Origin of the sequence: Salipiger bermudensis (genome assembly GCF_020171625.1) — a bacterium.
In the GTDB taxonomy this organism is placed as follows: Bacteria; Pseudomonadota; Alphaproteobacteria; order Rhodobacterales; family Rhodobacteraceae; genus Salipiger; species Salipiger bermudensis_B.
The window spans coordinates 1-54,583 of record NZ_JAIUZY010000014.1 but is presented as its reverse complement, the minus strand read 5'-3'; the positions used below and the strand labels follow the sequence as shown (position 1 = coordinate 54,583).

Here is a 54,583-nt window from a genome sequence, read left to right as displayed (position 1 = left end):
GCCGTCCCTCGACAGGGAGCGAGTTCCGTGGGTCTGACGGGCGGGCAGGGCGCATGCCCTAGTGTCCAAAGGAGGCGAGCGGTCTCGATACGCGCGCAGGGGATGCCGCTGCGCGTCCGGCACCGTGTTCAGGGGGCGCCGCGCAGAAGCCCCATGGCGGGGGGATCGGCCTTGACCGGCTTGGTCACGATGTAGCTGTAGTAGCGCCGCACCCCGGCGCGGCTTTCCAGCAGTCCGTCCATCATCTCCTGAAAGGTGGCGACATCGGTGGTCACCACCTGCATCAAGTAGTCATAGCCGCCGCCGATGGCCCAGCAGCCGGTGACCTGATCCATCCGCGCGACGGTGCGCTCGAAGAGCTGGAAGCTCTCGGCCTTGTGGCTTTCGAGTTCGACGGTGACGAAGACCTGAACATGCGGGCCAAGCGCGGCCAGGTCGATCTCGGCCCGGTAGCCGGTGATGTAGCCGGCCTTCTCGAGCCGCTTCATGCGCTCCCAACAGGGGGTGGGCGACAGGTTCACCCGCGCCGCCAGCTCGGTCTTGGCGATGCGGCCCTCGCGGCTGAGCGTTGCGAGGATGGCGATATCTCTGTGATCGAGGCGGGTGGACTGCATCCTTCGCTTGTTCCGGGATGGGCGCGGTTTGTCAATCTGGACGCGCGGGGGCCAACCGCCGACAGGCGGGGCCGGTCCCGGGAGCCCCAATATTGCGCGGTATCGCTGATCTCCCCACAGAGGAGAGGGCAGACCCTCATTACAAGACCTGCGCCGGCGATGAACCGAACCGCCATGCGTGCCGCGCATGGGGGCAGTTGCATTCGTCGTTTGGGGCAGGGGCCGGTGCAATGGTAGCGTTCCGGAACCGTGCGTTGCGACGCACCCCTTTTCGCCACGCCAAGGAGACTCTCCCCGATGCTCACCGAACCGCTTCCCGCCCTCACCGCACGCACCCTTGAGGCCTGCGGCGTCACCACGACGCTCGACGCGTCCGGCGGCCTCGAGGTGATCTCGCCGGTCACCGGCGAGGCCGTGGCCACGCTCGCCACGCACAGCTCTGCCGATGCCGAGGCGGCGGTGAGCCGTGCCGCGCGCGCCTTCCGCCAGTGGCGCATGGTGCCCGGCCCGCGTCGGGGCGAGCTGGTGCGCCTCTTCGCCGAAGAGCTGCGCGCCTCGAAGGAGGATCTCGGGCGCATGGTGTCGATCGAGGCGGGCAAGTCGCCCTCGGAAGGCGCGGGCGAAGTGCAGGAGATGATCGACATCTGCGATTTCGCCGTCGGCCTGTCGCGCCAGCTCTACGGTCTGACCATCGCCACCGAGCGGCCCGGGCACCGGATGATGGAGACGTGGCACCCGCTGGGCGTGGTGGGCATCATCACCGCCTTCAACTTCCCCTGCGCGCCGTGGTGCTGGAACGCGGCGCTGGCGCTGGTCTGCGGCGATCCGGTGGTCTGGAAACCCTCCGAGAAGACCCCGCTGACCGCGCTGGCCTGTCAGGCGGTGTTCGACCGCGCGGTGGCACGCTTCGGCGACGACGCGCCCGAGGGGCTTTCGCAGGTGCTGGTGGGCGGCCCGCCGCTGGGCGAGGTGCTGACAGACAGCCCCTCGGTGGCGCTGGTCTCGGCCACCGGCTCGACCCGCATGGGCCGCATCGTCGGCCCGCGCGTGGCGGAGCGCTTCGGGCGCTGCATCCTCGAGCTGGGCGGCAACAACGCCGGCATCGTCTGCCCCTCGGCGGATCTCGACATGGCGCTGCGGGCCATCGCGTTCGGCGCCATGGGCACCGCCGGGCAGCGCTGCACCACCATGCGCCGGCTCTTCGTGCATGAGAGCATCTATGACCAGATCGTGCCGGCGCTGAAAAAGGCCTATGCCTCGGTCTCCGTCGGCAACCCGCTCGAGACGCAGGCCCTCGTTGGCCCGCTGATCGACGGCACCGCCTTCGAGGCGATGCAGGAAGCGCTGGACGAGGCCCGGGCGCTGGGCGGCAGCGTCCATGGCGGCGAACGCGAAAGCGTCGGGGCGGAGAGCGCCTATTACGTCAAGCCGGCGCTGGTCGAGATGCCGGAACAGGCCGGTCCGGTCCTGCGCGAGACCTTCGCGCCGATTCTCTACGTGATGAAGTATTCCGAGTTCGACGACGCGCTCGACGCGCACAATGCGGTGGGCGGCGGGCTGTCGTCGTCGGTCTTTACCACCGACCTGCGCGAGATGGAGCTGTTCCTCTCGGCGCGCGGCTCGGATTGTGGCATCGCCAACGTCAACATCGGCACTTCGGGCGCCGAGATCGGCGGCGCCTTCGGGGGCGAGAAGGAGACCGGCGGCGGCCGCGAGAGCGGCTCGGACGCGTGGCGCGCCTATATGCGGCGGGCCACCAACACCATCAACTATTCGCGCGAGCTGCCGCTGGCGCAGGGCGTGGTGTTCGACATCGACTGACCTGATCGGGGCACCGGCAAACACAAGAAAACCCCCGCGGGCGAGGCTCGCGGGGGTTCGTATTTCATTTATACATCAATGTGTTGTGACGGGCCGTTCAGGCGTCGTCACATGCGCTCACATCGAGAAGCTGGTGCCGCAACCGCAGGAGCTGGTGGCGTTCGGGTTCTCGATCACGAAGCGCGCGCCGATCAGCTCTTCGGAGAAATCGATCACCGCATTGGTGAGGAACGGCAGCGAGACCTCGTCGATCACCACCTGTTCGCCGGAGCCCTCGAGCACCAGATCGTCGTCGGCCGGATCATCGAGCTTGATCTCGTACTGGAAGCCCGAGCAGCCACCACCCTCGATGGCCACGCGCAGGGCCTTTCCCTGGGCATGGGCGCCGATCTCGTGAAGGCGGGCAAAGGCACGGTCGGTGACTTTGGGGGGCAGATTCATGGCAAGACTCCCAACGGTTTATCTTGGCGGACTTGTCGAATATAGGGATCCCAAGGACAGGCGGCAACCGGGCGAAACGATCCGGCCCGCGACAGACATGAAGGCAAACGCGCATGGCGATCTACGCTTGCGATCCGCAGCACGCACGCGGGCGACGCGTGCCCGAGGAAGAGAGCGCGTTCCGCTCCTGCTTCCAGCGCGACCGGGATCGTATCATTCACTCCTCGGCCTTCCGACGGCTCAAGCACAAGACCCAGGTCTTCGTCGAGCACGAGGGCGACTTCTTCCGCACGCGGCTGACGCACTCGATCGAGGTGGCGCAGGTGGCGCGCACCATGTCGAACGCGCTGGGGCTCAACACCGATCTCACCGAGGCGGTGGCGCTGGCGCATGACCTGGGCCACACGCCCTTCGGCCACACCGGCGAGGACGCGCTGCACGAGCTGATGGCGCCCTATGGCGGCTTCGATCACAACGCGCAGGCGCTGCACATCGTGGCCTCGCTCGAGCGTCACTATGCCGAGTTCGACGGACTCAACCTGACGTGGGACACGCTCGAGGGCATCGCCAAGCACAACGGCCCGCTGCTGCCGCTGAAGGAGGGCGAGGCGCTTCCGGTGACGCTGGCCGAGTACAACGCACGCCACGATCTCGAGCTGCACACTCATGCCAGCGGCGAGGCGCAGGTGGCGGCGCTGTCGGATGACATCGCCTACAACAACCACGATTTGCAGGACGGCCTGCGCGCCGGGCTGTTCACCGAGGCCGAGATCGCCGAGCTGGCGCTGATCGGCCCCGCCTATGCCGAGGTCGACCGGCTCTATCCCGGCCTCGACGCCTATCGCCGCCGCCACGAGGCGCTGCGGAGGGTGTTCGGCTACATGGTCTCGGACGTGATCGACACCAGCCGGGCCCGGCTCGAAGCCGCGGCCCCCGACGGGCCGCAGGCGATCCGCGACCTTGGCCGCCCGGTGATCGCGTTCTCCGATGACATGTGGGCGCAGCTCAAGGAGATCCGCAGCTTCCTGTTCCGCCGCATGTACCGCGCGCCCTCGGTGATGGAGATCCGCACCAAGGTCACGCAGGTGGTCTACGATCTGTTTCCGCTCTTCATGGCGAACCCGTCGCTGCTGCCCGAGCGCTGGCATGTCGAGATCGCCGCCGCCGAGGACGAGACCGCGCTGGCGCGGCTGGTCTGCGACTACATCGCCGGCATGACAGACCGCTACGCCTTGCAGGCCCATTCGCGGCTGATGGGTGTGGACATCCTGCACGACGTGCGCTGAGCCGACGCCGCGGCGCCGGTTTCACTGGACAGCAACGCCTTTCGACACATCTGATGGTGTCCGGCGCGCAGGCCTCTGCCTGCGCGCCCTTGCGTGTACCCGGTCGGGTGCGTCCGAGTGAAAGGAAGACGATGGCAGTGGCTGAAACCGCGGGTCTCGACCCGGTGATTGGATTTGCGCTGGTTGGCGCGCTCGGCGTCGGGTCGCAATGGCTCGCCTGGCGCCTCAGGCTGCCGGCCATCGTGCTGATGCTGGTTGCGGGGCTTGCGATCGGGCCGGGGCTCGGCGTGCTTAACCCGTCCGAGGATTTCGGCAGGCTGATGCAGCCGATGCTGGCCATCGCGGTGGCGATCATCCTCTTCGAGGGCGGGATGACGCTGAACTTCCACTCGCTCCGCGATGCAGCCACCGGCGTGCGGCGGCTGGTTCTGGTCGGCGGGCCGCTGGGCTGGGCGGCGTCGACGGCGGCGCTGCACTGGGCCGCCGGGCTGTCGTGGGAGGTCTCCGCGGTGTTCGGCGGCATCATGATCGTCACCGGCCCCACGGTGATCGCGCCGCTGCTGCGGCAGGCCCGGCTCAAGCGCCGCCCGGCGGCGCTGCTGCAATGGGAGGCCATCGTCAACGACCCCGTGGGCGCGCTTGCGGCGGTGCTGGCCTTCGAGGTGGTGGTCGTTCTCAACAACGCCGAGACCGCCGGCGACGCGGTACTGCAGATGGTGCTGGGTGTGGCGGTGGCCATCGCGCTGGGGGCGGCTGGGGGCTGGGGGCTGGCGCGCGCCTTCCGCAATGCCCTGGTGCCGGAATACATGAAGGTCCCGGTGCTGTTCGTGCTGCTTCTGGGGGTCTTCGCGCTCTCCGACAGCCTCCTGCACGAGAGCGGCCTGCTTGCGGTCACGGTGATGGGCCTGTGGATCGCCAACGCCAACCTGCCGAGCTACGAGGAGTTGCGCCGCTTCAAGGAGCACGCCACGATCCTGCTGGTCTCGGGGGTGTTCATCCTGCTCGCCGCCAACATGACCCGCGAGACGCTGATGTCGCTGGACTGGAGCGCGGCGCTGTTCGTGGCGGCGGTGATCCTGATCGCGCGCCCGCTGCCGGTGCTGACGGCGCTGAGTTTTTCGAACATCCCGTGGCGCGAGCGCCTGCTGGTGGCCTTCACCGGGCCGCGCGGCGTGGTGCTGGTCGCGGTGGCGGGCCTCTTCGGCGAGCGCCTCGCCTCGCTGGGCGTGGACGATGCCGAGCGCATCGCGCCGCTGGCCTTCGCGCTGGTGGCGGCCACGGTGGTGCTGCACGGCTTCACGCTGACGCCGATGGCGCGGCTCTTGGGCCTGACCGCCACCGAGACGCCGGGCGTGATGATCGTCGGCGGCTCGCGCTGGTCGGTGGCGCTGGGGCAGGCGTTCAAGAAGCTCGACCTGCCGGTGCTGGTGGCCGATCCGAACCGTGCCCATCTGCGCAGTGCCCGCGAGGCGGGGCTCGAGACCTTCTGGGGCGACATCCTGTCCGAGGCGGCCGAGCACAAGCTCGATTTCGTCAGCTATGACAAGATCATCGCCGCCACCGACAACGATGCCTACAACACGCTGGTCGCCACCGACCTCGCGCCCGAGTTCGGCCGCGAGCACGTGTTCCAGCTCAAGCGGATGCGCGAGACCTCGGCCCGCCATGCCTTGCCGGCGACGCTTGGGGGGCAGAAATTCGCCGCCGACGAGACCTTCTTCGAGGCCAGCGCGCGTCTCGCCGAGGGCTGGGAGTTCCGCGTCACCAAGCTCTCGGCGGAGTTCCCGCTGGCGCAATGGCGCGACACCAACCCCGACGCGGTGCCGGTCGCCGATCTCGGCCCCAACGGCACGCTGCGCTTGCTCGGCCCCGAGACCAAGGTCAAGGAGACCGAGGGCACGCGGCTGCTCTTCCTCGCGCCCGAGCGTCAGGAGCGCAAGGACGACCGCCGCGACGAGAACGGGCAGGACACCATGAAGGCCGGCTGAGCGCGCGCGCCGCTCCCACGACACGCTCCCGGCCGCGATGGTCGGCCTGCCTCCGGCGGGAGTATTTTTGACGAAGAGAAGACAGGGGGAGAAGACAGGGGGAGAAGACAGGGGCGCAGCGCTCCTGTCTTCTTCTGGCCGAAAATATCCCGGGGGAGTCCGCGCACAGCGCGGGCGGGGGCAGCGCCCCCTCTTGCGGGGTGTGCAGCGGGTGCGGCGCAGGCCATTTGACCCTGCCTGCCGAAGTGGTAGAGGGAACGCCGACCGTATGGAGACGCTGACATGAACCTCTTCACCGATATTCGCGCGCTTGTCCTGCAGGCGATCGAGGCGCTGCAGGCCGAGGGCGCGCTGCCCGAGGGCCTCGCCACAGCCGCCGTGACGGTGGAGCCGCCGCGAGACCCGCTGCATGGCGACATGGCGACCAATGCCGCGATGGTGCTGGCCAAGCCCGCCAAGGCCAAGCCGCGCGACATCGCCGAGGCGCTGGCCGCGAAGATCGCCGCCGACGACCGCGTCGACAGCGCCGAGGTGGCGGGTCCGGGCTTCCTCAACCTGCGGCTCGCGCCGTCGATCTGGCAGACCGTGCCGCAGACCGTGCTGGCCTCCGGCACCGATTTCGGCCGCTCCGAGATGGGGCAGGGCGCAAAGGTCAATGTCGAGTATGTCTCGGCCAACCCGACCGGCCCGCTGCACGTGGGCCATACCCGCGGCGCGGTGTTCGGCGACGCGCTGGCCAGCCTGCTGGATTTTGCCGGCTACGACGTCACCCGCGAATACTACATCAACGACGGCGGCGCGCAGGTCGACGTGCTCGCCCGCTCGGTCTACCTGCGTTACCTCGAGGCGCACGGACACGAGGTCGAGTTTCCCGACGGCACCTATCCCGGCGAATATCTTCAGCCGGTGGGCGAGGCGCTCAAGAAGATGGTCGGCGACAAGTATGTCGGCGCGCCGGAAGAAGAGTGGCTGGAGCCGATCCGCGAGCACGCGACCGAAGCGATGCTGGAGCTGATCCGCGTGGACCTCGGTCTGCTGGGCGTGAAGATGGATCACTTCTTCTCGGAGAAATCCCTCTATGGCACCGGCAAGATCGAGGCCGCCATCGAGAGCCTGAAGGACAAGGGCCTGATCTATCGCGGCGTGCTGGAGCCGCCCAAGGGCAAGACCCCCGAGGACTGGGAGCCGCGCGAGCAGACCCTGTTCAAGTCGACCGAGCATGGCGACGATGTCGACCGTCCGATCATGAAATCCGACGGAGCGTGGACCTATTTCGCCCCCGACATCGCCTATCACTATGACAAGATCACCCGCGGCTACGACCAGCTCATCGACGTGTTCGGCGCCGATCACGGCGGCTACGTGAAGCGCATGAAGGCGGCGGTCTCGGCGCTCTCGGACGGCAAGACCCCGCTCGACGTCAAGCTGATCCAGCTGGTCAAGCTGTTCAAGAACGGCGAGCCGTTCAAGATGTCGAAGCGCGCCGGCACCTTCGTCACCCTGCGCGACGTGGTCGAGGAGGTGGGGCCCGATGTGACCCGCTTCGTCATGCTGACGCGCAAGAACGACGCCTCGCTCGATTTCGACTTCGCCAAGGCGGTGGAGCAGTCGAAAGAGAACCCGGTGTTCTACGTGCAATACGCCCATGCCCGGATCTGCTCGGTGATGCGCAAGGCGACCGAGGCCGGCGTCGACGTGTCCGATGCCGCGCTGGCCGATGCCGATGTCTCGGTGCTGAGCCACGAGGCCGAGCTTGGCCTGATGAAGAAGCTCGCCGAATGGCCGCGCCTCGTGGAGATCGCCGCCAAGGGGCACGAGCCGCACAAGGTCGCCATCTGGCTCAACGAACTGGCCTCGGATCTGCACGCGCTGTGGAACAAGGGCCACGATGAGCCCGAGCTGCGCTTCCTTCAGGACGACGCCGCGCTGAGCCAGAGCAAAATCGCGCTGGCGCGGGCGGTCGCGGTTGTCATTTCCGCGGGCCTTGGTATCTTGGGCGTGACCCCGGTGGAAGAAATGCGCTGAGCCAGAACGCCGCGCCGCCCCGGGAGCACGGGCAGAGCAGAACACCCGCGACGCGGCAGGGCCGCAGCGGCGGGGCAGCGAGGCAGAATGGCGGATTTCACCTATGACGCGCCTGCGGACGAGCAGGCGCCGAGCGGGAACAGGATCGCGACGCTGACCAACTGGGCCGGCGCGCTGGTGTCGCTTGCGCTGATCGCCGGCGTCGGCGTCTGGGGCTACAAGCTTGTGATGCGGGATGTCACCGGGATCCCCGTGGTGCAGGCCATGGACGGCCCGATGCGCATCGCGCCGGAGGACCCGGGCGGCACGCTTGCCGATCATCAGGGCCTCGCGGTGAACGACGTCGCCGGCACCGGCCTCGCGGCGCCGGTTCCCGACCAGCTTTTGCTTGCGCCTCAGCCGGCCGACCTCAGCGACGAGGATCTGCCGGTGGCAGCGCTTCCGACGCCCGAGCCGCAGGCGCAGGAGCGCATCGCCGAGGCCGGGCTGGGCGAGGCCGAAGAGGGCGCGTCCGCCGAGACCGCGGCGCCCATGAGCGAAGACGACATGATCCGCGCGCTGGCCGATCAGATCGCCGCCGACGCGCGCCCGCTGAGCGCGCTCGAGGACGGCGAGAATGCCGAGGTGCAGACCGCGCTCGGCGACGCCGATGCCGAGGACGAGGGGCTCGCCACCGAAGAGCTCGCCGCCGTGTCCGGTCCGCCGGGCGCGCTGGTGCGCTCGCTGCGCCCGTCCAGCCGGCCTGCCGCGCTCAACACCTCCGGCCCGTCGCCCGAGGCGACGCTGGCGGCGGCGCTCGAGGCCCAGCAGGGGCCCAGCGAAATCGACCCCTCTTCGCTTCCCGCCGGCACCCGACTGGCGCAGCTCGGCGCCTATGACAGCCCCGAGACCGCGCGCAGCGAATGGAAGCGCTTCTCGGCGCGCTTCGGCGAGTTCATGGACGGCAAGTCGCGTGTCATCGAACGTGCGACCTCGGGCGGGCGGATCTTCTACCGCCTGCGCGCCCACGGCTTCGCCGATCTCTCCGAGGCCCGCCGCTTCTGCGCCGCCTTCGTGGCCGAGAACGCCGACTGCATCCCGGTGACCACGCGGTGAGCGGCCAGCGTTTCGGATCGGCGATCCTCGGCCCTGAGGGCCTGCGTCTTTCAGCCGAAGAGCGCAAGTTCTTCGCCCGGACCGACCCGTTCGGCTTCATTCTTTTCGCGCGCAACCTCGAGAGCCGCGCGCAGATCCGCGCTCTCACCGCCGAGCTGCGCGACGCCGTGGGCCGCGATGCACCGATCTTCATCGACCAGGAAGGTGGCCGGGTGCAGCGCCTGCGTCCGCCGCTGGCCACTGAGTGGCTGCCGCCGCTCGACGACGTGGCCCGTTTCGGCGCCAATGCCGCCGAGGCGATGCGGCTGCGCTTCCTGATCACCGCACTAGAGCTGCGCGACCTCGGCATCGATGGCAACTGCGCCCCGATGCTTGATGTCGCCCGCACTGCCACGCATCCCTTCCTGCGCAACCGCTGCTATGGCGAGACGCCGGACCGTGTGGCCGAGATCGGCCGCGCCGTGGCGCAGGGCCTTCTGCAGGGCGGCGTGCTGCCGGTGATCAAGCACCTGCCGGGCCATGGTCTCGCGCAGCTCGACAGCCATCTCGACCTGCCGCGCATCTCCGCCCCACGCGCCGAGCTCGACGCGGTCGACTTCGCCGCCTTCCGCCCGTTCCACGACCTGCCGCTCGGGATGACCGCGCATCTGGTCTTCGAGGGCCTCAATACCGCGCCGGCAACGGTCGATCCCGCGATGATCCGCCTGATCCGCGAGGAGATCGGCTTTGCCGGTTTCCTGATGACCGACGATGTCTCGATGCAGGCGCTCTCGGGCACCGTGCCCGAGCGTGGCGCCGCCGCGCTGGAAGCGGGCTGCGATTGCGTGCTGCATTGCAACGGCGACATGGCCGAAATGGCGCCGCTGATGGAGGTTGCCGGGCGGATGAGCCCGGAGGCACAGGCCCGCGCCGAGGCGGCGCTTCTTGCACGCACGGCGCCTGCGTCGCTTGACATCGATGCGCTCGCTGCCGAGCGTGAGGCGCTTCTGCCCGAGACCGCCTGATGTCAGACGAGGATTTTGACACCAACGTCGAGACGCTGAGCGTCGCCGAGCGGCTTGCCGCCGAGGCGCTGATCGTCGATGTCGACGGCTTCGAGGGGCCGCTGGACTTGCTGCTGACGCTGTCGCGCACCCAGAAGGTCGACCTGCGCAAGATCTCGGTGCTCGAACTGGCGCGGCAGTATCTGGCCTTCGTCGACCGCGCCAAGGCGCTGCGCATCGAGCTGGCCGCCGACTATCTCGTCATGGCGGCCTGGCTCGCCTTCCTGAAATCGCGCCTGTTGCTGCCGCCCGATCCCACCGACGAGGGCCCCTCGGGCGAGGAACTGGCGGCGCATCTGGCGTTCCAGCTCGAACGGCTGCAGGCGATGCGCGACGCCGCCGCGCGGCTGATGGCGCGCGACAGGCTGGGGCGGGATTTCTTCGCCCGTGGGCTGCCCGAGGACATGGAGCGCGTGCGCCGCGTGCACTACACGGCGACGCTGATGGACCTGATGCAGGGCTATGCAAGGATCCGCACCCTGGACGAGTTCCGCCCCTTCGTGATGGACCGCGAGAGCGTCTACACCATGGAGCAGGCGCTCGACCGGATGCGCGGGCTGCTGGGCTTCGCCGGGCAATGGACCGATATCTCCTCCTGGCTTCCCGACGGCTGGGAGGTCGATCCGGTCAAGTGGCGCTCGGCCACCGCCGCCACCTTCGCCGCCTCGCTCGAGCTGGTGAAGGAAGGCCATGCCGAGATCCGCCAATCCGAGACCTTCGCGCCGATCCAGCTGCGCAAACGGGAGAGCCGCCATGACCGAGACTGACGCCAAGGAAAGCGGCGCTCCGGACGCCGACGAAGAGCCGAACGGCGCGGCGCCCGAGGCCTCGGACGGCGTGCGCGATGACACTGCCGCCAAGCCGCGCGAGACCCTGTTCGAAGCCCCGGCGATGGCCGAGCAGGAGCGCATGGTCGAGGCGATCCTCTTCGCCTCCGCCGAGCCGGTGACGGTACGGGAGCTCGAGGCGCGGATGCCGCATGGCTCCGATCCGGCCGAGGCGCTGGTGCAGCTGCGCCGGCATTACGAGGGCCGCGGCGTGCGGGTCGTGCGCGTGGGCGATGCCTGGGCGATCCGCACGGCGCCGGACCTTGGCTTCCTGATGCAGAAGGAGACGGTCGAGACCCGCAAGCTCAGCCGTGCCGCGATCGAGACGCTGGCGATCGTCGCCTATCACCAGCCGGTCACCCGCGCCGAGATCGAGGAGATCCGCGGGGTCAGCGTGTCGCGCGGCACCGTCGACCAGCTGCTCGAGATGGAGTGGATCCGGTTTGGCCGTCGCAAGATGACGCCGGGCCGCCCGATCACCTTCGTGGTGACGCAGGAGTTCCTCGACCAGTTCGGCCTCGAAAGCGCCCGCGACCTGCCGGGGCTGAAAGAGCTGCGCGCCGCCGGCCTGCTCGACAACCGCCCGCCGCTGGGGACCATCCCGCTGCCGGGAAACAGCGACGCGGACGAGGACGAAGACGAGGCGCCCGGTCAGAGCGAGCTGTTCGAGGACTGACGCGGGGGGGCTGCGCGGCGTGCCGGCCACTGTCTTTTGGTGAAGGGGCAGGTGCGGCCTTGGGCGCGTTTTGCGACGCGGGGCGGCGGCGCAGGCGGCTCATCCCTCCGTGATCGGATCGGCGCAATACGAGCGGTTTCTTTCACGATTGCTCAATGCCGTTGGCGGTATGGTTGCCATTCGCGGTTCCACGCGGGGAATGCCAAACGCCTTACGGGAGCATGAAACCATGTCAGTTGTCCGGTCCTCCGTCTTCACCTTCCAGCGTGGAAGCACCCGGGCCAGCGCCATCCCGGCGACCCACACGACCCTGCGCGGAGTGGTCTGGCTGCGATGGGCTTCGCTCAGCGTCGTGGCGTTCCTCTGCCTCATGGCGATCGAGGGGCATGTTTACGCCATTCCCGGCCTCTACGCCCCGGTCGGCGTCTCCGTCTTCTCGATCCCGACCGTGTTCGCCACGATGCTGGCGCTCGCGGCGACCTCGATGCAGACGCCGCTGCGCACGGTGACACGGCTTGAGGCGGCGCTCTGGGGCATGGTCATTGCCGTCGCCGTCGGGGCGCAGGTGCTTCACGTACAGAGCATCAGGATCGGTGCCGGCGAAATGGGGGTGAACACGGCGCTGTCGTTCATCCTGCTTGCGCTCGGCCAGCTTTGCTTCGGGCGTCTGCGCGAGGCGCCGTTCGGGCTCACGATGATGGCGATGGCGCTGCCGTTCCTTGGCCTGTGCGGCTATCTGTTCGCCGAGCCGCTGATGTTCGGTGCCATGTCCTTGCCCACAAGCGTCATGCTGCTGGCGCTTGGCACCGCCGGGATGCTGCGCTTTATGCGACGACCGCTGCTGCGGTCGACCATAGGCAACACGCCGGTAGGTCGGGCGGCCCGCCGCCTGCTGCTGCTCTGGGTCGGCTGGCTGGCGGTTTGCGGCGTCATTCTGAGGTTCGTCGAACCGGCGTTCCATTCTCTGACCATGTTCTTCGTCATGGTGCTCTCGTCAGTGGGCGTGTTCATGCTGGTGCTTTACCTCGCCATGCTGGCGGAATCGCGCCGCAAGCTCTTTGCGCATCGCCGCGGCGCGGTGGCGCAAGCGCTGCTGCGCGATCCGGAGAGCGGCCTATACGGCCCGGAAATGGCGCGGCTCTTCATGGCGACCTTCGGCGCGACCGCCCCGGTCGGGGTCGTTCTGGTCGGATTCGAAAGCGCCGAGGGTGAGCGGGACGGGACGGGCCCTGAGCCGCGGGTCTCGACGCTGACGAAGCTGGCCGCCCGCCTGCGGGATGTGCTGCGCCCGGAGGAGGTGCTGACGCTGGGCACGGATGAGAGTCTGACGATCCTGATCCGCAACATGTCCGGCGACGAAATCGAGCCTCGCGCCGCACACCTGCTGAGCGCGGCGCGCGGGCTCGAACACAGCCTTCCCGGGGTGACGATCTCGGTGGGCGCCGCCTGTTCGCGCCGTGGCGACACGGCCTTCGGTCCGGCGCTCACCCGTGCACAGGGTGCCCTGCGCGAAGCCGAACGCGCGGGCTGCAACCGCGTGGTTCTGGCGCGCGTGGCCTAAGCGCTCGCTCTAACCGCGTGGTTCTGGTGCGCGGGGCATTCGGGTCTGCTTAAACCGCGTGGTTCTGGCGCGCGTAGCGCGAAGGTTTGCTCTCGGGCGAGGCGTGTTTGGAAAAAGCCTGCCGCGCGCGCCGTTGAGCCGCCTTCCGAGGGCAACGGTGAGGCCCGGCCTGCCTACCGGTCATCCCTGTGCGGGGGCCGCCGACGGCGCGGTCAGGCGCGGAAGTGCTTCGAGAGCTTCAGACCCTGGCCCTGGTAATTCGAGGCGATGCCGGCGCCGTAGAGTTGCTCGGGCAGCTCATCCATGCGCTCATAAACCAGACGGCCCACCACCTGCCCATGCTCGAGCACGAAGGGCGCCTCGTGGCAGCGCACCTCGAGCACCCCGCGTGAACCGGTGCCACCGGCGCCCGCATGGCCGAAGCCGGGATCGAAGAAGCCGGCATAGTGCACCCGGAACTCGCCCACCATCGCAAGATAGGGTGCCATCTCGGCGGCATAGGCGGGCGGGATATGCACGGCCTCTCGGCTGACGAGGATGTAGAAGGCATCGGGATCGAGGATCAGCTGACCCCGATCGGAATGAAGCGGGTCCCAGAAATCGGCGGGATCGTAATGGCCCAGCAGATCCAGATCGATCAGTCCGGTATGCGGCTTGGCGCGCCATCCGACCAGCGTGCCATCCTGCGGCTTCAAGTCGACGGAAAAGCCGAGCCCCTCGCGGATCACGGCCGGGCCGCCGGTCACCAGCGTGTCGCTGGCGTGAAGGGCGGTGAGTTCGGCATCGTCGAGCACCGACTGGCCGTTGCGGAAGCGGATCTGGTTCAGCCGCATCCCCGTGCGCGCCAGGACCGAGAAGCTGCGCGGGCAGATCTCGGCATAGAGCGGACCGGTGTAGCCGGCGCTCACGCGGTCGAACTCGGTGCCGCCGTCGGTGATGGTGCGGGTCAGCAGGTCGAGCCGCCCGGTGGAGCTTTTGGCGTTGGCCACCGCGTTGACGCCCTCGGGCAGCGACAGGTCTTCGAGCAGCGGAACGACGTAGACGCAGCCTTTCTCCAGCACCGCGCCGGCGGTGAGGTCGACCCGGTGCATCTCGAACTCCGCCAGCCGGTCGGCCACGCTGCGGCCTCCACCGGCAAGGAACGAGGCCCGCACCCGGATCGCCTCCGTGCCGAGCCGCAGATCGAGGCTGGCGGGCTGGATCTGCCCCTCGGCCATCGGCTGCGACAGGCGGATCGCACCCTCGGCGATCATGGTTTCGATCTGCTGGCTGGCGAGCACCCCGGTCATGCCTGTCCCCTCGTTGCGTTTGCTGTCCTTAGCAAGCCGGGGCGGGCGAGGGAACGACAAAAACCCGCCGCCCGAGGCCGCAAGGCCTTGGAACACACGGGGTTCTGTGCGGGGTATTTTGGTCGGGCTAGCAGGACTCGAACCTGCGACCTTCCGTCCCCCAGACGGACGCGCTACCAGGCTGCGCCATAGCCCGACTTGGTGTGCGGTTCATACCGGTTTTGACGGCAGGGGCAAGTCGATTCTGCAGGAAAATCGGCGCGCCCTGCGATCACTGTCGCGCGGGGTTGTCCGAGCGCGCGAGCCAATCGCGCAGCGCCGCAACCGGAGCTGCAAGCGCTTGTGCCTCGGCGACCCCGAGCCGGTCGAGCCGGGCGATATGGCGCAGCGCCCCGGCCGGTGGGACGGGCAGGGCCGCGAGATCGGGGAGATCCGGCAGCGCACGGCTGACGGGCTCAGGCGCCTCGGCTGGGGCGGTTGCGTCGGTTTCCACGGGATCGGCGGGCGAGTCCTGCGGCGCATCGAAGGCCGCGGGCGCATCTTGCGCCATCACGGGCGCCTCCGGCGCCTCGGCGGGCTCGGCGTTCGGCTCTGGATGTGCGCCGTAAGGCTGCTCGGGCAGGGTGTCGAACGTTGGGGTGGCCTCATCGGGCGCGCGGGTCTCGTCGTCGGACGGCTCGGTCGGGGTGGAGGCGGCATCCGCCTGCCGATCCTCAAGCGAATGCGCGAGGAAATCCGGCACCGGGCCATCCTGTTCGGCGATCGTCGGGCCGTCTTCGGCCATTTCGGCGAAGGGGGCGCTCGGCGTTTCGGAAAGAGAACTCTCGGGCGACCTCTCTGCCGTCGCCTCGACGTGCTCGGTACCGTGGACGTCGGTGTAAGGTTCTTCGTGGGGCTCGGCCTCGGTTTCGACGATGATATCCGCCACCATCTCAGCCTCAGCCTCAGCCTCAGCCTCAGCCGCCGGCGCCTCGGCGTCGGGCATCGGCGCTTCAGCCTCTGCCACCGGCACCGCAGGCTCGTCGGCCTCAGAAGTGGCCGTCTGCGGCGATTGCGCAAGTTCGCCCTGTGGAGTGACCGCAGCAACCGGCGCCTCGGCGCCCCGCGGGGCGGTCATCGGCGCGAAGGGCAGAACCGTGCCGCTCTCGGCCTGCGCCTCGATGAAGGGGGCGTCCTCGATGGCGTCGGCGTCGGTCTCTTCGGGTTCGTCAAGCTGCAGCGGGGCGAGGGCGGCGACGTGTTTGACCCCCTGTTCGCGCAGCACCTTCTGCACGCCCTTGATGGTCAGGCCGTCGTCGTAGAGCAAAGTCCGGATGCCGGAGAGCAGCGAGATGTCGGCAGGGCGGTAATAGCGCCGCCCGCCGGCGCGCTTGACCGGCTTCACCTGCGTGAACTTGCTTTCCCAGAACCGCAGGACATGCGCGGGCGTGTCGAGAAGGTCCGCGACCTCACTGATGGTGCGGAACGCGTCGCGGGACTTGCTCATGCGGTCTTACCTCTTGTTGCCTTCGGCGACCTGCTCTTTCATCAGGTGCGAGGGCCGGAAGGTCAGCACGCGGCGCGGCTGGATCGGCACCTCTTCGCCGGTCTTCGGGTTGCGGCCCACGCGCGCCGCCTTGTCCCGCACCGAGAAGGTGCCAAAGGACGAAATCTTCACCTGTTCGCCGCGCACCAGCGCGTCGGACATGTGCTGGAGCACCGATTCCACGAGCTCGGCGCTCTCGTTCCGCGACAGGCCGACCTCGCGGAACACCGCTTCGCTCAGGTCCATGCGCGTTAGGGTCTTTTCGCTCATCCCATCCCTCCCGGTTTCGCCCAAGCATGGGGGCGGGAAATTTCCGAGTCAATATCAAGCACTTGAAAGCGCGGTGTCAGACGTGAAAAGAGCGTGAAATCATGCCTACCAGCGCAGCGCCACGGCACCCCAGGCGAGGCCGCCGCCGATCGCCTCGGTGATCAGCAGATCGCCCGGCTTGAACTTACCCTCGGAATTCGCGACCGACAGCGCCAGCGGGATCGAGGCGGCAGAGGTGTTGCCGTGATCCTGAACCGTCACCACGACCTTCTCCATCGGCAGGCCAAGCTTCTTGGCGGTGCCGGCGATGATGCGGATGTTGGCCTGGTGCGGGACCACCCAGTCGATATCGGAGGCGTCGAGCCCGGCCTTGCCGAGGGCGGCTTCGGCGGTGGCGGCGAGCTTGCTCACCGCGTGGCGGAAGACTTCTTTGCCCTCCATGCGCAGATGGCCGATCGAATTGGTGCTGACGCCGCCATCGACATAGAGAAGGTCGCGGTAGCGGCCGTCGGAATGCAGGTCGACGGCGAGGATGCCGCGATCGTCCGAGGTGCCGGCGGTCTCCTGCGCCTCGAGGATCAGCGCACCGGCGCCGTCGCCGAAGAGCACGCAGGTGGAGCGGTCTTGCCAGTCGAGGATGCGCGAGAAGGTCTCGGCACCGATCACCATCACCCGGCGGGCCGTGCCCGACGTGATCAGCGCATTGGCGTTGGTGAGCGCGTAGACGAAGCCGGCGCAGACCGCCTGCACGTCGAAGGCAAAGCCGGTCTGCATCGCCAGCTTGGCCTGCACCATGGTGGCGACGGAGGGGAAGGTCAGGTCCGGCGTCGACGTGGCGACGATCAGCGCGTCGATATCAGAGGCCTCCAGCCCGGCATCGGCCAGCGCGGCCTGAGCGGCGCGGCTGGCGAGGTCCGAGGTGGTCTGGCCGTCGGCGGCGAAGTGACGGCGCTCGATCCCCGACCGTGTCCGAATCCATTCATCCGACGTGTCGAGGGTCTTTTCGAACTCGGCATTGGGGACAATGCGCTCGGGCAGATAATGCCCGATCCCCGCCACCTGCGCGCGTATGGTCATGGATTCGTTCCGTCTTTTTCCTGCTCGGCGCCAGCTTTGGCGGCGCTCTCTTCGGCGCTGCTCGCCGCCGATGCGATGCGGGCGGCGAGTCGGTCGCCAAAGCCCGATTGCGCCAGATCGTAGGCCAGTTCGACGGCGGCTGCCACACCGGTCGCGTCGGCGGCGCCGTGACTCTTCACGACGGTGCCGTTGAGACCGAGGAACACGCCGCCGTTCTTGCGGCGCGGGTCGATGCGGGCCTGAAGCCGTTTGAGCGAGGTCAGGGCAAGCAGGGCGGCCACGCGCGACAGCGGCGAGTAGGCGAACGCCTCGCGCAGGAACTGTCCGATCAGCGAGGCGGTGCCTTCGCCGGTCTTGAGCGCGATATTGCCGGTGAAGCCGTCGGTGACAACCACGTCGCAGCGGTCGCCGGGAATGTCGCCGCCTTCGGCGAAGCCGACGAATTCGAAATTGTTGCTCTCGGCGGCCTGCGAAATCAGCTCATGCGCCTGCTTGAGCTCGGGGCGGCCCTTGTGCTCCTCGGTGCCCACGTTGAGCAGGCCCACGCGCGGACGCTCGAGCGACAGCCCGTTGCGCGCGTAGGAGGCACCCATGAGGGCGTATTTCAGAAGGTCGTCGGCATCGGCGCGGATGTCGGCGCCGACGTCGAGCATGACGTTGAACCCCTGCGGGTTCTTTGACGGCCAGAGCACGGCAATGGCGGGACGGTTGACGCCGGGCAGCTTGCGCAGGCGCACCATCGACAGCAGCATCAGCGCGCCGGTATTGCCACAGGACACCGCGACCGTCGCCTCGCCGTTGCGCACCGAATCGAGCGCGGACCACATCGAAGTGTCCTGCCCGTTGCGCATCACGTGGCTCGGCTTGTCCTCCATCGAGACGACACCCTGCGCGTCGCGGATCTCGACCCGCTTGCCCAGCTTGCGCTTTTCGACCAGCGGGGTGAGCTGATCGGCGGGACCGTGCAGAATGAAGTTCGCCTGCTTGTTTCGCTGCGCAAAGGCGGCGAGGCCGGCAACGATGGTTGCCGGCCCGCGATCTCCGCCCATGGCGTCGATGGATAGGACGATCGGTCCGCGTGCCTGCGAGTTATCCAGTTCGGAGGTCATGCGGCACTGGCCTTCAGACGGTTTCAGGCTGCGTCTTCGTCCAGCTCGATTTCGTCGGCCATGGCCACGACCTCGCGCTCACCGTAGTGGCCGCAGGACGGGCAGACATGGTGCGGGCGCTTGAGCTCACCGCAGTTGTCGCACTCGTTGGGGTTCGCCGCAGTGAGGGCGTCGTGCGCCCGGCGGTTGTTGCGGCGCGATTTGGATACTTTGTTCTGTTGGACAGCCATGTCTCAACCTCGATCTTTCGCGTGTGGGGGCAATTCGTTGCCCGTTCCGTTCGGGCGTGCCCGGCCTCATAGTCGCATAGACCCGGAGATGGCAACCCAGAATTCCGATGAAGGCGCGAAAATAGGAGTTTCCTGCGAAACCGCAAGCGTTATTTCGCGCGCCTGTCGGCGTGCTTAGCGGTTTTCGCCGCCCTCGTCATCCTCCGTATCGCGCTTCAGCTGGTCGCGCAGGCCCGCAAGCGCGGCGAAGGGATTCGGGCGTTCGTCCTCCGGAGACGGGGCGGCCTGCTCGTCGAGCGCCTCGGCGGCGGCCTCTGCGCCCTCGGCATGGGGGTAGAGCGGCAGCGCCAGCGACAGCGCCTCGGCCATCACCGCGCCAAGGTCGATGACACCGGGCAGGGGGTCGGTCTCGTCGTCGGTCATCTCGACCTCGGCGCCCTCGGGAACCGAGGGGAACTCTTCCTCGGGGCGCCAGTGCCGCGAGACCGGCTCGTCGATGCGCGTGGTGACCGGGGCGAGGGTGACGACGCAGGGCTGGGTGACGGTGGCGCCGATGGTGGCCTCAAGACGCCACGCATCGCGCCCCTCGGGCCGGATCTCGCCGGCGAGGCGCAGTTTCTTCAGACCGAGCAGGCCGAGCTCTGCGGCGAGCGCGTCGCGGCGCGCCTCGTCTGGTCGCAGGTCGAACGTGGTTGGCTGGTTGGTGCGCAGTGCGGCCACGCGCAGCCGTTCGGGGGTGGAACCGGATTGGCTCATATCGCTGCCTTTCCTTTGCTTGAAGGGCTTGGCTTGGTTATGTAATCGGGGATAGAAACCCGCAAGGGCCAAGACAACAGGCAAGGCGCAGCAGATGGCAAAACCCGCAATTCCGGCGATCGTGGCATTGGTGGCCGTTCTCGGGCTGTCCGCGTGCAGCGCGCAGTACCGGACGCATGGCTATGTGCCCTCGGAAGAAGATCTGCAGGAGATCGTGCCCGGCGTCGACACCCGCGGCACCGTGGAAGACGTGATCGGCGTGCCGTCCGCCTCGGGCGTGGCCAACGATGGAGGGTTCTACTACATCGAATCCGAGATGCGCCAGTTCGCCTGGCAGGCCCCGCAGGTGGTCAACCGCGAGGTGCTGGCGGTCAGCTTCGACGCCAACGACGTGGTCCAGAACATCACCCGCTACGGGCTCGAGGATGGCAATGTGGTGCCGCTCACGCGCCGCGTCACCCGGACCACCGATGGCGAGCTGAGCTTCATCCGCAAGCTCTTTGGCAATATCGGCGGCATCTCTCTCGACCAGTTCACCCAGCAGTAACGGGCGCGCGCCGTGGCAACCTTCGGGGAGAGCGACGGCGCGGCAGAGAGCGGCGGCGTCCTGCTGCAGCGCGGACGCTACCGCGTACGGCTGGCCTTGGACCCAGAGGATCTGAGCCGGGCGCAGGCCTTGCGCGGTCGTGCGTTCTTCGGCCCGGAGGGGCCTGCCGATGTCGATGCGTTCGACCCGCTCTGCCGGCACGTGCTGATCGAGGGGACCGGCGAGGGCACGCTGCTGGCCTGTTTCCGCTATCTCTGGCTCGACGATGGCGCCGCCATCGGCACAAGCTATTCCGGCCAGTTCTATGACCTGTCGCGGCTCGAAGCGTTCGGCGGCCCCATGCTCGAGCTGGGACGGTTCTGCCTGCGCCCCGGATGCGGGGATCCCGATGTGCTGCGGCTCGCCTGGGGCGCGATCACCGCGCTGGTGGATCGAGGCGGGGCGGGGCTGCTCTTCGGTTGCGCAAGCTTTGCCGGTACCGATCCCGCGCCCTTCGCGCCGGCCTTCGCGCATCTCGCCGCGCGGCATCTGGCGCCGGCGCGCTGGCAGATCGGGCGCCGGGCGGCCGAGACCTGTGAGTTTCCGCAGGAGGGCGCCGATGCCCGGCAGGCGATGCCGTTGATCCCGCCGCTCCTGCGCACCTATCTGGGCATGGGGGGCTGGGTGAGCGATCACGCCGTCGTCGACCGCGCGATGAACACGCTGCATGTCTTTACCGGCGTCGAGGTTGCCGCGATCCCGCCGGCGCGGGCGAGGGCGCTGCGCGCCATCTCCGCCTGAGGCGGCTCAGGCCTCGGCGGGGATCTGTTCGCCCTGTTCGTCCGGTGCGGTCTGTTCGCCTTGATCGGGCCGCGAGCGCTTGGCGCGCAGCGCGGCGAGACGGCGGCGGAAGCGCGGCGCGTCCATCCGTCTGGTGACGTTCTCGCAAAGCGCCTCGGCCAGTCTCATGCGCCCGTCGCCCTCGAGCCGCATCAGCAGCTTGCGCAGATACGGCGGGTGGTCGCGCCGGGCGCGCATCATCTTGGCAAAGCTCAGCCTTTCGAGACGATCCTCGGCGGCGGCGCTGAGCAGCGGCCCCAGAAGCTCGAGATCGAGCAGGTCGCCCTGCAGCGCGCTGCCCATGAAGGGCAGGCGGAGGCGCTCGACATTGGGCCGGGTGAAAAGCGCCGCGTGCATCGCATCGAAGCGCTCGCGCGGATCGTACAGCAGATAGGCCCGCTCAGCCGCGTCGATCATGTCGGGGGCGTAGCCGAAGCGCGAGGTGAAGTCGGTGCGCCGCATCTCGGTGAAGCGCTCGTCCCATTCAGTAACGCGGGGATCGAGCGTGGCCTGCGGCTGCAGCATCACCACCCGGGCGCCGGGAGCGGTCACCGAATAGGCCGCGGCCGCATAGCCGCAGGGCCCGGCGCCATAAAACACCACAGTCTCGAAATCGTCGAAGAAGCCATCATCGAGCAGTTGGTCGAAGAACGTGTAGACCGCCGCGTCGCGGAACCACGTGTCGGCGGTGCACAGCACCGTCAGCGACGACCAGTCGCAGTTGCGCGCCATCTCCCAGCCCAGCGGCGTTGCGGTTTCGGACAGCGCGTCGATGCCGGGCGCGGATTCAAAGCTGACCAGAAGCGTGTCGCCGCGTTCGACGAAAACCGCGTGATGCTGCGCGCCGAGGGGTTCGGTGAACCCGTCGCTCTCGCCGATCTCCGAGATCCGGCGGATCCACTGCTTGCGCTCGAGTCCGCTGAGATCGACCGCGGAAAGATCTGTCTGATCCTGCATCTGTGCCTGCCATCTATCTGGAACCCGCAGTGTTGCGGCTCTTCTTGCTGGTGGAAATAGTGTTCTTCGTTTTTGGCGAAATTATGCTGAATTCGCGGTAAGATTGTCCGCCCCAATTGTCGAAAAAGCAGCGTTTCTCTCAAAGGTTGCCGTTCTGCGGCTGCGTTTCGTCCTCTGCCGACCGGGCGCGCTGCGCGAACTGATGCAGCACCGAGGCGGTCCGGGGCGCCAAGGGCTGGCTCGGCGGCGTCATCAGCAGCCGCCCGAGCAGCGCCCGATAGGGCTCTTGCAGCATCAACGCCTCGAAGCGCGCCTGCCGCCACGCCACCGCCGCCGCGTGCAGGCGCCCGAGCTCGGCATCGGCGGCCAGCGCGGCGCGCCGCTCGGCCACCTGCGGCGCCAATGCGAGGATGGTTTGGTCCTCGTCGGTGTTGAAGTTGCGCTCGACCCAGTAGTCGAGGCCGAGCAGATGGTCGGAATGCACCGCGCGCCCGCGATCGGCCTTCAGCACGTAGCTCTCCATGGCGCCGAGTGGGTAGTGGTTGAGCTGTGCCAGCGCGTAGTTCGAGCGCCCGTAATTGGAAAAGATCCGCCGCGTGCGGAACTGCGCGTCAAGCGCGCGGCCCTCGCCGTCGAACCAGCGCGCTGCGTCCGCGCGGGCGGGGTCGGGGCTGCGCGGGCGATGCACGCCGAGCTTCGCGTAGGTGCCATCGTTGCGGTAGAGCGTCTTGAACATCGCCGAGCGCCACGGCCAGACCATCGCCACCGGCGCGGCGCGGGTGAACTGCTCGGGCACCGGGCGGTCGGCGTAGCGCAGCACCCCGGCATTGCCGAAAAGCCGCCAGGTCAGGGTGATGGCATCCGCCTCGGGCAGGGCGGCGATCAGCTCGGGCAGAGTGCGCCCGCCCACATGCACGTTGACGAACTCGTCCACGTCGAGCGCCAGCAGCCAGTCGGCTTCCCGCACCGCGGCGCTCCTGTCGGCAAGCTTCAGCCCGGTGAACTGGATGCCGCCCTTGTCGTAGGGGCCGTCATTGCGGATGTGGGTGACGTGGCCGAGCGCCTCGAGCCGGTCGAGGAGCGCGTCGGTGCCGTCGTCGCAATCATTCGACAGCGCCACGACGTGGGTGATGCCGCAGGCCAGATGATGCGCCAGCCAGTCGAGCAGGAAGGCGCCCTCGTTGCGGACGCAGAGAACCGCGGTGATCTTCACGCGCTCACCAGCCTTTCCGGAAGGTGACCACCTTCGCCTCGGAGGCCTTGGGAAAATAGGTGAGCCCGGCGCGGTGCATGGCATCGAAGACGGCCTGAACGCCGCTCTGGCCGATCCATTGCGGGTGCAGCTCGATGATGGCGCAGCGCAGGCGCGACCAGTCGCCCGCCGGCAGCAGATCCGCCTCGGCCCCCTCGATGTCGCAGACCAGCACCTCGGGCTGCACCTCCTCGAGCACGTCCGAGAGCCGATGCTGGTCGATCTTCACAGTTTTGGTGATACTCTCGGGATCGGCTTCGCGATCCATCGAGGAGCCGAGGAAATTGCGCCTCACGTGGAAGTCCACCGGCTCGCCGCCCTCGGCGGTCAGCAGCGCATTGCGGACCTCGACGTTTGTCACCTCGTTGGCTGCATGGACGCTCGCGATATAGGCGATCAGCGCCGGGTTGGCCTCGTAGCTCACCACGCGCGCCACCTTGCGCCTGACCGAGAGCAGCGTCGACATGTAGCCGATGCCGCCGCCCAGCTCGAGCACCCGGTCGCCCTCGTGCACCACGCGCGAGACCGCGTCGCATTCCTTGCGCTCGTAGGTCTCGTCGCGGATCGCGCCGCGCACCCGGCCGGTGGTGATCTGCGGATGCTTGGGAATCTTGAGCCCGCGCGAGCGCAGGAACGGGGTCTTGGGGCCGTCGCCATCCATCTCTCAGCTCTCCAGATCAAGGGCGAGAGCATAGGCCACCCGCTCGGTTTCGGTCAGGCGCAGGGCGAGAGCCTGCTGGTAGAGTTCTTCGAACTCCGGCGTCTTGTGCAACTCCTCGGCCTTGGCCTTGTGCCAAGCGACTCCGGCCACATGCAGGCGCCTGAGTTCGGGATCGGCGAGAAGCCGGTCAAACTCGGCTCGGAGGCGGGGCAGGTTGCGCTTGATGGTCAGGTCGCGCGCGCCGTCCCAGTCCATCCGGATCCAGTAGTTCAGCCCGATCGAGCGGTCCACATGCAGCGCCCGCCCGCGCTGGCGCTTGATCAGGAAGCTCTCGGCGCTGCGCAGGGCGTAGTGGTTGAGCTGCACCAGATCGTAGCCGATGGTCTTCTTGGAATTGCGCCATCCGTTGCGGAGCGCCTCGCAGGTCATGTCGGCGCCGGAACCGTTGACCCATTTCACCTTATCTTCGAAGCCCTCGGCCAGCTTGTTGGGGCGGTGGCACGAGATCTTGCCGTAGGCGCCGATGTTGCGGAACAGCGTCTTGAAGCCCCAGACCGTGTGCGGCTTGGGGCAGAATTTCGGGGCGCAGGTGTCGAACTGATCGATCACGAAGCGATCTTCGAGTCGGGTCACGCCATTGTGGCCGAAGAGCCGCCAGGTCATTGCGATGTTGCTGGCATCGGGCACGCGGTCGAACAGATCGCTCAGCGTGCCATTGCCGCAGCGGATGTTGACGAACTCGTCGACGTCGATATGCGCGATCCAGTCGGCATCTCGAAGCACCGGCTCCTTGAGCGAGCGGTCGAGCGCGTGCTGCTGCGGCGACTTGCCTCGCCACCCGTCATTGTCGCGATGCTCAAGCACGCCCATCGCCTGCAGCCTGTCGAGGATCTGCGCGGTGCCGTCCTCGCAACCGTTGCTGTAGATCAGGAACGTGTCGAACCCCACGGCGCGGTGATAGGCGACCCATTCGAGAATGTAGGGCGCCTCGTTCTTCATGCAGCCGACGATGACGTTGCCGGTGCCGCGCGCGGGGCTCTGGCGCGAGGCCGGGGCGTAGGGCGCGGCTGCGACCTCTTCGTCGACGCGCCCGAGGCGGTTGTGCGGACGGAAGGGCGAGCGCTGCAGCTTGGCCACGTTCTGCTTCGCGAGGTCGGGCAGGAAGCGCTCGGCCCAGGGCGAGAGCTTGGGCATCGCGGGCGTCGGTGCGGGCGCAGGTGTGGGCTTGGCAAGGGCGGCGATCGCGGGCGCCTTTTCGGCCTCCGCCTCCTTGCTGGCCTGCGCGATGCGCCAGCGGAAGGCCATGAGATACTGCGTCGCGCGGAAGCCGAGGGTCGGGTCCGCCTCCTGCCACGGCACGGCTTTGGGCGGGGGCGCAAGGTGAGCGGGATCGAGGCCGGGATGCGCGGCTGAGAGCGCTGCGAGGTCTTGCGCAAAGCGTTCGGAGACCGCGTGCAGGCTGCTCGGGTCGATGGGCGCGCCATGCACCTTGATCTCGCCCAGCATCTTGCGCCAGAGCGGCCGTGGCAGGATGGTCTCGCGCTTCGCCAGAAGGCGCAGGAGCACGTCGTTCATCTGGCGGCAGCGCGCCATCCATGCCGCAGAGGGCGACGCGGGCACCCGCTCGGGCGCGGCCTTGCCGATGGTCTCGGTAATGCCGAAGGCGGCGCGGATTTCCTCGGTGGCGGCCTCGGAATAGAGCAGAGACGGATCGAGCGAGCGAAAGCGCAGGCGGCCCGCACCGAACACCGCCTCCCACGCCTGTTGCAGACGCCTGAAATCCAGCCAGTGCACCGCGCCCTGAACCTCGGAAAAACGACCGGCCTGCGGATCCGGGGCGGGATGCGTGGCGCGGGCCGCCTCCCACCAGTTGTCTTCCGCCAGCAGCCCAAGCTCGAGATCGAGCGAACGGCTGCGCCCTTCGAACAGCTGCGCGGTGTAGCGGCTCACCAGCATTCTGGCCGGATCGTCGATATGGGCGACGATCTCGATGTCTTCCGATATCGGTTGAAGTATTTCTTTCAGATCGTTGATTTCATTATGGGATGAGAGCGTTGATCCAAACTGGTGCGCCGACAGGATCAGCGTGTCTGGGCGGGTCTGGGCGACCTCGTCGGCCAGCTGCTGCGCCACCTCAACGCGCAGGGCCGCCTGCGCCGCGGGGGTGATGAACCCCCGGTTGAAGCGCAGGGTGCCGACCGCCTCGGGCGCGTTCACCGCCATGAAGAGCCGCGTGTGGTTCTTGGCCCCAGGGGTGCGGGCATAAAGCACGCCCTTTGACCTCAGCTGGTCGCGCTTGGGGTGCAGCACCCGTTGCAGGCGGTCGGAGGTAGCGCCGTCGGGTCCGATATGCACGATGATCTTCACTCAGCATCCTCCCGGGGCATCGACCTGTTCTCGTTGGCTTTTCCCCACCATGGCAGCTCGATCCCCAGATGCGCCGAAAGCCGCTCGGGCGCGGTCGGATCGTCGATATCGTACTCGAGAAAGCGCGGGTCCTCGGCAAAGATCGCGCGCAGGAAGGCATAGTGCTGCGCCACCCATTGCGCGCGTTGCAGACGGGTCTCGCCATAGCCGCGCGGCAGGCCGGGGATGTTGCCTGACGGCAGGCGGTCGCTGCCAAGGTCCGACCAGCGCAGCATCGAGTGCGCGGTGGCCTCGGGATCGCGATACGAGGCCACGAAGCGCAGCTCGGGATGGCGCTCGCGCAGGCTCTGGATAAGTCCGAAATCCGTTTGCGGCCAGAGACATAGATCTCGATTTAACACCGATATCTCAGCCAGCGCATCGAAGGCCCCGAGCTTCTCCAGCGGATCGCCCGAGCCGTAATAGCCGTCATAGAGTTGCCGCGCGACGAAGCTGCCGGCGATGGTCTTGTCCGGGCAGGTCCGGCGGCGCAGCTTGAAATCCGCCACCCGCAGCCCGGCCTGTTCGAGCGCCAGGCCGAGCGTGGTCGTGCCGGTCTTGGGCAGGCCGAGATTGATCACCCGCACGCTCATGGCGCCATCCCCAGTTCGCGCATCAGCTCGAGCTCTCCCGGCGGCAGCGTCGGCAGGGCCTTAAGATGGGCGCGCATCTTGGCATAGGCGGGCTGCGCCATCAGGTCGTCGCGCTTGGCACGGTGGCGGCGTACCGCTTCCTCGTGCAGCGCTCCGAGCGGTCCGGCCTTCATCTCTTGCAAGGCCGCTTCCAGCGCCGGGAGGTGGCGCTGGATCGAGCGGTCCTCATAGGCCCGGTCGTTGCGCTCGCGCCAGTAGGTGTCATCGAAGGCGCGGCCCTCGCGGTTCACGTCGCCGCGGTCGGTCTTCACGAGGTAGCTGTCGAGCGAGCGCAGCGCGTAGTGGTTCAGCGTGGCATGGCGCCGGGCACCGGCAGCGGGGAACTTGCGGATGCGGCGCGTGTTGGCCGCGACGAGGAATTTCCGCGGCACCTCGCGGCCCGAGCCATCGGTCCAGCGCGGCGGTTCGGCGCCTTCGGTCACGCGATGAAAGGGCCGGTGTGCGCCGTAATAGTGCAGCGGGAAATCGTTTCGCACCAGTGTTTTGACCTCGATCGCGCTCTCGGCGCACCAGAGGTCGGGATTGTGCGAGCGGCTGAACTGCCCGATCACCGGGCGGTCCTCGAAGCGCTCGACGCCGTCATTGGCGAAGAACTGGAAGCTGACCGAGATCGCCTGCGGATCGCCGCAGGCGTCGACCAGCGCCGGGATGGTGTGGTCGCCCGCGTGGATGTTGAGGAACTCGTCCACATCCGCCACCCAGACCCAGTCCGCCTGCCTGACGACCGGCTGCTTCCGGGCGTGCTTCAGCGCCTCCATCTGGTAGTTGCGCCCGGTGGCCGGGTTGGGCAGGTGCACCACGCCCCAAGGCGCCAGCGCGTCGAGAAGCGCGTCGGTGCCGTCGCTGCAATCGTTGGAATAGATCAGGAAGTCGGTGACCCCGAGAAGGCGGTTGTAGGCCACCCATTCCAGCAGGAACGGGCCCTCGTTTTTCACGCATGTTACGGCGGTTATGCGCATCCCTGCGCCCCCGCGTGTCCGTCGCTCATGGGCCTGCCCGGTCCGAAATTGCCCGGAGGTATGCTCCCCCGTGGCCCTACCCCTCACCATGGGACAATCGCAGCTTGCCCCGCATCGGTCAACGCCGCCGGTGCCGGGCGGGCGGCGCTGTGAGCGTGGGGCGGCCCGCTTGCGACCTTAGGGGGATTGACCGCGTCCCTCGGGGCGGGCACTCCGGAAGGCAGGAGGAGGCCTCGCATGACCACACCCGCTACCATCGACGACGTGCAGACCCTGCTGTCTGAAACAGGCTATGTCTGCGGGCGGCCGCTCGCCACGGTCGTGTTCCTGTCGCTGAAACTCGGGCGACCTTTGTTTCTCGAGGGCGAGGCCGGCGTCGGCAAGACCGAGATCGCCAAGGCGCTGGCGGCGATGCTCGGGCGACGGCTGATCCGGCTGCAATGCTACGAGGGGCTGGATGCGGCCAGCGCGGTCTACGAGTGGAACTTCCCGGCGCAGATGATCGCCATCCGCACCGCCGAGGCGCAGGGCAACGCCGACCGCGAGGTGCTCCAGCGCGAGCTTTTCGGCCCCGACTACCTTGTCGAGCGGCCCCTCCTGCAGGCGATGCGGCCAGACGAGCACGGCGCTCCGGTGCTGCTGATCGACGAGCTCGACCGCACCGACGAGCCCTTCGAGGCTTTCCTGCTCGAGGCGCTGTCGGATTTCCAGGTGACGATCCCCGAGCTTGGCACCATCAAGGCGCCCGAACCGCCGATCGTCATCCTGACCTCGAACCGCACCCGCGAGGTGCATGATGCGCTCAAGCGGCGCTGCCTCTATCACTGGGTCGATTACCCGGACTTTGCCCGCGAGGTGGAGATCCTGCACGCCCGAGAGCCGGGCGTGGCCGAGCATCTCAGCCGCGAGATCGTTGCCTTCGTGCAGGCGCTGCGCACCGAGGACCTGTTCAAGAAGCCCGGCGTGGCCGAAACTATCGACTGGGCCAAGTGCCTGCTGGCGCTCGACGTGATCGATCTCAGTCCCGAGGTGATCTCGGACACGCTGGGGGCGATCCTGAAATATCAGGACGACATCGCGAAGATTCAGGGCTCCGAGGCGGCGCGGCTGCTCAAAGATGCGAAAGCGACGTTGGAACCGGGCTGAGAAACTTGCACAATGGCCGCAAGACGGGCATGTCGCCCCGGCATCTGAAGAAAGACGATACCGGCCATGGCAAAGAAGCCGACAGGAAAGAACACCTCGGGGCGCGGCCAGCGTGACCTGAAGGTCAAGGTGAAGTCGGCGCGCGGGCGCACGACCTCTTCGACGCGCTGGCTGCAGCGCCAGCTGAACGACCCTTACGTGAAGCGCGCCAAGGACGAGGGCTATCGCGGTCGCGCCGCGTTCAAGATCCTCGAGCTTGACGAGAAGTACCGCTTCCTCGTGCCGGGCGCTCGGGTGGTCGATCTTGGCTGCGCGCCGGGCGGCTGGTGTCAGGTCGCGGTGCCGCGGGTCAACGCGCTTGGAGAGCGGTCGGGCAAGGCGCAGGGCTTCGTGCTGGGGGTGGATCTGCAGGAAGTGCTGCCGATCCCGGGCGCCGAGATCCACCAGCTCGACTTCATGGAAGAGGGCGCCGACGACAAGGTCAAGGCGTGGCTCGGCGGCAAGGCCGACGTGGTGATGTCGGACATGGCGGCCTCGTCCTCGGGGCACAAGCAGACCGACCACCTGCGCATCATCTCGCTCTGCGAGGCGGCGGCGGAGCTGGCCTTCGACGTGCTGGAAGAGGGCGGCACCTTCGTCGCCAAGGTTTTGGCGGGGGGCGCAGAGCAGGGTCTGCAGGCGCTGCTCAAGAAGCGCTTCGACAAGGTGGCGAACGTGAAGCCGCCCGCGAGCCGGTCCGACTCGTCCGAGAAGTTCGTCGTCGCGACCGGCTTCAGGGGCTGAAGCTCAGCCCGGCGGGGACCGGAAGGACCATTCCGCGCGCCTCAGAAAGGCACGCGCGGCCCCGGGCGTGACCACGGGCTCCTTTTCGGCGCGCTTGGCGTCGGGCGGCGCGCACCACAGCACGCCGAGCTGTGGAGGCGGCGGCCAGCGCAGCCGGTTTGCGACGAAGCCAAGCCGTGCGGCGCGGGGCGCTTTGTTCGACAGGGTGCCGGGCATCGGATGCGAGACCTCCTTGCGACAAGGATGCGCGCCGGGCCTTACCGGTTCGCTAAGACCGCGCCGCGGAGCGGGGCGCGGGGATTGCGGCGAAGGCGCTTGTGCCCGGCCGCGCGGTGGCGCAGCTTGCGCGGATGAGCGCGTCTTGGAGAGATGTCATGCGAACGATCAAAGCGGCCGTTGGGGGCGCATTCCTGCTGGCCTGCCTCGGTCTGGCGGGCTGCGCGCCATCCCCGGAGCTGCCCCGCGCCGCGATCCCGCTGCGCAACCCGACGGCCCCGGTGGCCAGTCAGGCCAACGCCACTCTCGACCGGCTTCAGGGGCACTGGGTGGTGGTGCAGGGCGCAGGGCTGACCCCCGGCGCCGCGCTGACGTTCGTCGGCGACCGCGTGACGATCGACGGCGCAGCGCTGCCGGTGCGCGATCTCTCCGCCGGGCGCTTCAGCATTGCGGGGGACGAGCTGTGGGTGCACTGGCTCGATGCCGACGACCGTACCGCCGCCATCGGTGATCCGGGCGGTGCGCGGGTCTGGATCATGGACCGGACCGGCTCCCCGCGCGAGCGGCTCGACGCGGCGCGCGCGATCCTCGACTGGTACGGCTATGATCTCGGGCGCCTTGCCGGGGGCTGACCCCGCCGCTGCACGCTTGCGCTGAAATAGACCGCATCGCGCTTGTGATTTGCCGCCCTGCAGCGGAAAACGGTCGCAACCTCCTGCGCCTTCACGCAAAAATGCCTGAATGGTTCGGTGGACTGCATCCGTGGGGAGCTGCGACGACACGATGACGAGAGATTTCTCACGATTCCTGAGACCGAGATCGGTGGCGCTGATCGGGCCGGAGGCGTGGTGCGCCGACGTCATCGCGAAGCTGCGCGAGATGCGCTTTGTCTGGAGCATCTGGCCGGTGGTCCCGGGCGCCAAATTCGTAGCCGGCATCCGCGCCTATCCCGGGATCACGCAGCTGCCCGCGGGGCCGGATCTTGCCTTCATAGGACAGGACGGGGCGCAGGCGGTCGAGGCCGTGGCGGCGCTGTCGCGGCGCGATGCCGGCGGCGCGATCTGTCAGGGCGAGGCGATCCCGGCCGATCTCGGGCGGGCCGCGGGCGACATGCCGCTGCTCGGGCCGGGCTGCCGGGGCGTGATCAACGCGCTCGAGCGCGCGCCGGTCTGGGACGGCGCGCACGGCCTGCGCCACGTCAAGCGCGGCGTCGCGATCATCGCGCGCAATGCCAGCCTCGCACAGAGCCTGTCGCAGGAGCGCCGCGGCCTGCCCATCGCGGTGCTCGCGGTGGCCGAGCCGGGTCGGGCGCAGACCGGTCTGGCGTTGCTGGGCGAGGCCTTGCTGCGTGACGAACGGATCTCCGCCCTCGGCATCCAGGCCGAGGACCTCGGCGATCCGCAGGCGCTCATCGACATGGCGCAGACCGCCGAGACGCTGGGAAAGTCGGTCGTCATCCTGCGCAGCGGGCACGAGACCGGCGCGCGGGCGCTGTTCGAGCGGGCCGGCATGGAGCAGGTCAGCAGCCCGGCCACGCTTCTCGAGACGCTGAAGATCCTGCACGTCACCGGGGCATTGCCGGCCAACATGTTCGCGGCGCTGTGCTGCAGCGGCGGCACGGGCGGGCGGCTGCGCGATCTGGCGCAGGCCGAGGGGCTGGACCTTCCGGCCTTCTCGGATGCGCAGCGTGAGGCGCTGGCGCGCGATCTCGGCCCGGGGGGCGCGCTGGAAAACCCGCTCGATTGCAGCAGCGCGGTGCAGCGCTCGGTGCCGCGCCTGACCCGCATCATGTCGGAGGCGATGACCGGCCGCGCGGTGCTCACCCTGTTGGTGGTCGACGAGGCCCTGCAGGGTGTCGGCGGCGATGCCGCGTGGGAGCGGATCGCCGAGGCCGCCGCCGCGGCGCGGGCGCGGGTCGGAATGCCGCTTGCGCTGCTCACCACCGGGCCGGAGGTCTGGCCCGAGGAGCGCGCCGGGGCGCTGCTCGGCACCCGGCTGATCCCGCTTTGCGGTCTGCCCGAGGCGCTCGAGGCGCTTGCCGCCTGCGTGGCGCTCGGCGGCCCTCTGCGGCGCCCGGCGCCTCTGTTCCTGCCGCTGCCCGATGCCGGTGTCGGCACGCGCATCCCGGATCAGGCCGAGGCGCTCGGGATGCTCGCGGCAGAGGGCCTTGCCGTCGGCCCGGCGCAGACGCCGGCGGCGGAGGAAGACGCGGTGCGGTTGCATCTCTCGGCCCAGCCCGCCTATGGCTACGTCCTGAGCCTTCGCCGGGGCAGCGCGGAGGCTACGGGCCTGCTGCCGCTGCGCGCGGGAGAAGCGCAGCGCCTGCTTGAGGCCCTGGGCTGTGCCGCCCCCGAGATCGAGGCAGTTGTCCCGGCGCTGGTCTCGGTGCAGGATTACGTCATTGCGCAAGGCGGGAGGGTGGCCGAGCTCGAGCTCGCGTTCTGTCCCGGCGCGCACGGAGAGGCGCTGGCCAGCGGGTTGAAGATCCGCGCTGCGAGCGCCTGAAGGCCGACAGGCAAGGGGCAGGCGAGGGGCACGAGAGTGATGCAGGACGAACGGGCGTTTCTGACCGGACTGTTCGAGGCCGCGGTTGCCGCCGCCGATCCCGAGCTGGCGCTGCGCGCAGCCCTGCCGGAGAAGCCCAAGGGGCGCACGGTCGTCATCGGGCTCGGCAAGGGGGCGGCGCAGCTCGCCGCCGCCTTCGAGCGGCTCTGGGGCGAGCCGGTCGAGGGCGTGGTGGTGACCCGATACGGCTACGCCGCGCCCTGCCAGCACGTGCGCGTGATGGAAGCCGCGCATCCGGTGCCCGATGCCGCCGGGCTCGAGGCCAGTGCTGCGCTGTTCGAGGCGGTCTCGGGGCTCGGCCCCGACGACCTTGTCGTGGCGCTGGTCTGCGGCGGTGGCTCGGCGCTGCTGCCCGCCCCGCCGGAGGGTCTCACGCTGGAAGACGAGCAGGCGCTGAACCGCGCGCTTCTGGGCTCGGGCGCGCCGATCGGGGTGATGAACGCGATCCGCAAACATGCCAGCCGGATCAAGGGCGGGCGCCTCGCCGCAGCCTGCGCGCCGGCAAAGGTGGTGAGCCTGATTGTGTCGGACGTGCCCGGCGACGACCCGGCGCAGGTGGCCTCGGGGCCGACGGTGCCGGACCGGGTCGATGCGGCGGCGGCGCTGGCGATGATCGAGGCGTGGAACATCGCGCTGCCCGAGCCGATCCTTGCGCATATCCGCAGCGCGGCCTCCGCCGCGCCGATGCCCGACGATCCCTGTTTCGCGGCCAACGAGGTGCATGTGGTGGCCTCGGCGCGCCTGTCGCTCGAAGCAGCGGCGCGCAAGGCCGAGGAGGCCGGGGTCTCCGCCGCGATCCTGTCGGACTCGGTAGAGGGCGAGGCGCGCGACGTGGGCTATGTGCACGCCGCCATAGCCCGCGAGATCGCCACGCGCGGCCGACCGTTCGCGCCGCCGGTGGTGCTGCTCTCGGGCGGCGAGACCACGGTGACCCTGCGCGGTGACGGCGGGCGCGGCGGGCGCAACACCGAGTTCCTGCTGGCCTTCGTCCACGCCATTGACGGGCAGGGCGGCATTCATGCGCTGGCCGCCGATACCGACGGCATCGATGGCACCGAAGACAATGCCGGCGCATTCGCCGATGGGACCACCGCGGGTGTGCTGCGCGATAGCGGCGAGGACGCGATGACGCTGCTGTCGCGCAACGATGCGTGGGGCGCGTTCGATCGTGCGGGAGAGCTTTTCGTGCCGGGGCCGACGGGCACGAACGTCAACGATTTCCGGGCGATCCTGGTGACGGCGCAGGGCTGAAGGGCCGGGGCGGTTACAAGACGCGCGGGTCGCCGGTCCGGCCCGTGGGCCAGCGCTGTCTGAGGTGCCTATTCAGCGGCCTGCTGCGCCGCCTCCCACTCCTGCCAGGCCTCCGGCGTGTCGAGGTCGATCAGGGCGCGGGCACCGGGCAGGGGAAAGTCGCGGACCCGGTGGATATTCGCCTTCAGCACCGCTTTGGCCCCGAAATCCCCGCTCAGCGCCTGCAGCGCCGGGAAACAGTCCGACGGGAACAGCACCGGGTGGCCCGGCGTGCCGTCCTCGGCGGTGGCGCGCTGGATCGTGGCGTGCGGCACCGCGCGGAACGCCGCGATCAGTCGAGACATGTCGGAGGCGGTGATCTCGGGCATGTCGGCGGGCAGGATCATCACGCCCTCGAGCGCGCCCGGCAGCAGGCTGACCGCGCGGCGCAGCGAAGAGGACATGCCAAGCGCGGCATCGGGGACCTCGACGACCTGAACGGGCAAACCACGCAGCGCCTCGGACCGCGGATGGTCATGGGCCGGCAGGGCGACCGCGACGTGGTCGCCGGCCTCGAGCGCCGCAAGCGCCTGACGGCGCAGCAACGGCACGCCACCGACCTGCATCAGAAGCTTGTCGGACCCGCGCATCCGGCGGCTGGCGCCAGCGGCGGGAATCAAGATCGCGATTCCTCCCATGCGCGCCTTATACCGGATGTTGCGTGTTAGCGCTGCGCTTTTTGCTGAAGGTTTCATGCGGACCGGCGAGAAGGGAGGAGCAGGCTCCGGACTGCCGGGGCCAATGCTGTCGTGAGCACGCCCGGTCGACCGGCATGGGGCCACCTGATTCGACGAACCGGTGTTGACGCGACACTCTAATGCAATAATTTGTCCCGCCGGGGTCAAGCAGTGGAACAGAACGCGTATGGTGTTGGCGTCCAAAAACGCAGACGAGGAAGAGCGCGTCGCGGAGCTTGAAAGCTACGGGGTTCTCGACAGTGCCAACGATCCGGCCTTCGACGAGGTGGTGGACCTTCTGGCGACGATGCTCGACATGCCGGTGGCGCTGATCAGTCTGGTCGACAGTGACCGTCAGTGGTTCCGCGCGCGCCACGGCTTCGCGCCGACCGAGACTCCGCTCGAGCAGTCGATCTGCTCACATGCCATCCTCGGTGACGACATTCTCGAGATCGAGGACACGCTCGCCGACGAGCGCACCGCAGACAACCCGCTGTGCTGCGGCGTGCTGGCAGAGATGCGCTACTACGCCGGCGCGCCGCTCATCACCAGAAATGGCCATAACATCGGCTCGCTCTGCGTGCTCGACACCAGGCCGCGCAAGCTCACGCCTGAGCAGCGCCAGTTGCTGAGCGTGATGGCGCGGCAGGTGATGCGCCAGCTCGATCTTCAGCGGGCGCTGAAGAACAAGGAGATACTGCGCGAGGAGATCGACCACCGGGTCAAGAACTCGCTGCAGACCGTCGCCTCGACCGTGCGGCTCTACCGCTCGCGCATCACCAATGAAGAGGCGCGGGAGGCGCTTGATGCGATCGGTCGCCGCGTCGATGCCATCGCGCAGCTGCACGCGGAGCTGAACCTCACCTCCAAGATGCACCACGTGCGTCTCGACAGCTATCTCGAGCGGGTGGCGCAGCTTCTGCAGCGCAATGCGATGACCGGCACGAAGGTCGAGATCGAGGGAGCGAGCCGCATCGAGGTCGACTCCCGCGTCGCGGCGGCGCTTGGCGTCATCGCCAATGAATTCTCGGCCAACGCCGCCAAATACGCCGAGCCGGAGACGGGCGGGGAGATCCTTATCCAGTTCCGCCTCGAGCGCACCGGCTCCAACCGGATGCGGCTGATCTGCCGCGACAATGGACGGATGCGCGGCGCCGAGCGCGAGACCGACACACTCTCATCGGCCTCGCTCGGGGCGCGGCTGATGGAAGCGGCGGCGACCCAGATCGGCGGTACGCTGAGCGAGGGGCGCGTCGACGGCGGCTTCGAGCTGTGCGCCGACCTGCCCATCGACATGCGCCGGAGCGAGAGCGATCGGGTGGGCCGGATCAGCCGGAAACGGGCGCGAGGGGCCGCACGCGCAGCCGAGTGACACGGTTGTGCTCGCGCTCCATGACCTCGAAACGGAAGCCGTGGAAGGTGAACCGCTGGCCGACCGTGGGGATCATCTGGGCCTCGTGAATGACCAGACCCGCGATGGTGTTTGCCTCGTCATCGGGCAGTGACCAGTCGGTCGCCCGGTTGAGGTCGCGGATCGTCATCGCGCCGTCGAGCCAGAACCAGCCATCGTCGCCCGCCTTCACCTGATGCTCGGCATCGGGGTCGTGCTCGTCGGTGATCTCGCCCACGATCTCTTCGAGGATGTCCTCGAGCGTCAGCAGACCCTCGAGCGAGCCGTATTCGTCGACCACCAGCGCAAAGTGGGTGTGCTTGCGCAGGAAGTTGCGCATCTGGTCGGCGAGCGTGGTGGTGTCGGGCACGAAGTAGGGCTTCATCATCACCTCGGTGATGTTGAATTCCTCCAGCGCCTCGGCGGCGCGGTCGCCGGCATTGGCGATGGTCTCGTACATGGCGCGCATCAGGTCCTTGGCGTGGGCCACGCCGATGATGTTCTCGGGGTCGTCGCGATAGACCGGAAGACGGGTGTAATTGCTTTCGAGGCACTGCTTGAGGATCTCGCGCGGGCTGCTCGAGGCGTCGATCATCTCGATGTTCGAGCGGTGCAGCATGATCTCTTCGACGGTGCGTTCGGCAAGATCGAGCGCACCGAGGATGCGGTCGCGATCTTCCTTTTCCACCACGCCCTCGGAGTGGCCGAGCTGCAGCGCGCCGGCGATTTCCTCGCGCACGGCAAGGATCTGGCTGTCGGGATCGGTCTGCACGCCGACGACGCGCAGCAGCAGCCGAACGATGGCGCGGATGGCGCCCACGATCGGCGAGAACACCAGGATGATCAGCGAGATCGGCCGCGCGACCTTCGACGCGGCGCTCTCGGGGTTGGTGATGGCATAGGTCTTGGGCAGCACCTCGGCGAAGATCAGCACGAGCAGCGTCATCACCAGCGTTGCCATCGCCACGCCGCTGTCGCCGAAGACGCCGGTGAACACCGTGGTGGCCAGTGAGGTGGCGAGGATGTTGACGAGGTTGTTGCCCAGCAGCACCGAGCCGATCAGGCGCTCGTTGTCCTCGGTGATCTTGAGCGCGGTATCGGCGCCCTTGGAGCCGCGATCCTGCGCCGCGCGCAGCTTGCCTCGCGAGGCAGCGGTCAGCGCCGTCTCGGAGCCCGAGAAGAAGGCCGACATCAGGATCAGCAGGGCGATGGCCCCGGCGGTGATCCAGAGGGTGAGATCGGTGCCGGAAGCGGCGGCGGTGGTGGCGTCCATTGGGGGCGTCTCTTGTTGAGTCTGTCCGGTGGTCCGGGACGTTATGGGGTGCGCGCAGGGCCGGTTCAAGGTCGGCGCAGGTTCGTTGGCGGTCGGGCTGTTTCAGCGCCGGCCTTTTCGCGGCGGCTGTGGGATCCGGGCTGCGGTCGGGTCGCCCGCGTCAGTCGCGGGCGAGCGGGTGATGGTCCAGCACCAGCTCGCGCAGCCGCTCTTCGAGCACGTGGGTATAGATCTCGGTGGTTGCGACATCGGCATGGCCGAGGAAGGTCTGGATGGCGCGCAGGTCGGCCCCGTTCTGCAGCAGGTGGGTGGCGAAGGCATGGCGCAGCGTGTGCGGCGTGACCTTGGCGGGCGAGACGCCCGCGCGCACCGCCATGTCCTTGATCTGCAGATAGAAGGCGTGGCGGGTCAGGTGCCCGGCCTTGCCCCGCGAGGGGAAAAGATGCGGCGCGCCCGGCTTGCCCTTGGCGCGGGCTGCCTCGTCCTGGGCATCGCGGCAGGCCAGCCACGCCGCCAAGGCCTCGCGGGCCGGGGGCGAGAGCGGCACCATCCGCTCCTTGCCGCCCTTGCCGCGGATCAGCAACATGCGCGGATCGCCCCGCGCCGCCGAGGCGGGCAGGGTGACGAGCTCGGTCACCCGCATGCCCGTGGCGTAGAGCAGCTGCATCAGGCAGGTGTTGCGCAGCCGGTCGGCCTCGGTGCGGCCATGCTCGGTGGCGGCCTGGAGCAGCCGGTCGACCTCTTCGATCGTCAGCGTCTTGGGCAGGCGCTTGCTCTTGCCGGGTCCCGGGATCTGCACCGCCGGGTTGTCCTCGCGCAGGCCCTCCTCGAAGGCGAAGCGGTAGAGCTGCTTGATCGAGGACAGCCGGCGCGCGCGGGTCGCCACCGCAAGGCCCTGCGCCTCGCACGCGATCAGGTAGGCCTCGACATCGGCGCGCTGCGCGGTGTCGAGCGCGCAGCCGCGCTCTGCCAGCCAGCCGGTGAAATCGCTGAGGTCGCGGGCATAGGCGGCGGTGGTGTTGTCGGCGGCCCCGCGCTCAGCCGCCTGCGCCTCGAGAAAGGCACCGGGCCAGTTGGCGGCGCTCATCGCAGCACGCCCTCGTCCTCGAGGATCAGAAGCTCGATGGCGGCGCGGCGCGCGGTGTCCTCGAGGCCGATGGCGCGCAGGGTGGCCAGGGCTTCGGTCAGGTCCTGTTGATTGCCCGCGGCGCCGGTCTCGAACAACGCCATGCTGCGCAGCACCACCTCGCCGAGCTTGCCCTGTTGCAACCGGCGTGCCAGCTCGGCCGGCGGGGACGGATCGTCCCAGGCGCGTGCCACGGCGGCCTCGAAGGCGGCCTCGGGCAACGGATCGGGCGCTGTGCCCGCGGCGATGGCGGCGGCAAGGCCGAGCCGGTCGCTGGCGTCGGTCAGATCGCGCGCGGCGGTCTCGTAGCCCGGCGACAGCAGCGCCGCACGGCGCGCGAGCCGCCCGGCACGTCCGTCGAGCGCATGCTCGCTCAGCCGCTCGCCGAACAGCTCGGAGAACGGCACCAGCAGACCGGCGCTGCGCATCTGGCCCCAGGCCGAGATCAGCGCCGGGCCGATCAGGTCCTCGCGCCCCTCGCTGAGCGCCTCGTCGAGTTCCTGCACCGCGGCGACGCGGTCCCAGACGCCACCCGAGGCTGCGGGCCGGCGTTCCGAGTAGAGCCCCAGCAGCCGGTTGGCGGACAGCGCGCCATGCGCCGCCAGCCGCTCGGCGGCCAGAAGCTGCGCCCGCCAGCCGCTGGTGCCGCCGAGGTCGGCTGCGGCGAAGGCGCGGGGCAGGGGCTGGGTGGGCAGCGTCTCTCCCACCGCCTCGAACAGGCGGAACTGGAGCGGGGTCGGCTGTGCCGGCGGTGGCACCGGGTTGTCCTCGTCGACCAGCTCGGGCTCGACGAAGCGCATCAGCAGCTCGGCGTCGCGGTCGTTGATCTGGTCGAGCGCGTCGGCGGTGCCCAGCACCGTGACGGCATGATCCCAGCGTCCGTTGCGGGCATCGCAGAACACCCGCGTGGCAAGATCGTCGGAGAGCTGCGGCTGGCGTTGCAGCACGCGACAGGGCGCATCCGGCGTGTCGGCCAGCAGCGCGAGGTCGAACCAGCGCGCGAAGAGATCGGGGCTGGTGGCGCCGCCGGCGCGCTCGATCAGCGCGAGACCGGGATCGACGGCGCCTTCCTCGATCAGCCGGTCGAGCCGGGCCGCAAGCAGCGGCGCACCCTCGTCCGAGCCGATGGGGGCATCGGCCTCGGCCAGAAGCAGCGTGAAGAGCAGGGCCGAAAGCGCCGGCACCGCCGGGTCGACCTCTGCGATCAGCTCGGTGAGGGTGGCGACATCGCTGTTGCGCCAGAGGCTGCGCGGCAGGCCGGTGACGGACATCGGCAACAGCCCCACCGCCTCGGCGGTGGGTTGTCCCAGCGGCGCGCTCTCGACCTCGGGGCGCTGCACAGAGCTGGCCACCGGCGGCTCGTCCAGCGGCACGCCGAAGGGCTGCGGGTTGCGCAGCGGCGAAGAGCGCAGCACCGCAGGCGCGTTGCTGTCGCCGCCATCGAGCCAGTCGATGGCGGTCATCGGGCGCTGCGCGTCCTGCGCCAGAGTGGCCGAGGCCACGCCCAGCCCGAGCGCCAGTGTCAGGATTCTAGTTCGCATCAAGCTCCACAGGCTCGCGAATCTCGGTTTGCGGCGGTGAAAAATCGGCGCCGAAGAACGGCCCGATATAGGCATATCCCACCAGCGCGATCCCGCCGAGGATCAGAAGGATAAAAAGCCATTTGATAATACGTCCCATGCGGTCGCTCGTCCTGCCTCGTGTCTTTTTCCGAACTTATACCTAGCCTTTTCGGCAAACTCACGTCATTCACGGCCTCGAATGGTAACATTGGCGATGGATGGCCGAGATACAAGCGTGCAGGCACTGAAGCTTCGAAAGACCGTGGTCCTCGTGGGGATGATGGGGGCCGGAAAAACCGCCGTGGGCAAGGCACTTGCGGCAGCGCTGCATGTCCCTTTCCGCGATTCGGATGCCGAGATCGAGCTTGCCGCCAACATGACCATCGCCGAGATTTTTTCACGCGACGGGGAGCCGTTCTTTCGTCAGAAGGAAAGCCAGGTGATCTCGCGGCTGCTTGATGGCGCGCCGTCGGTGCTGTCGACCGGAGGCGGCGCCTACATGAGCGCCGCGAACCGCGAGATGATCACCGAGCGCGGCGTGGCCGTCTGGCTCGACGCGACGCTGCCGGTGCTGTGGAACCGGGTCAAGCACAAGAACACGCGTCCGCTGCTGCGCACCCCGGACCCGAAGGCCACCCTTCGCGAGATCTACGAGCAGCGCGTTCCGATCTATGCACTCGCCGACCTGACCGTGACCTCCGAGCAGGCCAAGACGGTCGAGGCGATGGCGCAGAGGGTGATCGCGGCGCTGAAGGCGCGCCCGGATGTATTGCAGGAGGACACGGCGAAATGAGCGGAACGGTGCATGTGGCGCTTGGCGAGCGGGCTTATGACGTGCGGATCGGCGAGGGGCTTCTGACCCGCGCCGGGGCGGAGATCGCGCCACTCCTGCACCGCAAGCGGGTTGTCGTGGTCAGCGACGAGACTGTCGCGGCGGCCCATCTCGCGACCCTGCGTGACGCGCTCGCGGACGAGGGCATTGCCTGCGAGGCTCTGACGCTGGCGCCCGGAGAGTCCACGAAATGCTGGCGCGAGCTCGAGCGCGTGACCGAGTGGCTGCTCGCCCAGAAGATCGAGCGCCGCGACGTGGTGGTCGCGCTTGGCGGCGGGGTGATCGGCGATCTGGTGGGCTTTGCCGCCGCAATCCTGCGCCGCGGCGTGCGCTTCGTGCAGATCCCGACCTCGCTTCTGGCGCAGGTCGACAGCTCGGTCGGCGGCAAGACCGGGATCAATTCGCCTGCCGGCAAGAACCTGATCGGCGCCTTCCATCAGCCGTCGCTGGTGCTGGCCGATATCAATGTGCTGAACACGCTGACCACCCGCGATTTCCTCGCCGGGTATGGCGAGGTGGTGAAATACGGGCTGCTGGGCGATGCGGCGTTCTTCGAGTGGCTCGAGAGCAAAGCCGCGGATGTCGCCTCGCGCGACCGGGCCGCGCTGACCCGCGCGGTGACGCGCTCGGTCGAGATGAAGGCCGAGATCGTGGTGCGCGACGAGACCGAGCAGGGCGATCGCGCGCTGCTGAACCTCGGCCACACCTTCTGTCACGCGCTCGAGGCGGCCACGGGCTATTCCGACCGGCTGCTGCATGGCGAGGGCGTGGCGATCGGCTGTGCGCTGGCATTCGAGCTGTCGTCCCGGCTGGGGCTCTGCCCGCAGGAGGACCCCTCGCGGCTGCGTGCCCATCTCAAGGCGATGGGGATGAAGACGGATCTCGCGGACATTCCGGGCGCGCTGCCGGACGCGGAGACGCTCTACGATCTCATGGGGCAGGACAAGAAGGTGGTCGACGGGGCCATCCGCTTCGTGCTTGCCCGTGGCATCGGGCAGGCCTTCGTCAGCGCCGACGCTCCGCGCGAGACGGTGCTCGGGGTGCTGTCGGACGCTCTGGACGGTCGCTGAGGCCGGGGCCGTGCCCGCGGTCGGATTAATCTTCGATTAACCGTTTCGTCGCCTCCCGTCGCAGGATCGTGCCCTGAACGTCATGGAATCGATTCTTGACGCCGCTAGCGTGCGCCCGAGCCGCGCCGGAGCCGGTGCGGCATTGGCTCGTCCACGTCACTGGAGGGATCCGTCATGATGGTCATCGACCCGTTCCGCTTCGTCCTCGCCTGCTGCTTCCTGCCGACCCGCAATGGAATGCTCGCGCACCTGATCCGCGGCAAGCGGTTCTGAGCCGCCTCACACCCGGATCGTCTGGGGCGACCGACCGCGCGCGTCCGGGTGGTCTGAGAGACGATGCCGGGAGCGGACATCGGCGTTCAGCGGCCCGTACGGACCTGCCGCTCAGGTCATAGCCCAAACACACACATCCGCACGCAGGGCGCGTCTGTCTCACGGTGACATTGTCGGAGGGGGATGGAGCGGGTGAAGGGAATCGAACCCTCGTCGTCAGCTTGGGAAGCTGCTGCTCTACCATTGAGCTACACCCGCGACAGGCGATTGCTTACTGCACCGGCCCAGCCGAGGCAAGCGGGATGTGCGCCGGTGCGCGCGGCGGGCCGCCATTGCCGCGCCGCGGCAGGCGAATCCGCCTTGCACGCATGGGCGGGGACGCATAGAAGACCGCAAATTCGACAGAGACGGGCGGCTTTGGAAACACGGGGCCGCGCAAGAACCAAGGAAGATGGTATGCAGGTCACCGAGACGCAGAATGAAGGTCTGAAACGCGCCTATGAGCTGATCCTCACCGCCGAGGAGCTGGACGCGAAGGTCAACGCCAAGCTGGTCGAGGCACAGCCCGAGATCGAGATGAAGGGCTTTCGCAAGGGTAAGGTTCCGATGCCGCTGCTGAAGAAGCAGTTCGGCCAGCGCCTGATCGGCGAGTCCATGCAGGAAGCGATCGACGAAGCGATGTCGAAGCACTTCGAAGACAGCGGCGACCGCCCGGCGCTTCAGCCCGAGGTCAAGATGACCAACGAGGACTGGAAAGAAGGCGACGACGTCAACGTGGCGATGAGCTACGAAAAGCTCCCCGACGTGCCCGAGGTCGACCTGTCCGGTGTCGAGATCGAGAAGCTCGTTGTGAAGGCCGATGACGCCGCCGTCGACGAGGCGCTGGCCTCGCTCGCCGAGACCGCGCAGGACTTCAACGACCGTGCCGAGGGCGAAGCGGCACAGGACGGCGATCAGGTCGTGATCGATTTCGTCGGCAAGATCGACGGCGAACCCTTCGAAGGCGGCGCGGCCGAGGACTACCCGCTGGTGCTGGGCTCGGGCTCGTTCATCCCGGGCTTCGAAGAGCAGCTGACCGGCGTCAAGGTCGGTGACGAGAAGGCCGTGGAAGTGAACTTCCCGGAAGAGTACGGCGCAGAGAACCTCGCCGGCAAGGCAGCCGTGTTCGACGTGACCGTCAAGGCCGTCAAGGAGCCGGTCGCTGCCGAGATCGACGACGAGCTGGCGAAGAAGTTCGGTGCCGAGGATCTCGACGGTCTCAAGGGCCAGATCCGCGAGCGCCTCGAGGCCGAGTATGCCGGCGCCGCGCGTCAGGTGATGAAGCGCGGCCTGCTCGACAAGCTTGACGAACTGGTCACCTTCGACCTGCCGCCGAGCCTGGTCGAGGCCGAGGCCAAGCAGATCGCGCACCAGCTCTACCACGAAGAGCACCCGGAAGATCACGGCCACGATCACGGCGAAATCGAGCCCACCGAAGAGCACAACAGCCTTGCCGAGCGTCGCGTGCGCCTTGGCCTGCTGCTCGCCGAGATGGGTCAGAAAGCCGAGATCGAAGTGACCGACGCCGAGATGACCCAGGCGATCATGAACCAGGCGCGCCAGTACCCGGGCCAGGAACGTGCGTTCTTCGACTTCGTGCGTCAGAACGCGCAGATGCAGCAGCAGCTGCGCGCCCCGATCTTCGAAGACAAGGTCATCGACCACATCGCCGAGCAGGCCAAGGTGTCCGAGAAAGAGGTCACCAAGGAAGAGCTTCAGACCGCGGTCGAAGCGCTCGACGAAGAGTGATCCAAGCTTAGGCGGGCGGGGTGCCTCAGCACCCCGCCGCCCGAATACGAGGCTGCTCCGCGTGCGGGGCAGCCTTTTTGTTTGTCTGAAGCCCCTGCGCCATCGAGCGCAGCAGCTCGATCACCGCGCCGCGCTCGTCCGGCGCAAGCGCGCGCAGAAGGGTGGCGGCGGTGCGGACTTCATCGAACACGACCTGATCCTGCGCGGTCATCGGGCTGTCGCTTTCGGTGAAGAACTCCGCGATCGGAATGCCGAGGGTCTGCGAGATGAGCCAGAGCTGCGCCGCGGGAATCCGCCCGGCGCCCGTTTCATATCGATAGATTTGCTGCACATGTGCGCCGATGCGCTGTGCGAGTTCGTTCTGCGTGAGGCCGGCACTGCGGCGATACTGCCTGAGTTGCGCACTGAGGCGCTGTTCCAGAGTCACGTGTCTTTCCCCATGTTTTCCCCTGCCGGGCGACGCCTGTGGCGCGTCCCGGTAGACCGCCTTTCTGGCAATCCCCGCCGCAAGGCAATGAAAACCACGGGATTTTATCTATATTTGATAGTTTGTTTACTGGCCGGTGGATTTGGCGCGTTCATAGCGAAATATTGTTTCTTCGAGAAATGGTACTTTTTTAACCAAGGGGCAGTGCGCAAACCTGCCGGCCAAAGAAAAGCCGCGCCGGAAGACCGGCGCGGCTTGGTTCGTCATGGCGATGGGCTGGGCCGGATGGCTCAGTCTTCGCGGGTCTCTTCGGACTGACCTTCCGGGGTCTCGACCAGATCGGGATCGTCGGAGCCGGCGGCGCCGAGATCGTCGAACAGTTCCGAGATCTCGAATTCGGCCTGCGCCTCTTCCTCGGCCGCCAGTTCCTGGATCGACTTGCCCGACGCCTGCAGCTCGGCCTCTTCGGGCGAACGTGCGACGTTGAGCTCGATCACGCACATGACTTCGGGGTGCAGGTGCACCTCGACTTCGTGCAGACCCAGTTCCTTGATCGGCTGGCGGATGATGACCTGCTTGCGGTCGATCGAGAAGCCTTCCTCGGTGGCCACGTCTGCGGCGTCACGGGTGGTGACCGAGCCGTAGAGGTTGCCGCCGTCGGACGCGGAGCGAATCACGACGAACTGCTGGCCGTCGAGCTTCTCTGCCAGTGCCTCGGCTTCTTTCTTGGTCTCGAGGTTGCGTGCCTCGAGCTGCGCCTTCTGGGCTTCGAAATGCGCGATGTTCTCTTTCGAGGCGGTCAGCGCCTTGCCCTGCAGCAGCAGGTAGTTGCGGGCGAAGCCGGGCTTGACGTCGACGACGTCGCCCATCTGGCCGAGCTTGGCAACGCGTTCAAGAAGAATGACTTGCATACGAGTGCCTCCTTATTTCACGACGTAGGGCAGCAGGGCGAGGAAGCGGGCGCGCTTGATGGCGCGGGCCAGTTCACGCTGCTTCTTGGCGGACACTGCGGTGATGCGCGACGGCACGATCTTGCCGCGCTCGGAAACGTAGCGCTGCAGCAGCTTGGTGTCCTTGTAGTCGATCTTGGGTGCATTGTCGCCCGAGAAGGGGCAGACCTTGCGGCGGCGGAAAAACGGTTTTGCAGCCATGGTTTAACTCCTCTTCCTCAGGGTATCAGTTGCGGCGTTCGCGACGGTTGTCACGCTCGTCACGCTTCTGCATCTGGATCGACGGGCCTTCGGCGTGCTCTTCGACCTTGATGGTCAGAACGCGCATCACGTCGTCATGCAGGCGCATCAGGCGTTCCATTTCCTGAACCGCGCTCGCGGGAGCGTCGGTCTTCAGGAAGGCGTAGTGGCCCTTGCGGTTCTTGTTGATCTTGTAGGCCATCGTTTTGACGCCCCAGTACTCGGATTCGACGACCTTGCCGCCGTTGTCCGAGAGGACGGTGCCAAAATGTTCGACGAGGCCTTCGGCCTGCGCGTTGGACAGGTCCTGACGCGCAATAAAGACATGCTCGTAAAGCGGCATGTGAGCTCCATTTCTATCAAGGCGCATTTCATAGGGCAGGCATCCTCTCCACTCCTGCCCACGAGAGACTGCGCGGTTCATACGGTCTCGCGGAGGGATGCGCCCGTATACACCTCTCGCCGAGGGGATCAAGGGCGAAGAGACCGCGTGCGGCGCATCTCGACGCGGCGCGGCAGATCTTTCGCCTGCGGCGTGTCCGCCCCGCCCTCCGGGCACGCGCGGCAGCGCGTCGGGCGCGCGCAGGGCAGAGGGGGACGGACGGCGATCCGCCTGCGATGGGGCCACTCGGCGTGTCTATGCACAAATCCGTCAGAGTCGTGTTCATTTTTCAACAGACTCTGTGGGGCGAGATGCAGTTGCGGCGGCGCAGCATTGCCCCAATCTACCGTCCATCGACGACCAACATCCAACATGTGGAGCACACCCAATGAAATCCCTTCTTCTCGCCGGCCTCGTCGCCGCCGCCCCGATCGCCGCCACCGCGGCCCCCGAGGTCTACGAGATCGACTCGAGCCACGCCCAGATCGTGTTCAGCTACAACCACCTCGGCTTCTCGACCGGCTACGGCATGTTCTCGGGCTTCGAGGGCGACATCTCCTATGACGCCGAAGATCCGGCGGCCTCGTCGGTGGAAGTGTCCTTCCCGGTGAAGTCGATGATCACCGGCTGGGAAGAACGCTTCGAGCACTTCATGAGCGACGATTTCTTCGGCGCGTCCGATGACGACATGGTGACCTTTACCTCCACCGGCATCGAAGTGACCGGCGAGAACACCGCGCTGATCACCGGCGACCTGACGCTGAACGGCGTAACCAAGGAAGTCGTGCTCGACACCACCCTGAACCAGGCCGGTGAGCACCCGATGGAAGGCAAGCCGTGGCTTGGCTTCACCGCCACCACCACGCTCGTGCGCTCGGACTACAATGTCGGCGCCTTCGCGCCCTACGTCAGCGACGAGGTCGAGCTCGAGATCTCGCTCGAGGCGATGAAAGCCGAGTAAGGCCGGACCTGCTCGTCAGCGAGCAATCGGTTTCTTCGTGGGGCCCCCGGTATGCGTCTGCTGCCGGGGGTCTTTTTCTGCCGCGACGGTCTCGGGCGGGCGGCCCTTCGGGCGGAAGCGGCGGAACCATGCCTCGAGCGTGCGGAAGCTGACCTCGGCCATGGCCCAGGACAGCAGCGAATAGGCGATGAGCAGAAGCCAGAGGGCCGGGCCTTCGCCGATGATGCCAGGGATGCCGAAGCGGAGGCCGAGGCGCGCCGTCAGGTCGAGCGCGATCAGGTGGTAGAGATAGATGCCATAGCTGACCTCTCCGATCCGAACGAGCGGCTGGCAGACCAGCACAGCTTGCAAAGCCCCGCGCTCGCGCACCACCAGCGCCATCAGCGTCAGCGTCATCAGCAGATGGATCGCGAGGTTCTGCAGCCCGCGCATGTCGAACGGGCCGAGCTGCGCGATCAGGGCGATCAGGGCGAGCGCGGCGAGGGGCGTCGCGCGATGGGCGCAAAGCGGGCGCAGCCGGTCATAGCTGCCGCGCCGGTGCAGCAGGATCGCGGCGAGCGAGCCGAGGATGATCGGCGCGTAGGTGCTGTTGGGCAGCCGGAACACCAGCGGGCCGGCGGCGAGCGGCGGATCGGCGGGCGGCATCATCGCAAGGCCCACGTTCAGCGCCACCAGCGCCAGCGTCAACGGCACCCACACCCGGCTTGGCAACAGCATGAGCAGCAGCGGCCAGAGCAGGTAATACTGCTCCTCGACCGACAGCGACCAGGTGATCGACAGGGTCGGCACATGCTCGGTGAGGAAGTTCGACAGGAAGAGATAGTAGAACGGCACCGCCTGCAGGTACTGCGTCTCGCCCTTGATGCCGATGTAGTAGACGCAGAGCGCCGTCACCACGAAGCCGTAGACCGGCAGGATGCGCAGCGCCCGGCGGATGTAGAAATTGCGGAGCGAGAACGTCCCCGTCCGCGCACGCTCGCGCAGCAGCAGGGTGGTGATGAGAAAGCCGCTCAGCACGAAGAAGAAATCGACCCCGAGAAAGCCCCGGTCGAGAAGCTGCCAGTCCGGACTCTGCACCGGCTGGGCGTGATGCCAGAGCACCATCGCGATACAGAGAAAGCGCAAGCCGTCGAGGCAGCGGAAATGGCTGCGATCGCGATAGGCGGCATGGCCGGTGGCGTCACTCATAATGTCGATACATCACTCTATCCGGCGCGCTGCGCGGTCTCGCCGTGCCAGACGCCGGGTCCCGTTGCCCCGTTCCATCCTTAGCAGCGGGACCGGGGGCGTGTCATGGCAGAGCTGCGGCGGACGTCGGGAATATTTCACCGCGTGCGCCGCGCGTCACGGTTTGCGCGCCTCGTAATCGGACAGCCTCTTGCCGGGTTCGTCGACGAAAAGGCCGGGCAGCGGGGTGAGCGCAGTGATCCGGTCGAGCCGCAGGCTGTCGAACGCACCGCTGGTCTCGTTCCACGCCACGCAGATCCAGATCCGGCCCCAGTAATCCAGCCGCAGCGGGCGGATGTCGAGCGCGCTCCCTGCGTCCCGCAGGGTGATGCGCAGGCGCTGTCGGGCGCGGATCGCCGCGCGCACGGCGGGCATGTGGCGAAAGCCCTCGGCGGCCCCGTGGAACGGGTAGCTGGCAAAGCCGAACGCGCCGGGCTCGGGGGCGCCCTCTTCGGGCAGCACCGCGTCGATCTTGGCAGAGAGGCTCCGCGCCGCCTCGGCCAGTTCGGGCATCTCGCCAGCGCCGGCGCCGATGGCGGCAAGGCCCAGATGCAGCACCTCGAGCTCGGTCTCGGTCAGGGTCAGCGGCGGCAGGGTGAAGCCGCCACGTGCGGCGTAGCCGCGGCCACGCTCGCCCTCGATCGGCACGCCCGAGGCCATGAGCACGTCCATGTCGCGATAGAGCGTGCGCACCGAAACGCCGAAGCGGTCGGCCAGCGCCTCGGCCGTGTGCAGGCGCCCGTCCTTGAGCTGCTCCATCAGGGCGTAGAGCCTGTCAGTCTTTTTCATCGTGCTCTCCAGGTGCCGCGGTCGCCCGTACTTTGCTCTCCTGACAGAATAGTGTCAAAGAGCCGCGCAAATATCTGCGCCCCGAGCCGCGAAATTGCGCCCGACCGCTTCCGGCGGCCAGCGCGAGGCCGTAGAGATCGGGGCAGAGAGTTTACCGGGCGCCGCCCGCGCACCCACCACTGGAGAGAACACAATGCTCAACAATATCGGCCTTCCGGGCCTTCTTCTGATCGCCGTCGTCGTGCTCGTGCTGTTTGGCCGCGGCAAGATTTCCAGCCTTATGGGCGAGGTCGGCAAGGGCATCACCGCCTTCAAGCGCGGCGTGGATGACGGCAAGAAAGAGCTCGAGGACGAGAAGGCGGACAGCGCCCGGGACGTCACGCCCGCCGAAGACGAAAAAGACAAGGTGTAATCCCAGATGCTGGATCTTGGTTGGTCCGAGCTTCTGGTCATCGGCATCGTTGCGCTGATCGTGGTGGGTCCGAAGGACCTGCCCGTGCTGTTTCGCAATGTCGGCCGCTTCATGGGCAAGGCCCGCGGCATGGCGCGCGAGTTCACCCGCGCGATGAACGATGCCGCCGATGAAAGCGGCGCGCGCGATATCGCCAAGACTTTCAAGTCCGCGACCAACCCGATTGGTTCGGCGATGGACGGGGTCAAGGATGCGGCGCGCGCGATGACGGACCCGACGCCGGAAAAGAAGAAACCGGGCCTCAAGGAAGACCCGAACGCGCTCGATCCCGAGCGCGAGGCGGCGAAGAAGCGCATCGAGGCAAGTGCTGCGCGCTCCGCCGCAGACCGCCAGCGCCGCGAGGCCGAGGCGGCGCAGAAGCACGCCGAGGAATCCGCTGCGAAGGCGGCGGAACTGGAAGCGTCTCTCAAGAAAGACGGTGAGCAATGAGTCACACGGATCACGACGAGATCGAGGACAGCTCGGCGCCGCTGATCGAACACCTCGCGGAGCTGCGCACGCGGCTGATCCGCTCGGTGATCGCCTTCATCATCGGGATCTGTCTCGCCTTCACGGTGGCCGAGCCGATCCTGCAGTTCCTGCTCGGCCCGATCGAGACGACGCTGCGCCAGCTCGGTGACCCGTCGCCGACGATGCAGTACACCAGCCCGCAGGAATACCTGTTCACGCTGTTCCGGATCTCGATGGTGTTCGGCTTCGGACTGGCTTTCCCGGTGATCTCCTACCAGCTCTGGCGCTTCGTGGCGCCCGGGCTCTACAAGTCCGAGAAGGGCGCCTTCCTGCCGTTCCTCATCGCCTCGCCGGTGATGTTCTTGCTGGGCGCGAGCTTCGCGCATTTCGTCGTTACGCCCCTGGCCATGGCCTTCTTCCTCGGCTTTGCCGACGTGTCGTCGATCTTTGCCAACCTGCTCTCAAACGCCGCCACGAGCGTCAGCGATGGCGTGGCGGGCGTGCCCACCGCCGCTGAGCCAGCCATGGTGCCCGAGACCGCCGAGGGCATCCGCATCACCTTCTTCGGCAAGGTGAACGAGAGCCTCGACATCACGCTCAAGTTCATCGTGGCCTTCGGGCTGTGCTTCCAGCTTCCGGTGCTGCTCACGCTGATGGGCAAGGCCGGGCTGGTCTCGGCGCAGGGGCTCGGCAGCGTGCGGAAATACGCCATGGTGGCGATCCTCGTGCTCGCTGCACTGGTGACCCCGCCGGACGTGACGACGCAGATCATCCTCTTCACCGTGGTCTACGGCCTCTACGAGGTCTCGATCCTGCTGGTCCGCCTCGTCGAGCGCAAGCGCGAGAAGGAGCTGCGCGAACAGGGGCTGTGGTTCGAGGACGAGCCGGAGGACGAAACCGATCCGATGGCCGGAGACGTCGACGAAGACGACGGCGAACCGGATGACGAAACGTCGAGAAACAAGGACAAGACGTGACCGATACGGATCTTTCCCGCATCGCGGCGGCGCTGGAGCGCATGGCTCCGGCGCCGCTCGTCGCCCCTGACTTCGATCTTGCCGAGGCCTATGTCTGGCATGTCGATCCCGACCGGCTCGAACCGGTCGCCAAGGTCAACCGGGTGCCGCTCGACCTGCTTCTGGGCATCGAGCGCACCCGCGACACGCTGCTGGCCAACACCACCCAGTTCGCGCGCGGCCTTCCGGCCAACAATGCCCTGCTCTGGGGGGCGCGTGGCATGGGCAAGTCGAGCCTCGTGAAAGCGGTCTGCGCCGCGGTGCGCGAGGCTGGCCACGACGTGAAGCTGGTCGAGCTGCAGCGCGAGGATCTGGGCTCGGTGGCGCGGCTGCTGAACCTGCTGCGCGCCTCCGAGAAGCGGTTCGTGCTGTTCTGCGACGACCTCTCGTTCAGCCATGACGACCAGCATTACAAGAGCCTCAAGGCGGTGCTGGACGGTGGCATCGAGGGCCGGCCCGACAACGTCCTGTTCTACGCCACCTCGAACCGGCGCCACCTGATGCCGCGCGACATGATCGAGAACGAGCGCGGCTCGGCGATCAACCCGTCCGAGGCGGTGGAGGAGAAGGTCTCGCTCTCAGACCGGTTCGGGCTCTGGCTGGGGTTCCACCCGTGCTCGCAGGACGAGTATCTCGCGATGATCCGCGGCTATTGCGATGCGTATGGTGTGGCCATCGAGGAGGCGGAGCTGCGCGCCGAGGCGATCGAGTGGCAGGCCACCCGTGGCGCCCGCTCGGGCCGGGTGGCATGGCAGTACTTTACCGATCTCGCCGGCCGCCGGGGCGTCGCGCTCTAGAAGATTTTTCCTGCGAAAAATCTTCCCGTGGGGCCGTGATCGTAACGCCAGGAATTTTCGTACGAAAATTCCTGGCGTTTGTCGTTTCAGCGCAGGTAGGTCATCGGGTCGACGCTGTCGAAGCCCTTGCGCACCTCGAAATGCAGGAAGCTCGGATCGCCCGCGCGCACCTTGCCGATGGTCTGGCCACGGCTCACCGCATCGCCTTTCGAGACGGTGAGGTTGTCGAGATGGGTGTAGATCGACAGCAACTCGTCGGGGTGACGGATCACCACGATCTGCACGTTGTCGGTGTTGGTGGTGATCGCCGCCACGGTGCCGCTGGCGGCGGCCTTCACCGCGGTGCCCACCGGGGCCGAGATGTCGATCCCTTGGTTGTTGGCCGAGTATTCCCGAATGATGCTGCCGCTGACCGGCATCTGCATGGCCGCAGAGGCGCTGGTGCTGGCCGCCGCCTGGCTCTGGCCGATATCCGCCACCGGTTTCGGGGCCGGGGCTGGCGCAGGGGTCGGCGTCGCGGCGGGCGCGCTTGCGGTGTCCGGGGCAGGGCTTCGGGTGAGCGAAGGCTGGTCGTCGGGCAGGGGCTGCGACGAGGACGGCGGCTGCGGCGTCGGCGAGCCGGTGCCGGGCGCGTTGGTGACCGTCGCCGCCGGGGCGGCACTTGCCTCGACCACCGGGATCAACAGGTACTGACCTTCGCGCAGCGTGTAGTTGCTGTCGAGCCCGTTCCAGTCCGCCAGCGTGCGCGGCGGCACGTTGTAGAGCCGCGCCACGGTATAGGCGGTCTCGCCGCGCTCGACCTTGTGACGGATCGGCTCGACGCCGGAGCCGCCCGAACTCGGGCGCGGGGCCGTCGCGGTGGGCCGGGCGGAGGCCGGAGCCTTGTCGATGGCGCTGCTGGCGAGCGTGGTGATGTCGACCTCGCCGGCGGGCCGGATCGGGCCGGTCGTGGGCGCGCCGGTTGCCGGCGAGGGCTCCGACACGCGACGGGGCAGGGCAATCACCTCGCCGCCACGCAGTGGATCGTTGATCTCCATGCCGTTGTAGCGCGCCAGCTCGCCGGCGGGCAGCCCGACCCGGTTGGCGACATCCGCCAGCCGGTCGCCGTTGCGCGCCACCGCGACCTGGTAGTTGGGGTAGGAGATCACGCCGCGATTGTCGGCCTGCGGGCGATCACCGGCGGCGGCCAGCGCCGCTTCGCTGGTGTCGATCTGGCCGCCCATGCGGCCGCGCATGTCGTAGTCGAGCGGCTGCGAGCAGGCGCCGAGCGCGGCCACGAGCGCCAGCGGCGCGGCAATCCGGATCTGCGGGAAGCGGGGAGTGCTGTCCATCTCGATGTCCTCGTATGCGCCCCTTGTCGCCGGGACGTCATGGATATGAAGGCGGGAGGCCTAGCTGTCCTTTGCCAGGCCTTCCACCAGCGGTACAAAACGCACGGGGCGCAGCTCGTCGTACTCGTAGCCCTGCTCGGTCCGGGTGACGCGGATCAGGTGCTGCAGGGTGTCCGACTGGCCCACGGGCAGGACCATGATACCGCCAATCCGCAACTGGGCCAAGAGCGGGCCGGGCGGGTCCTCGGCAGCCGCGGTCACGAGAATGCGTTCGAACGGCGCCTGGTCGGGCAGGCCGAAGCTGCCATCGGCGGTGAAGGCGGTGATGTTCGACAGATCGAGCGCGTCGAACACCTTGCGCGCGTCGGCCACCAGCCGCCGATGCCGGTCGACGGTGTAGACCCGGCGGGCAAGCTGGCTCAGCACCGCCGCCTGGTAGCCCGAGCCGGTGCCGACCTCGAGCACCTTCTCGCGCCCCGATAGCCGCAGCGCCTGGGTCATCAGGCCGACGACCGAGGGCTGCGAGATGGTCTGCCCGCAGGGGATCGGCAGCGGCATGTCCTCGTAGGCGCGCTCGTTGAAATAGCCCTTCACGAAGGCGCCGCGGTCGATCTTCTCCATCGCCTGCAGCACGTTCTGCTCGGTGACCCCGTGCGAGCGCAGCGCGAAGAGGAATTGCATCTTGGCGTCGGCGTTGAAGCTCATGCGAAGCTGCCCTCGAACCCTGCGAGCGCGGCATGATCGGTCAGGTCGGCCCGCATCGGCGTGACAGAGATGAACCCGCCGAGATTGACGTCGGCATCGCTGCCGCGCGTGGCCGCGACGCGCTGGTCTCCGCCCCGGATCCACAGGAAGCGGCGCCCCGAGGGCGACAGGTGCGGCTCGGTCGAGAACCCGGTGCCCGCGCGCCGGCCCTGCGCCGCCAGCCGCACGCCCTGCACCTTGGCTGCCGGGACGGGGGGGAAGTTGACGTTCCAGAACAGCCGGTAGTCGCTGCCGCCGGGCTCCTGCGCAGACAGGATCTGCCGCACCACCGCGGCGCCATGCGTGGCCGCCGCCTCGAAGGGGTTTTCGAGATCGCGGGTCTCGGGGCCCAGATATTGCGACAGCGCGATCGCCGGAAGCCCCTGCAGCGAGGCCTCGAGCGCGCCGCCGAGCGTGCCGGAATAGAGCGCGTTCTCGGCCGAATTGTTGCCGCGGTTGACGCCAGACAGCACGAGATCCGGAGGGGTATCCCTCAGCACGTCATGGACGCCGGCGAGCACGCAATCGGCGGGGCTGCCTTCGGCGGCAAACCGGCGCGGCCCCATCTCGGCGATCATCATCGGGTGGGTGTAGCTGATGCAATGCGCGACGCCCGATTGCTCGAAGGCCGGGGCCACGGTCCAGACCTCTCCGTCCGGACCCGCGATCTCGCCCGCGATGGCCTCGAGCACGGCGAGCCCCGGCGCGTTGATACCGTCGTCATTGGTGATGAGAATGCGCATGAAAACCCCTGTCTTTCGGCCTGAATAGGCAATGTGGCATGACGGGGCAAGCGCCCGGGCGCGATCCACGGCGGAGTGTGGCACGCACCGCGCGGTCCTGTGCGGGGGCTGCGTGTGCGGGGGCGATGGGGGCGTTTGCCTTCGGTCGGACCGCAGATGCATCTTGATAAGGGAAG

At 68.0% G+C, this 54,583-nt stretch carries 55 protein-coding genes and 2 tRNA genes; 25 read left to right on the top strand and 32 right to left on the bottom strand.

Annotation, left to right across the window (positions count from 1 at the left end):
• Positions 1–128: 128 nt before the first annotated feature.
• The gene (locus LCM15_RS19510) at positions 129–614 is read right to left on the bottom strand and encodes an Lrp/AsnC family transcriptional regulator (RefSeq protein ID WP_224859387.1); all 486 of its coding nucleotides are present in this window, start codon (positions 612–614) and stop codon (positions 129–131) included.
• Between the two features lie 297 nt (positions 615–911).
• On the opposite strand from LCM15_RS19510, the gene LCM15_RS19505 reads away from it, so the two are divergent.
• Positions 912–2,435: an aldehyde dehydrogenase family protein gene (locus LCM15_RS19505; RefSeq protein ID WP_224859385.1), complete on the top strand. Its 1,524-nt coding sequence runs from the start codon at positions 912–914 to the stop codon at positions 2,433–2,435.
• A gap of 117 nt (positions 2,436–2,552) precedes the next feature.
• Here the strand turns inward: LCM15_RS19505 and LCM15_RS19500 are convergent, their stop codons facing one another.
• A complete protein-coding gene (locus LCM15_RS19500) occupies positions 2,553–2,876 on the bottom strand; it encodes a HesB/IscA family protein (RefSeq protein ID WP_007800910.1) in 324 nt (107 codons plus the stop codon).
• A 113-nt stretch (positions 2,877–2,989) separates the two neighbouring features.
• Between LCM15_RS19500 and LCM15_RS19495 the strand changes: the two genes are divergently transcribed.
• The 8 genes from LCM15_RS19495 (at position 2,990) to LCM15_RS19460 (ending at position 13,377) form a co-directional block, all read left to right on the top strand.
• The gene (locus tag LCM15_RS19495) at positions 2,990–4,162 is read left to right on the top strand and encodes a deoxyguanosinetriphosphate triphosphohydrolase (RefSeq protein ID WP_224859383.1); all 1,173 of its coding nucleotides are present in this window, start codon (positions 2,990–2,992) and stop codon (positions 4,160–4,162) included.
• Between the two features lie 131 nt (positions 4,163–4,293).
• Positions 4,294–6,150: a cation:proton antiporter gene (locus LCM15_RS19490; RefSeq protein ID WP_224859381.1), complete on the top strand. Its 1,857-nt coding sequence runs from the start codon at positions 4,294–4,296 to the stop codon at positions 6,148–6,150.
• 282 nt (positions 6,151–6,432) lie between these two features.
• Positions 6,433–8,175: an arginine--tRNA ligase gene (argS, locus tag LCM15_RS19485; RefSeq protein WP_224859379.1), complete on the top strand. Its 1,743-nt coding sequence runs from the start codon at positions 6,433–6,435 to the stop codon at positions 8,173–8,175.
• 87 nt (positions 8,176–8,262) lie between these two features.
• Positions 8,263–9,270, top strand: coding sequence for an SPOR domain-containing protein (locus LCM15_RS19480; protein WP_224859377.1), 1,008 nt, complete (start codon positions 8,263–8,265; stop codon positions 9,268–9,270).
• Positions 9,267–10,274: a glycoside hydrolase family 3 N-terminal domain-containing protein gene (locus LCM15_RS19475; RefSeq protein WP_224859375.1), complete on the top strand. Its 1,008-nt coding sequence runs from the start codon at positions 9,267–9,269 to the stop codon at positions 10,272–10,274. The genes LCM15_RS19480 and LCM15_RS19475 overlap by 4 nt, the downstream gene beginning before the upstream one ends.
• Positions 10,274–11,080 (top strand): segregation and condensation protein A, encoded by an 807-nt coding sequence (locus LCM15_RS19470; RefSeq protein WP_224859373.1) that lies wholly within the window; start codon positions 10,274–10,276, stop codon positions 11,078–11,080. Before LCM15_RS19475 ends, LCM15_RS19470 begins: the two co-directional genes overlap by 1 nt.
• Positions 11,081–11,204: 124 nt before the next feature.
• On the top strand, positions 11,205–11,816 hold the full coding sequence (gene scpB, locus LCM15_RS19465; protein ID WP_224859497.1) for an SMC-Scp complex subunit ScpB: 612 nt from the start codon (positions 11,205–11,207) through the stop codon (positions 11,814–11,816).
• Between the two features lie 229 nt (positions 11,817–12,045).
• The gene (locus LCM15_RS19460) at positions 12,046–13,377 is read left to right on the top strand and encodes a GGDEF domain-containing protein (protein WP_224859371.1); all 1,332 of its coding nucleotides are present in this window, start codon (positions 12,046–12,048) and stop codon (positions 13,375–13,377) included.
• A 212-nt stretch (positions 13,378–13,589) separates the two neighbouring features.
• On the opposite strand, the gene LCM15_RS19455 is transcribed toward LCM15_RS19460, so the two are convergent.
• From LCM15_RS19455 to LCM15_RS19420, 8 genes are all read right to left on the bottom strand, one after another.
• On the bottom strand, positions 13,590–14,666 hold the full coding sequence (locus LCM15_RS19455) for a 2'-deoxycytidine 5'-triphosphate deaminase (protein ID WP_224859360.1): 1,077 nt from the start codon (positions 14,664–14,666) through the stop codon (positions 13,590–13,592).
• A gap of 119 nt (positions 14,667–14,785) precedes the next feature.
• Positions 14,786–14,862: transfer RNA gene (locus tag LCM15_RS19450), tRNA-Pro, on the bottom strand.
• Between the two features lie 75 nt (positions 14,863–14,937).
• Positions 14,938–16,152: a MerR family transcriptional regulator gene (locus LCM15_RS19445; RefSeq protein ID WP_224859358.1), complete on the bottom strand. Its 1,215-nt coding sequence runs from the start codon at positions 16,150–16,152 to the stop codon at positions 14,938–14,940.
• A gap of 6 nt (positions 16,153–16,158) precedes the next feature.
• Entirely contained in the window at positions 16,159–16,461 is a 303-nt protein-coding gene (gene ihfA / locus LCM15_RS19440) for an integration host factor subunit alpha (RefSeq protein ID WP_040544887.1), read from the bottom strand.
• 105 nt (positions 16,462–16,566) lie between these two features.
• The gene (locus LCM15_RS19435) at positions 16,567–17,538 is read right to left on the bottom strand and encodes a beta-ketoacyl-ACP synthase III (RefSeq protein WP_224859356.1); all 972 of its coding nucleotides are present in this window, start codon (positions 17,536–17,538) and stop codon (positions 16,567–16,569) included.
• On the bottom strand, positions 17,535–18,647 hold the full coding sequence (gene plsX, locus LCM15_RS19430) for a phosphate acyltransferase PlsX (RefSeq protein WP_224859354.1): 1,113 nt from the start codon (positions 18,645–18,647) through the stop codon (positions 17,535–17,537). The genes LCM15_RS19435 and plsX overlap by 4 nt, the downstream gene beginning before the upstream one ends.
• Positions 18,648–18,670: 23 nt before the next feature.
• Positions 18,671–18,877: a 50S ribosomal protein L32 gene (gene rpmF, locus LCM15_RS19425; protein WP_007800883.1), complete on the bottom strand. Its 207-nt coding sequence runs from the start codon at positions 18,875–18,877 to the stop codon at positions 18,671–18,673.
• Positions 18,878–19,051: 174 nt separating this feature from the next.
• On the bottom strand, positions 19,052–19,633 hold the full coding sequence (locus LCM15_RS19420; protein WP_224859352.1) for a YceD family protein: 582 nt from the start codon (positions 19,631–19,633) through the stop codon (positions 19,052–19,054).
• Positions 19,634–19,727: 94 nt separating this feature from the next.
• Here LCM15_RS19420 and LCM15_RS19415 point away from each other — a divergent pair, with 94 nt between their 5' ends.
• Positions 19,728–20,180, top strand: coding sequence for an outer membrane protein assembly factor BamE (locus LCM15_RS19415; RefSeq protein ID WP_224859350.1), 453 nt, complete (start codon positions 19,728–19,730; stop codon positions 20,178–20,180).
• 12 nt (positions 20,181–20,192) lie between these two features.
• On the top strand, positions 20,193–20,960 hold the full coding sequence (locus LCM15_RS19410; RefSeq protein WP_224859348.1) for a GNAT family N-acetyltransferase: 768 nt from the start codon (positions 20,193–20,195) through the stop codon (positions 20,958–20,960).
• 6 nt (positions 20,961–20,966) lie between these two features.
• Here LCM15_RS19410 and LCM15_RS19405 read toward each other — a convergent pair whose 3' ends face one another.
• The 6 genes from LCM15_RS19405 to LCM15_RS19380 all read right to left on the bottom strand — a co-directional run bounded on the left by LCM15_RS19405 (position 20,967) and on the right by LCM15_RS19380 (position 27,887).
• Entirely contained in the window at positions 20,967–21,956 is a 990-nt protein-coding gene (locus tag LCM15_RS19405; RefSeq protein ID WP_224859346.1) for a phosphoadenosine phosphosulfate reductase, read from the bottom strand.
• Between the two features lie 139 nt (positions 21,957–22,095).
• Complete coding sequence (locus LCM15_RS19400; protein WP_224859345.1) at positions 22,096–23,169, bottom strand: glycosyltransferase family 2 protein; 1,074 nt, start codon at positions 23,167–23,169, stop codon at positions 22,096–22,098.
• A 4-nt stretch (positions 23,170–23,173) separates the two neighbouring features.
• Positions 23,174–23,869: an FkbM family methyltransferase gene (locus tag LCM15_RS19395; RefSeq protein ID WP_224859343.1), complete on the bottom strand. Its 696-nt coding sequence runs from the start codon at positions 23,867–23,869 to the stop codon at positions 23,174–23,176.
• Positions 23,870–23,872: 3 nt separating this feature from the next.
• Positions 23,873–26,236: a glycosyltransferase family 2 protein gene (locus LCM15_RS19390; protein ID WP_224859341.1), complete on the bottom strand. Its 2,364-nt coding sequence runs from the start codon at positions 26,234–26,236 to the stop codon at positions 23,873–23,875.
• Positions 26,233–26,868 carry a sulfotransferase gene (locus tag LCM15_RS19385; RefSeq protein ID WP_224859339.1) on the bottom strand — a complete coding sequence of 212 codons (636 nt, stop codon included), beginning with the start codon at positions 26,866–26,868 and terminating at the stop codon, positions 26,233–26,235. The genes LCM15_RS19390 and LCM15_RS19385 overlap by 4 nt, the downstream gene beginning before the upstream one ends.
• Positions 26,865–27,887 carry a glycosyltransferase family 2 protein gene (locus tag LCM15_RS19380; RefSeq protein ID WP_224859337.1) on the bottom strand — a complete coding sequence of 341 codons (1,023 nt, stop codon included), beginning with the start codon at positions 27,885–27,887 and terminating at the stop codon, positions 26,865–26,867. Before LCM15_RS19380 ends, LCM15_RS19385 begins: the two co-directional genes overlap by 4 nt.
• Before the next feature lie 237 nt (positions 27,888–28,124).
• Here LCM15_RS19380 and LCM15_RS19375 point away from each other — a divergent pair, with 237 nt between their 5' ends.
• Both LCM15_RS19375 and LCM15_RS19370 read left to right on the top strand, forming a co-directional pair.
• On the top strand, positions 28,125–29,033 hold the full coding sequence (locus LCM15_RS19375) for an AAA family ATPase (protein WP_224859336.1): 909 nt from the start codon (positions 28,125–28,127) through the stop codon (positions 29,031–29,033).
• A 66-nt stretch (positions 29,034–29,099) separates the two neighbouring features.
• Positions 29,100–29,816 (top strand): RlmE family RNA methyltransferase, encoded by a 717-nt coding sequence (locus LCM15_RS19370; RefSeq protein ID WP_007800862.1) that lies wholly within the window; start codon positions 29,100–29,102, stop codon positions 29,814–29,816.
• 3 nt (positions 29,817–29,819) lie between these two features.
• Here the strand turns inward: LCM15_RS19370 and LCM15_RS19365 are convergent, their stop codons facing one another.
• The gene (locus LCM15_RS19365; RefSeq protein ID WP_224859334.1) at positions 29,820–30,032 is read right to left on the bottom strand and encodes a hypothetical protein; all 213 of its coding nucleotides are present in this window, start codon (positions 30,030–30,032) and stop codon (positions 29,820–29,822) included.
• 158 nt (positions 30,033–30,190) lie between these two features.
• On the opposite strand from LCM15_RS19365, the gene LCM15_RS19360 reads away from it, so the two are divergent.
• The 3 genes from LCM15_RS19360 (at position 30,191) to LCM15_RS19350 (ending at position 33,848) form a co-directional block, all read left to right on the top strand.
• On the top strand, positions 30,191–30,664 hold the full coding sequence (locus tag LCM15_RS19360) for a lipocalin family protein (RefSeq protein ID WP_224859332.1): 474 nt from the start codon (positions 30,191–30,193) through the stop codon (positions 30,662–30,664).
• Positions 30,665–30,815: 151 nt separating this feature from the next.
• Positions 30,816–32,537, top strand: a complete 1,722-nt coding sequence (locus LCM15_RS19355) for a CoA-binding protein (protein WP_224859330.1) — start codon at positions 30,816–30,818, stop codon at positions 32,535–32,537.
• 39 nt (positions 32,538–32,576) lie between these two features.
• A complete protein-coding gene (locus LCM15_RS19350) occupies positions 32,577–33,848 on the top strand; it encodes a glycerate kinase (protein WP_224859495.1) in 1,272 nt (423 codons plus the stop codon).
• Positions 33,849–33,916: 68 nt separating this feature from the next.
• Here LCM15_RS19350 and LCM15_RS19345 read toward each other — a convergent pair whose 3' ends face one another.
• Positions 33,917–34,525: an NTP transferase domain-containing protein gene (locus tag LCM15_RS19345; RefSeq protein WP_224859328.1), complete on the bottom strand. Its 609-nt coding sequence runs from the start codon at positions 34,523–34,525 to the stop codon at positions 33,917–33,919.
• 226 nt (positions 34,526–34,751) lie between these two features.
• Between LCM15_RS19345 and LCM15_RS19340 the strand changes: the two genes are divergently transcribed.
• Entirely contained in the window at positions 34,752–35,936 is a 1,185-nt protein-coding gene (locus LCM15_RS19340) for a sensor histidine kinase (RefSeq protein ID WP_224859326.1), read from the top strand.
• Here the strand turns inward: LCM15_RS19340 and LCM15_RS19335 are convergent.
• From LCM15_RS19335 to LCM15_RS19320, 4 genes are all read right to left on the bottom strand, one after another.
• Positions 35,893–37,227: an HlyC/CorC family transporter gene (locus tag LCM15_RS19335; protein WP_224859324.1), complete on the bottom strand. Its 1,335-nt coding sequence runs from the start codon at positions 37,225–37,227 to the stop codon at positions 35,893–35,895. The genes LCM15_RS19340 and LCM15_RS19335 overlap by 44 nt on opposite strands.
• A 160-nt stretch (positions 37,228–37,387) precedes the next feature.
• Positions 37,388–38,314: a site-specific tyrosine recombinase XerD gene (locus tag LCM15_RS19330; RefSeq protein ID WP_224859322.1), complete on the bottom strand. Its 927-nt coding sequence runs from the start codon at positions 38,312–38,314 to the stop codon at positions 37,388–37,390.
• The gene (locus LCM15_RS19325) at positions 38,311–39,894 is read right to left on the bottom strand and encodes a hypothetical protein (RefSeq protein ID WP_224859320.1); all 1,584 of its coding nucleotides are present in this window, start codon (positions 39,892–39,894) and stop codon (positions 38,311–38,313) included. The genes LCM15_RS19330 and LCM15_RS19325 overlap by 4 nt, the downstream gene beginning before the upstream one ends.
• Positions 39,884–40,033 (bottom strand): hypothetical protein, encoded by a 150-nt coding sequence (locus LCM15_RS19320; protein WP_007800851.1) that lies wholly within the window; start codon positions 40,031–40,033, stop codon positions 39,884–39,886. The genes LCM15_RS19325 and LCM15_RS19320 overlap by 11 nt, the downstream gene beginning before the upstream one ends.
• Before the next feature lie 96 nt (positions 40,034–40,129).
• Between LCM15_RS19320 and LCM15_RS19315 the strand changes: the two genes are divergently transcribed.
• On the top strand, positions 40,130–40,708 hold the full coding sequence (locus LCM15_RS19315; protein WP_224859318.1) for a shikimate kinase: 579 nt from the start codon (positions 40,130–40,132) through the stop codon (positions 40,706–40,708).
• On the top strand, positions 40,705–41,817 hold the full coding sequence (gene aroB / locus LCM15_RS19310) for a 3-dehydroquinate synthase (RefSeq protein WP_224859316.1): 1,113 nt from the start codon (positions 40,705–40,707) through the stop codon (positions 41,815–41,817). Before LCM15_RS19315 ends, aroB begins: the two co-directional genes overlap by 4 nt.
• 457 nt (positions 41,818–42,274) lie before the next feature.
• On the opposite strand, the gene LCM15_RS19305 is transcribed toward aroB, so the two are convergent.
• Positions 42,275–42,348 (bottom strand) — tRNA-Gly (locus tag LCM15_RS19305).
• Between the two features lie 198 nt (positions 42,349–42,546).
• Between LCM15_RS19305 and tig the strand changes: the two genes are divergently transcribed.
• The gene (gene tig, locus LCM15_RS19300; RefSeq protein ID WP_224859315.1) at positions 42,547–43,878 is read left to right on the top strand and encodes a trigger factor; all 1,332 of its coding nucleotides are present in this window, start codon (positions 42,547–42,549) and stop codon (positions 43,876–43,878) included.
• A 25-nt stretch (positions 43,879–43,903) separates the two neighbouring features.
• Here the strand turns inward: tig and LCM15_RS19295 are convergent, their stop codons facing one another.
• From LCM15_RS19295 to rpsF, 4 genes are all read right to left on the bottom strand, one after another.
• A complete protein-coding gene (locus LCM15_RS19295) occupies positions 43,904–44,305 on the bottom strand; it encodes a helix-turn-helix domain-containing protein (protein WP_224859313.1) in 402 nt (133 codons plus the stop codon).
• Positions 44,306–44,595: 290 nt separating this feature from the next.
• Entirely contained in the window at positions 44,596–45,216 is a 621-nt protein-coding gene (gene rplI / locus LCM15_RS19290; protein ID WP_224859311.1) for a 50S ribosomal protein L9, read from the bottom strand.
• Between the two features lie 12 nt (positions 45,217–45,228).
• The gene (gene rpsR, locus LCM15_RS19285; protein ID WP_188787945.1) at positions 45,229–45,456 is read right to left on the bottom strand and encodes a 30S ribosomal protein S18; all 228 of its coding nucleotides are present in this window, start codon (positions 45,454–45,456) and stop codon (positions 45,229–45,231) included.
• Positions 45,457–45,481: 25 nt separating this feature from the next.
• The gene (gene rpsF / locus LCM15_RS19280; protein WP_224859309.1) at positions 45,482–45,838 is read right to left on the bottom strand and encodes a 30S ribosomal protein S6; all 357 of its coding nucleotides are present in this window, start codon (positions 45,836–45,838) and stop codon (positions 45,482–45,484) included.
• Between the two features lie 427 nt (positions 45,839–46,265).
• Here rpsF and LCM15_RS19275 point away from each other — a divergent pair, with 427 nt between their 5' ends.
• On the top strand, positions 46,266–46,838 hold the full coding sequence (locus LCM15_RS19275; protein WP_224859307.1) for a YceI family protein: 573 nt from the start codon (positions 46,266–46,268) through the stop codon (positions 46,836–46,838).
• A gap of 15 nt (positions 46,839–46,853) precedes the next feature.
• On the opposite strand, the gene LCM15_RS19270 is transcribed toward LCM15_RS19275, so the two are convergent.
• Both LCM15_RS19270 and LCM15_RS19265 read right to left on the bottom strand, forming a co-directional pair.
• Positions 46,854–48,026 carry an acyltransferase family protein gene (locus LCM15_RS19270; protein ID WP_224859305.1) on the bottom strand — a complete coding sequence of 391 codons (1,173 nt, stop codon included), beginning with the start codon at positions 48,024–48,026 and terminating at the stop codon, positions 46,854–46,856.
• Between the two features lie 156 nt (positions 48,027–48,182).
• The gene (locus tag LCM15_RS19265) at positions 48,183–48,854 is read right to left on the bottom strand and encodes a helix-turn-helix transcriptional regulator (protein WP_224859303.1); all 672 of its coding nucleotides are present in this window, start codon (positions 48,852–48,854) and stop codon (positions 48,183–48,185) included.
• Positions 48,855–49,047: 193 nt separating this feature from the next.
• Between LCM15_RS19265 and LCM15_RS19260 the strand changes: the two genes are divergently transcribed.
• The 4 genes from LCM15_RS19260 to LCM15_RS19245 are packed head-to-tail and all read left to right on the top strand — an operon-like array spanning position 49,048 to position 51,589.
• Positions 49,048–49,266: a twin-arginine translocase TatA/TatE family subunit gene (locus LCM15_RS19260; RefSeq protein WP_224859301.1), complete on the top strand. Its 219-nt coding sequence runs from the start codon at positions 49,048–49,050 to the stop codon at positions 49,264–49,266.
• 6 nt (positions 49,267–49,272) lie between these two features.
• Complete coding sequence (tatB, locus tag LCM15_RS19255) at positions 49,273–49,755, top strand: Sec-independent protein translocase protein TatB (protein WP_224859299.1); 483 nt, start codon at positions 49,273–49,275, stop codon at positions 49,753–49,755.
• Positions 49,752–50,753, top strand: a complete 1,002-nt coding sequence (gene tatC, locus LCM15_RS19250) for a twin-arginine translocase subunit TatC (RefSeq protein ID WP_224859297.1) — start codon at positions 49,752–49,754, stop codon at positions 50,751–50,753. The genes tatB and tatC overlap by 4 nt, the downstream gene beginning before the upstream one ends.
• The gene (locus LCM15_RS19245) at positions 50,750–51,589 is read left to right on the top strand and encodes an ATP-binding protein (RefSeq protein ID WP_224859296.1); all 840 of its coding nucleotides are present in this window, start codon (positions 50,750–50,752) and stop codon (positions 51,587–51,589) included. The genes tatC and LCM15_RS19245 overlap by 4 nt, the downstream gene beginning before the upstream one ends.
• Positions 51,590–51,675: 86 nt before the next feature.
• Here LCM15_RS19245 and LCM15_RS19240 read toward each other — a convergent pair whose 3' ends face one another.
• The 3 genes from LCM15_RS19240 to surE are packed head-to-tail and all read right to left on the bottom strand — an operon-like array spanning position 51,676 to position 54,407.
• On the bottom strand, positions 51,676–52,920 hold the full coding sequence (locus LCM15_RS19240; protein ID WP_224859294.1) for a M23 family metallopeptidase: 1,245 nt from the start codon (positions 52,918–52,920) through the stop codon (positions 51,676–51,678).
• Between the two features lie 60 nt (positions 52,921–52,980).
• On the bottom strand, positions 52,981–53,625 hold the full coding sequence (locus tag LCM15_RS19235; RefSeq protein WP_224859292.1) for a protein-L-isoaspartate(D-aspartate) O-methyltransferase: 645 nt from the start codon (positions 53,623–53,625) through the stop codon (positions 52,981–52,983).
• Complete coding sequence (gene surE, locus LCM15_RS19230; protein WP_224859290.1) at positions 53,622–54,407, bottom strand: 5'/3'-nucleotidase SurE; 786 nt, start codon at positions 54,405–54,407, stop codon at positions 53,622–53,624. Before surE ends, LCM15_RS19235 begins: the two co-directional genes overlap by 4 nt.
• Positions 54,408–54,583 lie beyond the last annotated feature (176 nt).

Excerpts from the sequence above, each read along its gene's own strand:
- tatB (WP_224859299.1), top strand. The coding sequence starts at position 49,273 with ATGCTGGATCTTGGTTGGTCCGAGCTTCTGGTCATCGGCATCGTTGCG.
- LCM15_RS19395 (WP_224859343.1), bottom strand. The coding sequence starts at position 23,869 with ATGGATGGCGACGGCCCCAAGACCCCGTTCCTGCGCTCGCGCGGGCTC.
- LCM15_RS19315 (WP_224859318.1), top strand. The coding sequence starts at position 40,130 with ATGGATGGCCGAGATACAAGCGTGCAGGCACTGAAGCTTCGAAAGACC.
- LCM15_RS19435 (WP_224859356.1), bottom strand. The coding sequence starts at position 17,538 with ATGACCATACGCGCGCAGGTGGCGGGGATCGGGCATTATCTGCCCGAG.
- ihfA (WP_040544887.1), bottom strand. The coding sequence starts at position 16,461 with ATGAGCGAAAAGACCCTAACGCGCATGGACCTGAGCGAAGCGGTGTTC.
- LCM15_RS19460 (WP_224859371.1), top strand. The coding sequence starts at position 12,046 with ATGTCAGTTGTCCGGTCCTCCGTCTTCACCTTCCAGCGTGGAAGCACC.
- LCM15_RS19405 (WP_224859346.1), bottom strand. The coding sequence starts at position 21,956 with ATGCAGGATCAGACAGATCTTTCCGCGGTCGATCTCAGCGGACTCGAG.
- plsX (WP_224859354.1), bottom strand. The coding sequence starts at position 18,647 with ATGACCTCCGAACTGGATAACTCGCAGGCACGCGGACCGATCGTCCTA.
- LCM15_RS19415 (WP_224859350.1), top strand. The coding sequence starts at position 19,728 with ATGGCAAAACCCGCAATTCCGGCGATCGTGGCATTGGTGGCCGTTCTC.
- LCM15_RS19320 (WP_007800851.1), bottom strand. The coding sequence starts at position 40,033 with ATGGGACGTATTATCAAATGGCTTTTTATCCTTCTGATCCTCGGCGGG.
- LCM15_RS19480 (WP_224859377.1), top strand. The coding sequence starts at position 8,263 with ATGGCGGATTTCACCTATGACGCGCCTGCGGACGAGCAGGCGCCGAGC.
- LCM15_RS19265 (WP_224859303.1), bottom strand. The coding sequence starts at position 48,854 with ATGAAAAAGACTGACAGGCTCTACGCCCTGATGGAGCAGCTCAAGGAC.
- rpmF (WP_007800883.1), bottom strand. The coding sequence starts at position 18,877 with ATGGCTGTCCAACAGAACAAAGTATCCAAATCGCGCCGCAACAACCGC.
- LCM15_RS19355 (WP_224859330.1), top strand. The coding sequence starts at position 30,816 with ATGACGAGAGATTTCTCACGATTCCTGAGACCGAGATCGGTGGCGCTG.
- LCM15_RS19325 (WP_224859320.1), bottom strand. The coding sequence starts at position 39,894 with ATGCGAACTAGAATCCTGACACTGGCGCTCGGGCTGGGCGTGGCCTCG.
- rpsR (WP_188787945.1), bottom strand. The coding sequence starts at position 45,456 with ATGGCTGCAAAACCGTTTTTCCGCCGCCGCAAGGTCTGCCCCTTCTCG.
- LCM15_RS19420 (WP_224859352.1), bottom strand. The coding sequence starts at position 19,633 with ATGAGCCAATCCGGTTCCACCCCCGAACGGCTGCGCGTGGCCGCACTG.
- LCM15_RS19275 (WP_224859307.1), top strand. The coding sequence starts at position 46,266 with ATGAAATCCCTTCTTCTCGCCGGCCTCGTCGCCGCCGCCCCGATCGCC.
- LCM15_RS19350 (WP_224859495.1), top strand. The coding sequence starts at position 32,577 with ATGCAGGACGAACGGGCGTTTCTGACCGGACTGTTCGAGGCCGCGGTT.
- LCM15_RS19500 (WP_007800910.1), bottom strand. The coding sequence starts at position 2,876 with ATGAATCTGCCCCCCAAAGTCACCGACCGTGCCTTTGCCCGCCTTCAC.
- LCM15_RS19235 (WP_224859292.1), bottom strand. The coding sequence starts at position 53,625 with ATGAGCTTCAACGCCGACGCCAAGATGCAATTCCTCTTCGCGCTGCGC.
- LCM15_RS19360 (WP_224859332.1), top strand. The coding sequence starts at position 30,191 with ATGCGAACGATCAAAGCGGCCGTTGGGGGCGCATTCCTGCTGGCCTGC.
- LCM15_RS19335 (WP_224859324.1), bottom strand. The coding sequence starts at position 37,227 with ATGGACGCCACCACCGCCGCCGCTTCCGGCACCGATCTCACCCTCTGG.
- rpsF (WP_224859309.1), bottom strand. The coding sequence starts at position 45,838 with ATGCCGCTTTACGAGCATGTCTTTATTGCGCGTCAGGACCTGTCCAAC.
- aroB (WP_224859316.1), top strand. The coding sequence starts at position 40,705 with ATGAGCGGAACGGTGCATGTGGCGCTTGGCGAGCGGGCTTATGACGTG.
- LCM15_RS19510 (WP_224859387.1), bottom strand. The coding sequence starts at position 614 with ATGCAGTCCACCCGCCTCGATCACAGAGATATCGCCATCCTCGCAACG.
- scpB (WP_224859497.1), top strand. The coding sequence starts at position 11,205 with ATGGCCGAGCAGGAGCGCATGGTCGAGGCGATCCTCTTCGCCTCCGCC.
- LCM15_RS19240 (WP_224859294.1), bottom strand. The coding sequence starts at position 52,920 with ATGGACAGCACTCCCCGCTTCCCGCAGATCCGGATTGCCGCGCCGCTG.
- LCM15_RS19375 (WP_224859336.1), top strand. The coding sequence starts at position 28,125 with ATGACCACACCCGCTACCATCGACGACGTGCAGACCCTGCTGTCTGAA.
- LCM15_RS19380 (WP_224859337.1), bottom strand. The coding sequence starts at position 27,887 with ATGCGCATAACCGCCGTAACATGCGTGAAAAACGAGGGCCCGTTCCTG.
- tig (WP_224859315.1), top strand. The coding sequence starts at position 42,547 with ATGCAGGTCACCGAGACGCAGAATGAAGGTCTGAAACGCGCCTATGAG.
- LCM15_RS19260 (WP_224859301.1), top strand. The coding sequence starts at position 49,048 with ATGCTCAACAATATCGGCCTTCCGGGCCTTCTTCTGATCGCCGTCGTC.
- surE (WP_224859290.1), bottom strand. The coding sequence starts at position 54,407 with ATGCGCATTCTCATCACCAATGACGACGGTATCAACGCGCCGGGGCTC.
- LCM15_RS19365 (WP_224859334.1), bottom strand. The coding sequence starts at position 30,032 with ATGCCCGGCACCCTGTCGAACAAAGCGCCCCGCGCCGCACGGCTTGGC.
- tatC (WP_224859297.1), top strand. The coding sequence starts at position 49,752 with ATGAGTCACACGGATCACGACGAGATCGAGGACAGCTCGGCGCCGCTG.
- LCM15_RS19505 (WP_224859385.1), top strand. The coding sequence starts at position 912 with ATGCTCACCGAACCGCTTCCCGCCCTCACCGCACGCACCCTTGAGGCC.
- LCM15_RS19495 (WP_224859383.1), top strand. The coding sequence starts at position 2,990 with ATGGCGATCTACGCTTGCGATCCGCAGCACGCACGCGGGCGACGCGTG.
- LCM15_RS19445 (WP_224859358.1), bottom strand. The coding sequence starts at position 16,152 with ATGAGCAAGTCCCGCGACGCGTTCCGCACCATCAGTGAGGTCGCGGAC.
- LCM15_RS19385 (WP_224859339.1), bottom strand. The coding sequence starts at position 26,868 with ATGAGCGTGCGGGTGATCAATCTCGGCCTGCCCAAGACCGGCACGACC.
- LCM15_RS19270 (WP_224859305.1), bottom strand. The coding sequence starts at position 48,026 with ATGAGTGACGCCACCGGCCATGCCGCCTATCGCGATCGCAGCCATTTC.
- rplI (WP_224859311.1), bottom strand. The coding sequence starts at position 45,216 with ATGCAAGTCATTCTTCTTGAACGCGTTGCCAAGCTCGGCCAGATGGGC.
- argS (WP_224859379.1), top strand. The coding sequence starts at position 6,433 with ATGAACCTCTTCACCGATATTCGCGCGCTTGTCCTGCAGGCGATCGAG.
- LCM15_RS19455 (WP_224859360.1), bottom strand. The coding sequence starts at position 14,666 with ATGACCGGGGTGCTCGCCAGCCAGCAGATCGAAACCATGATCGCCGAG.
- LCM15_RS19370 (WP_007800862.1), top strand. The coding sequence starts at position 29,100 with ATGGCAAAGAAGCCGACAGGAAAGAACACCTCGGGGCGCGGCCAGCGT.
- LCM15_RS19345 (WP_224859328.1), bottom strand. The coding sequence starts at position 34,525 with ATGGGAGGAATCGCGATCTTGATTCCCGCCGCTGGCGCCAGCCGCCGG.
- LCM15_RS19340 (WP_224859326.1), top strand. The coding sequence starts at position 34,752 with ATGGTGTTGGCGTCCAAAAACGCAGACGAGGAAGAGCGCGTCGCGGAG.
- LCM15_RS19330 (WP_224859322.1), bottom strand. The coding sequence starts at position 38,314 with ATGAGCGCCGCCAACTGGCCCGGTGCCTTTCTCGAGGCGCAGGCGGCT.
- LCM15_RS19470 (WP_224859373.1), top strand. The coding sequence starts at position 10,274 with ATGTCAGACGAGGATTTTGACACCAACGTCGAGACGCTGAGCGTCGCC.
- LCM15_RS19490 (WP_224859381.1), top strand. The coding sequence starts at position 4,294 with ATGGCAGTGGCTGAAACCGCGGGTCTCGACCCGGTGATTGGATTTGCG.